Source organism: Micromonospora jinlongensis, assembly GCF_013410645.1.
Taxonomy (GTDB): Bacteria; Actinomycetota; Actinomycetes; order Mycobacteriales; family Micromonosporaceae; genus Micromonospora; species Micromonospora zamorensis.
The window spans coordinates 5870033-5927703 of sequence record NZ_JACCHK010000001.1 but is presented as its reverse complement, the minus strand read 5'-3'; the positions used below and the strand labels follow the sequence as shown (position 1 = coordinate 5927703).

47 protein-coding genes (2 of these 47 running past the window's edge) are annotated in these 57671 nt (G+C 72.5%); 15 read left to right on the top strand and 32 right to left on the bottom strand.

The window, feature by feature from the left end; translation table 11 throughout:
- A protein-coding gene (locus HNR22_RS26695) for a class III extradiol dioxygenase subunit B-like domain-containing protein (protein WP_179782665.1) crosses the window boundary here: on the bottom strand, positions 1-333 show its 5' portion. The gene continues 525 nt to the left of window position 1, outside the view; only the first 333 of its 858 coding nucleotides appear in the window; its start codon is at positions 331-333; the stop codon falls past the left edge of the window.
- A 150-nt stretch (positions 334-483) separates the two neighbouring features.
- On the opposite strand from HNR22_RS26695, the gene HNR22_RS26690 reads away from it, so the two are divergent.
- Positions 484-1692, top strand: a complete 1209-nt coding sequence (locus HNR22_RS26690; protein ID WP_179782664.1) for a DUF349 domain-containing protein — start codon at positions 484-486, stop codon at positions 1690-1692.
- Positions 1693-2511: 819 nt separating this feature from the next.
- The gene (locus HNR22_RS26685; RefSeq protein ID WP_179782663.1) at positions 2512-4101 is read left to right on the top strand and encodes a cellulase family glycosylhydrolase; all 1590 of its coding nucleotides are present in this window, start codon (positions 2512-2514) and stop codon (positions 4099-4101) included.
- 111 nt (positions 4102-4212) lie between these two features.
- Here HNR22_RS26685 and miaB read toward each other — a convergent pair whose 3' ends face one another.
- A complete protein-coding gene (gene miaB / locus HNR22_RS26680; protein WP_179782662.1) occupies positions 4213-5706 on the bottom strand; it encodes a tRNA (N6-isopentenyl adenosine(37)-C2)-methylthiotransferase MiaB in 1494 nt (497 codons plus the stop codon).
- Positions 5707-5926: 220 nt separating this feature from the next.
- Here miaB and HNR22_RS26675 point away from each other — a divergent pair, with 220 nt between their 5' ends.
- Positions 5927-6835, top strand: coding sequence for an alpha/beta fold hydrolase (locus HNR22_RS26675; RefSeq protein ID WP_343059976.1), 909 nt, complete (start codon positions 5927-5929; stop codon positions 6833-6835).
- Positions 6836-6900: 65 nt separating this feature from the next.
- Here HNR22_RS26675 and fxsT read toward each other — a convergent pair whose 3' ends face one another.
- From fxsT to HNR22_RS26650, 5 genes are read right to left on the bottom strand one after another with little or no spacing between them, the layout of a single operon-like run.
- On the bottom strand, positions 6901-10770 hold the full coding sequence (gene fxsT / locus HNR22_RS26670; RefSeq protein WP_179782660.1) for an FxSxx-COOH system tetratricopeptide repeat protein: 3870 nt from the start codon (positions 10768-10770) through the stop codon (positions 6901-6903).
- Positions 10767-12038, bottom strand: coding sequence for a TIR-like protein FxsC (locus HNR22_RS26665; protein WP_179782659.1), 1272 nt, complete (start codon positions 12036-12038; stop codon positions 10767-10769). The genes fxsT and HNR22_RS26665 overlap by 4 nt, the downstream gene beginning before the upstream one ends.
- Entirely contained in the window at positions 12035-12694 is a 660-nt protein-coding gene (locus HNR22_RS26660) for a TIR-like protein FxsC (RefSeq protein ID WP_343059975.1), read from the bottom strand. The genes HNR22_RS26665 and HNR22_RS26660 overlap by 4 nt, the downstream gene beginning before the upstream one ends.
- A 52-nt stretch (positions 12695-12746) precedes the next feature.
- Positions 12747-13571 (bottom strand): AAC(3) family N-acetyltransferase, encoded by an 825-nt coding sequence (locus HNR22_RS26655; protein WP_343059974.1) that lies wholly within the window; start codon positions 13569-13571, stop codon positions 12747-12749.
- Entirely contained in the window at positions 13555-15828 is a 2274-nt protein-coding gene (locus tag HNR22_RS26650; protein WP_343059973.1) for an FxsB family cyclophane-forming radical SAM/SPASM peptide maturase, read from the bottom strand. The genes HNR22_RS26655 and HNR22_RS26650 overlap by 17 nt, the downstream gene beginning before the upstream one ends.
- A 404-nt stretch (positions 15829-16232) precedes the next feature.
- Between HNR22_RS26650 and HNR22_RS26645 the strand changes: the two genes are divergently transcribed.
- Positions 16233-16481, top strand: coding sequence for a DUF2277 family protein (locus HNR22_RS26645; protein WP_179782656.1), 249 nt, complete (start codon positions 16233-16235; stop codon positions 16479-16481).
- A 66-nt stretch (positions 16482-16547) separates the two neighbouring features.
- Here the strand turns inward: HNR22_RS26645 and HNR22_RS26640 are convergent, their stop codons facing one another.
- The gene (locus HNR22_RS26640) at positions 16548-17027 is read right to left on the bottom strand and encodes a hypothetical protein (protein WP_179782655.1); all 480 of its coding nucleotides are present in this window, start codon (positions 17025-17027) and stop codon (positions 16548-16550) included.
- 252 nt (positions 17028-17279) lie between these two features.
- Positions 17280-18269 carry a selenide, water dikinase SelD gene (gene selD / locus HNR22_RS26635; protein WP_179782654.1) on the bottom strand — a complete coding sequence of 330 codons (990 nt, stop codon included), beginning with the start codon at positions 18267-18269 and terminating at the stop codon, positions 17280-17282.
- Between the two features lie 195 nt (positions 18270-18464).
- Here selD and HNR22_RS26630 point away from each other — a divergent pair, with 195 nt between their 5' ends.
- Genes HNR22_RS26630 through HNR22_RS26615 form a run of 4 tightly spaced genes read left to right on the top strand, consistent with a single transcriptional unit; the run spans position 18465 to position 21869 of the window.
- Positions 18465-19220 (top strand): amino acid ABC transporter ATP-binding protein, encoded by a 756-nt coding sequence (locus HNR22_RS26630; RefSeq protein ID WP_088946762.1) that lies wholly within the window; start codon positions 18465-18467, stop codon positions 19218-19220.
- 56 nt (positions 19221-19276) lie between these two features.
- Positions 19277-20152: a glutamate ABC transporter substrate-binding protein gene (locus HNR22_RS26625; protein ID WP_179782653.1), complete on the top strand. Its 876-nt coding sequence runs from the start codon at positions 19277-19279 to the stop codon at positions 20150-20152.
- 41 nt (positions 20153-20193) lie between these two features.
- Positions 20194-20901: an ABC transporter permease subunit gene (locus tag HNR22_RS26620; protein ID WP_179782652.1), complete on the top strand. Its 708-nt coding sequence runs from the start codon at positions 20194-20196 to the stop codon at positions 20899-20901.
- Positions 20898-21869, top strand: a complete 972-nt coding sequence (locus HNR22_RS26615; RefSeq protein ID WP_179782651.1) for an amino acid ABC transporter permease — start codon at positions 20898-20900, stop codon at positions 21867-21869. Before HNR22_RS26620 ends, HNR22_RS26615 begins: the two co-directional genes overlap by 4 nt.
- 62 nt (positions 21870-21931) lie before the next feature.
- Here HNR22_RS26615 and rny read toward each other — a convergent pair whose 3' ends face one another.
- From rny to HNR22_RS26570, 9 genes are all read right to left on the bottom strand, one after another.
- Positions 21932-23698 (bottom strand): ribonuclease Y, encoded by a 1767-nt coding sequence (rny, locus tag HNR22_RS26610; protein ID WP_179782650.1) that lies wholly within the window; start codon positions 23696-23698, stop codon positions 21932-21934.
- Positions 23699-24267: 569 nt separating this feature from the next.
- A complete protein-coding gene (locus HNR22_RS26605) occupies positions 24268-25026 on the bottom strand; it encodes a 3-keto-5-aminohexanoate cleavage protein (protein ID WP_179782649.1) in 759 nt (252 codons plus the stop codon).
- Between the two features lie 30 nt (positions 25027-25056).
- A complete protein-coding gene (locus HNR22_RS26600; protein ID WP_179782648.1) occupies positions 25057-25746 on the bottom strand; it encodes a regulatory protein RecX in 690 nt (229 codons plus the stop codon).
- Between the two features lie 14 nt (positions 25747-25760).
- A complete protein-coding gene (gene recA / locus HNR22_RS26595) occupies positions 25761-26807 on the bottom strand; it encodes a recombinase RecA (protein ID WP_007456801.1) in 1047 nt (348 codons plus the stop codon).
- Positions 26808-26991: 184 nt separating this feature from the next.
- The gene (locus HNR22_RS26590; protein WP_179782647.1) at positions 26992-27192 is read right to left on the bottom strand and encodes a DUF3046 domain-containing protein; all 201 of its coding nucleotides are present in this window, start codon (positions 27190-27192) and stop codon (positions 26992-26994) included.
- 5 nt (positions 27193-27197) lie between these two features.
- A complete protein-coding gene (locus HNR22_RS26585; RefSeq protein ID WP_179782646.1) occupies positions 27198-28565 on the bottom strand; it encodes an MFS transporter in 1368 nt (455 codons plus the stop codon).
- Positions 28566-28668: 103 nt separating this feature from the next.
- The gene (locus HNR22_RS26580) at positions 28669-29268 is read right to left on the bottom strand and encodes a hypothetical protein (RefSeq protein ID WP_179782645.1); all 600 of its coding nucleotides are present in this window, start codon (positions 29266-29268) and stop codon (positions 28669-28671) included.
- 145 nt (positions 29269-29413) lie between these two features.
- Positions 29414-30118, bottom strand: coding sequence for a UdgX family uracil-DNA binding protein (locus HNR22_RS26575; protein ID WP_179782644.1), 705 nt, complete (start codon positions 30116-30118; stop codon positions 29414-29416).
- A gap of 286 nt (positions 30119-30404) precedes the next feature.
- Positions 30405-31745, bottom strand: a complete 1341-nt coding sequence (locus HNR22_RS26570) for an aminotransferase class I/II-fold pyridoxal phosphate-dependent enzyme (protein ID WP_179782643.1) — start codon at positions 31743-31745, stop codon at positions 30405-30407.
- A 36-nt stretch (positions 31746-31781) separates the two neighbouring features.
- Between HNR22_RS26570 and HNR22_RS26565 the strand changes: the two genes are divergently transcribed.
- Positions 31782-33023, top strand: coding sequence for a bifunctional pyridoxamine 5'-phosphate oxidase family protein/GNAT family N-acetyltransferase (locus HNR22_RS26565; protein WP_179782642.1), 1242 nt, complete (start codon positions 31782-31784; stop codon positions 33021-33023).
- Entirely contained in the window at positions 33023-33694 is a 672-nt protein-coding gene (gene leuE, locus HNR22_RS26560; protein WP_179782641.1) for a leucine efflux protein LeuE, read from the top strand. Before HNR22_RS26565 ends, leuE begins: the two co-directional genes overlap by 1 nt.
- Positions 33695-33707: 13 nt before the next feature.
- On the opposite strand, the gene HNR22_RS26555 is transcribed toward leuE, so the two are convergent.
- The 10 genes from HNR22_RS26555 to HNR22_RS26510 form a co-directional block, all read right to left on the bottom strand.
- Positions 33708-34640: a sporulation protein gene (locus HNR22_RS26555; RefSeq protein ID WP_179782640.1), complete on the bottom strand. Its 933-nt coding sequence runs from the start codon at positions 34638-34640 to the stop codon at positions 33708-33710.
- A 131-nt stretch (positions 34641-34771) separates the two neighbouring features.
- The gene (locus HNR22_RS26550; RefSeq protein ID WP_179782639.1) at positions 34772-35836 is read right to left on the bottom strand and encodes a hemolysin family protein; all 1065 of its coding nucleotides are present in this window, start codon (positions 35834-35836) and stop codon (positions 34772-34774) included.
- Complete coding sequence (locus HNR22_RS26545) at positions 35833-37188, bottom strand: CNNM domain-containing protein (RefSeq protein WP_179782638.1); 1356 nt, start codon at positions 37186-37188, stop codon at positions 35833-35835. The genes HNR22_RS26550 and HNR22_RS26545 overlap by 4 nt, the downstream gene beginning before the upstream one ends.
- 231 nt (positions 37189-37419) lie before the next feature.
- Positions 37420-37779: a monovalent cation/H(+) antiporter subunit G gene (mnhG, locus tag HNR22_RS26540; RefSeq protein WP_179783727.1), complete on the bottom strand. Its 360-nt coding sequence runs from the start codon at positions 37777-37779 to the stop codon at positions 37420-37422.
- Positions 37779-38042 carry an MrpF/PhaF family protein gene (locus HNR22_RS26535; protein ID WP_179782637.1) on the bottom strand — a complete coding sequence of 88 codons (264 nt, stop codon included), beginning with the start codon at positions 38040-38042 and terminating at the stop codon, positions 37779-37781. Before HNR22_RS26535 ends, mnhG begins: the two co-directional genes overlap by 1 nt.
- Positions 38039-38650 (bottom strand): Na+/H+ antiporter subunit E, encoded by a 612-nt coding sequence (locus HNR22_RS26530; protein WP_179782636.1) that lies wholly within the window; start codon positions 38648-38650, stop codon positions 38039-38041. Before HNR22_RS26530 ends, HNR22_RS26535 begins: the two co-directional genes overlap by 4 nt.
- Positions 38647-40152 carry a Na+/H+ antiporter subunit D gene (locus tag HNR22_RS26525; RefSeq protein ID WP_179782635.1) on the bottom strand — a complete coding sequence of 502 codons (1506 nt, stop codon included), beginning with the start codon at positions 40150-40152 and terminating at the stop codon, positions 38647-38649. The genes HNR22_RS26530 and HNR22_RS26525 overlap by 4 nt, the downstream gene beginning before the upstream one ends.
- Positions 40152-40631, bottom strand: coding sequence for a Na(+)/H(+) antiporter subunit C (locus HNR22_RS26520; protein ID WP_179782634.1), 480 nt, complete (start codon positions 40629-40631; stop codon positions 40152-40154). Before HNR22_RS26520 ends, HNR22_RS26525 begins: the two co-directional genes overlap by 1 nt.
- Positions 40632-40686: 55 nt before the next feature.
- Positions 40687-43521, bottom strand: coding sequence for a Na+/H+ antiporter subunit A (locus HNR22_RS26515; RefSeq protein ID WP_179782633.1), 2835 nt, complete (start codon positions 43519-43521; stop codon positions 40687-40689).
- A gap of 100 nt (positions 43522-43621) precedes the next feature.
- On the bottom strand, positions 43622-44008 hold the full coding sequence (locus HNR22_RS26510) for a hypothetical protein (protein WP_141908295.1): 387 nt from the start codon (positions 44006-44008) through the stop codon (positions 43622-43624).
- Positions 44009-44152: 144 nt separating this feature from the next.
- On the opposite strand from HNR22_RS26510, the gene HNR22_RS26505 reads away from it, so the two are divergent.
- Positions 44153-48850: an ATP-dependent helicase gene (locus tag HNR22_RS26505; RefSeq protein ID WP_425488078.1), complete on the top strand. Its 4698-nt coding sequence runs from the start codon at positions 44153-44155 to the stop codon at positions 48848-48850.
- Between the two features lie 180 nt (positions 48851-49030).
- Here the strand turns inward: HNR22_RS26505 and HNR22_RS31915 are convergent, their stop codons facing one another.
- Positions 49031-49597, bottom strand: a complete 567-nt coding sequence (locus tag HNR22_RS31915) for a hypothetical protein (RefSeq protein ID WP_179782631.1) — start codon at positions 49595-49597, stop codon at positions 49031-49033.
- A 148-nt stretch (positions 49598-49745) separates the two neighbouring features.
- Between HNR22_RS31915 and HNR22_RS31910 the strand changes: the two genes are divergently transcribed.
- Positions 49746-50243, top strand: a complete 498-nt coding sequence (locus HNR22_RS31910; RefSeq protein WP_179782630.1) for a GNAT family N-acetyltransferase — start codon at positions 49746-49748, stop codon at positions 50241-50243.
- A gap of 81 nt (positions 50244-50324) precedes the next feature.
- Positions 50325-50567, top strand: coding sequence for a CPCC family cysteine-rich protein (locus HNR22_RS26490; protein WP_088946738.1), 243 nt, complete (start codon positions 50325-50327; stop codon positions 50565-50567).
- A gap of 27 nt (positions 50568-50594) precedes the next feature.
- Here HNR22_RS26490 and HNR22_RS26485 read toward each other — a convergent pair whose 3' ends face one another.
- Positions 50595-51860: a hypothetical protein gene (locus HNR22_RS26485; RefSeq protein WP_179782629.1), complete on the bottom strand. Its 1266-nt coding sequence runs from the start codon at positions 51858-51860 to the stop codon at positions 50595-50597.
- Positions 51861-51969: 109 nt separating this feature from the next.
- On the opposite strand from HNR22_RS26485, the gene HNR22_RS26480 reads away from it, so the two are divergent.
- Together HNR22_RS26480 and HNR22_RS26475 are read left to right on the top strand one after the other, a co-directional pair.
- Complete coding sequence (locus HNR22_RS26480; protein ID WP_179782628.1) at positions 51970-52806, top strand: DNA-formamidopyrimidine glycosylase family protein; 837 nt, start codon at positions 51970-51972, stop codon at positions 52804-52806.
- Positions 52807-52972: 166 nt separating this feature from the next.
- Complete coding sequence (locus HNR22_RS26475; RefSeq protein WP_179782627.1) at positions 52973-56578, top strand: hypothetical protein; 3606 nt, start codon at positions 52973-52975, stop codon at positions 56576-56578.
- A gap of 32 nt (positions 56579-56610) precedes the next feature.
- On the opposite strand, the gene pspM is transcribed toward HNR22_RS26475, so the two are convergent.
- Together pspM and HNR22_RS26465 are read right to left on the bottom strand one after the other, a co-directional pair.
- The gene (gene pspM / locus HNR22_RS26470; RefSeq protein ID WP_218908381.1) at positions 56611-57426 is read right to left on the bottom strand and encodes a phage shock envelope stress response protein PspM; all 816 of its coding nucleotides are present in this window, start codon (positions 57424-57426) and stop codon (positions 56611-56613) included.
- Positions 57423-57671, bottom strand: the end of a protein-coding gene (locus tag HNR22_RS26465) for a PspA/IM30 family protein (protein ID WP_179782625.1). The gene runs 624 nt beyond the window's last position; 249 of the gene's 873 nt are visible here — the last part of the coding sequence; its start codon lies off the right edge, out of view; it ends in the stop codon at positions 57423-57425. The genes pspM and HNR22_RS26465 overlap by 4 nt, the downstream gene beginning before the upstream one ends.

Here is a 57671-nt window from a genome sequence, read left to right as displayed (position 1 = left end):
GCTCAGCGGCAGCACCGCGCCCCGGTCGGGCTGACCGGGGACCAGCGGCACGTCCATGTCGACACCCCACGGCTGCAGGGAACCCGTGGCCGGGGGGCGGATCGGGCCGGTCACCGGACCGGTGCCGAGCAGGACCACACGGTCCGGGTCGGCGGCCAGCAAGCGGCGTACGGCGGTGTCACAGGCCGTCCGCAGGTCGTCCAGCTCGGGGGCTGCGGAGCCGGCCACCTCCGGCACGAGCAGGGGCGGATGCGGGCAGACAGCGGCGGCGACCAGTGGCACCCGTTCACCGTAGCGGGAATCCCCGGTGCGTCTCCGCGCCGATCCAGTCATTCGGCCCCTAGGACACCGTATGGTCACGGTCGGCGATAGGCGCTCGACGCGGACCGGGTGAGACCTGTGACAATGCCGGAAGCAACTTGGCTGCGCCGTGGCGGCGACGGGGGTCCATTCCCTCGACGCCGGGAGAACGAGGATGGGCACATGAGCGACTGGACTGCCTTCGGACGGGTGGACGCGGACGGCACCGTTTACGTCAAGACCACCGAGGGTGAGCGGGTGGTCGGATCCTGGCAGGCGGGTGCGCCGGAGGAAGGCCTGGCACATTTCGCGCGCCGCTTCGCCGATCTGGTCACCGAGGTGGATCTGACCGAGGCGCGGCTCAAGTCGGGTGCGGCGGATGCCGGACACTCGCTGAGCACGATCCGGCGGATCCGCACCACGCTCCCCGAGGCCAACGTCGTCGGCGACATCGACGCCCTGGCCGCTCGCCTGGACAAGCTGGCGACCCTCGCCGAGGAGAAGGCCGGTGAGGCGCGCGCCGCCCGGGACGCCGCTCGCGGCGAGGCCCTGGCCCGCAAGACCGCGCTGGTCGAGGAGGCCGAGAAGCTCGCCGCCGAGTCCACCGGTTGGAAGACCGCCGGGGACCGGCTCAAGGAGATCCTCGACGAGTGGAAGACCATCCGTGGGGTCGACAAGAAGGCCGACGGTGAGCTGTGGAAGCGCTTCGCCGCCGCCCGGGACGGTTTCACCCGACGTCGGGGCGCCCACTTCGCCTCCCTGGACTCGCAGCGCAAGCAGGCGCAGACCGTCAAGGAGGAGCTGGTCGCCGAGGCGGAGAAGCTCCAGGAATCCACCGACTGGGCCGCCACCGCCAACCAGCTCAAGGATCTGATGACCCAGTGGAAGGCCGCGCCGCGCGCCTCCAAGGAGGCCGAGCAGAAACTCTGGGAACGATTCCGGGGTGCGCAGGACGCCTTCTTCAGCCGGCGCAGTGAGGTCTTCTCCGCCCGGGACAACGAGCAGCGCGGCAACCTGGAGCGCAAGCAGGCCCTGCTCGCCGAGGCCGAGGCGCTGGACATCGACGCCGACCCGAAGGGCGCCCAGGCCAAACTGCGGGAGATCCAGGCACAGTGGCACGAGGCCGGCCGGGTGCCCCGCGAGGCGGCTGCCGGGCTGGAGCGCCGGCTGCGCGCCATCGACGACAAGGTCCGCGACGTGATGGACTCGGCGTGGCGCCGCACCACCAAGGAGGACAACCCCCTGCTCGCCCAGATGCGGGCGCAGGTGGCGGAAGCCGAGGACCGGCTGGCCCGGGCGCAGAGCGCCGGGGACGCACGCCGGATCAAGGAGGCCGAGCAGGCGCTCACCGCCAAGCGGCAGTTCCTCCAGCTCGCCGAGCAGGCCGGCTGAGCTGACGTCTTCCGGAGCCCCCGGTCCCTCGCAGGGACCGGGGGCTCCCGCGTGCCCAAGGCCCTCGCGCCCCGCGCCCCGCGCCCCGCGCCCCGCGCCCCGCGCCCCGCGCCCCGCGCCCCGCGCCCCGCGCCCCGCGCCCCGCGCCCCGCGCCAAGATCCTCACAACTTCAGGGAAACTGCTGCCTCAGATGCGCCGGAGGCAGCAGTTTCCCTGAAGTTGCGTGGATCTTGCCGGCTTGTTGGGCGCGGGCCGCTTGAAGGCCGACTTCCGACGCCGACGCCGACGCCGGTCATGGTCACGCTCGATCCTGGATGTAGTGGTATCCCCGCCTCTCGAGACCACTACATCCAGGATCGAGCGCGATCTTGCGGGGTGGGGGCGCAAGGCGAGCGCGGGACGAGCGCGGACGCGGGGCGAGCGCGGCGCGAGCGCGGGCGCGGCGCGAGCGCGGGCGCGGCGCGAGCGCGGGCGCGGCGCGAGCGCGGGCGCGGACGGCCGGGGCGCGGGACGCGGGCGGGCGGGCGGGCGGGCGCGGGACGGTGGGGTGGGGCCAGCCGGACGGCTGGTTGACGCATTGAAGACCGCTGATCAGAATGAGCGACGGAGCCAGGTCGGGCATCGACGCGAGGGCGCTGACGGCGGTACGACGTCGTCGGGGATCGTCGGTGTGCGTTACGCGAGTGACCACGTCCGCGTGACATGGGTCGTTCCGCGCTGTGCGCGTACTCCTGAGGGAGCGTGACGGGCGGACGGCCTCCCCCGGTCTTCCGCCCGCGCCGCCGACGGCGGCGTCGGGCATCCGAAGTGGAGCTCGCATGCACCGTCCCACCTCTTTCGGCGGCGCGCTGGCCGCGCTCGCCACCGCCGCGGCTGGCGCGCTCGTCGCCGTCGCGGTCAGCACCGGCCCGGCGGTCGCCGCGCCGGGCGGTACCGGCACCGGTTACCTGCACACCAACGGCAATCAGATCGTGGACAGCACCGGCGCCACGGTCCGGTTGACCGGCATCAACTGGTTCGGCATGGAGACCGACAACAAGACCTTCCACGGGCTGTGGTCGAACAACCCGTGGCGGGGGCAGCTCGACACGATGGCCCGGCTGGGTTACAACACGTTGCGGGTGCCGTACTCGAACGACGCGCTGAAGCCGGGCGCGACCGCCAGCGGGGTCAACGACTTCGTCAACCCGGATCTGGTCGGGTTGTCGCCGTTGCAGATCCTGGACAAGGTGATCGACTACGCCGGCAGCAAGGGGATGCGGATCATCCTGGACCGGCACCGCCCGACGGCGGCCGGGCAGTCGCCGCTGTGGTACACGTCGGCGGTCTCCGAGGCGACCTGGATCAACGACTGGAAGATGCTGGCCCAGCGGTACGCGGGCAACCCCACGGTGATCGGCGCGGACCTGCACAACGAGCCGCACGCCGAGGGCACCAACCCGGCGGCCACCGGCGCGTGCTGGGGTTGCGGCGACACCACCCGGGACTGGCGGCTCGCCGCCGAGCGGGCCGGCAACGCGATCCTCGGCGTCCAACCCAACTGGTTGATCTTCGTGGAGGGGGTGAGCTGCCCCAGCGGTGGCCTCTCCAACGTGTGGGACGGCGACACCAGCAACGACGAGGACTGTGGTTGGTGGGGTGGCAACCTGTCCAAGGCCGGCCAGTTCCCGGTACGCCTGAACGTGGCGAACCGCCTGGTCTACTCGCCGCACGAGTACGCCACCTCGGTCTACCGGCAGAGCTGGTTCGACGCCCCGGACTACCCGGCGAACATGCCGGCCATCTGGGACAAGTACTGGGGTTACCTCTACAAGCAGAACATCGCTCCGATCATGATGGGTGAGTTCGGCAGCACCCTGGCGGACCCGAAGGACAAGGTGTGGCTGGAGAAGTTGATGGCCTACACCGGCACCGGGGTGACCGGGATGTCCTTCACCTACTGGTCGTGGAACCCGAACTCGGGTGACACCGGCGGCATCGCACTGGACGACTGGACGAACGTCAACACCACCAAGCAGGCGATCCTCCAGCCGTACCTGATCGCGCCGACCGGTGGCGGCACCACCACCCCACCGCCCGACGGACCGACGGATCCGCCCACCGGCGCCTGCACTGCCACCTACCGGCAGGTCAACGCCTGGCAGGGCGGCTTCCAGGGTGAGTTGACCGTGAAGAACACCGGCCCCGCCGCGGTGAACCCGTGGTCGGTCACCTGGGCCTGGCCGTCCGGGGTGACGTTGGGCAGTGGCTGGAACGCCACGGTCTCCCAGTCCGGCACGACGGTCACCGCGGCCGCACCGGGGCACGCCCCGTCGCTGTCGGCGGGCGGGTCGGTCACCGTGGGCTTCACCGCCAACGGCACCGCCAGCACGCCGGGCACGGTGAAGCTCAACGGCGCCAGCTGCTGAGTTGTCGGGACGGCCGGCGCTTCCCGCGTCGGCCGTCCGCCGGCGCGGTCGGATCACTGTCTGAACGGGCGGCCCCTTGTCGTCGCGCGACGACAAGGGGCCCTCCCGCGCTCAGTGGGTGGCGCAGCCGGCAGTCGGTGCGGCGGCGACCGGCGGTGCGCCGATCGTGGGCAGACCGAGCAACACACCGGGGGTACGCGGGGAACGCCCCGCCTCGGCGGCGTCGCCGGCCCGGGTACGCCGGTGCGCCACCGGCGCTCCGTCGGCGTTGAGGTGGTGCGGCGCGGCGTACGTGATCGTGGTGTGCACGATGTCGCCCGGGCGGATCTGGCCGGCCATCGACTCCCCGCCGGGGGTGTCGGTCGCGAAGTGCACGAGCCGACCGTCGCGGGCCCGACCGGACATCCGGCCGGTGCGCTCGTCCTTGCGGCCCTCGCCGACCGCGACCAGCACCTCGACGGTCTCGCCCACCAGGCGCTTGTTCTCCGCCCAGGTGATCTCCTCGACGGTTTCGATCAGCCGTTCGTAGCGCTCCTGCACGACCTGCTTGGGCAACTGGTCGTCCATGGTCGCGGCGGGGGTGCCCGGGCGCTTCGAGTACTGGAAGGTGAAGGCCGAGGAGAACCGGGCCTCGCGGACCACGTCCAGGGTGCGCTGGAAGTCGGCTTCGGTCTCACCCGGGAAGCCGACGATGATGTCGGTGGTGATCGCCGCGTCCGGCATCGCCGCCCGGACCTTCTCGATGATCCCCAGGTAGCGCTCGGAGCGGTAGGACCGGCGCATCGCCCGGAGCACGTCGTCGGAGCCGGACTGCAACGGCATGTGCAGCGAGTGGCAGACGTTCGGCGTCTCGGCCATCGCGGCGATCACGTCGTCGGTGAAGTCCTTCGGGTGCGGGCTGGTGAACCGGACCCGCTCCAACCCGTCGATGTCACCGCAGGCCCGCAGCAGCTTGCCGAACGCGTACCGGTCGCCGAACTCCACCCCGTAGGAGTTGACGTTCTGCCCGAGCAGGGTCACCTCCAGCACGCCCTCGTCGACCAGAGCGCGCACCTCGGAGAGGATGTCGCCGGGACGGCGGTCCTTCTCCTTGCCGCGCAGCGCGGGCACGATGCAGAACGTGCAGGTGTTGTTGCAGCCCACCGAGATCGACACCCACCCGGCGTACGTGGACTCGCGGCGGGTGGGCAGCGTGGAGGGGAAGACGTCGAGGGACTCCAGGATCTCCACCTCGGCGGCGGCGTTGTGCCGGGCCCGCTCCAGCAGCACCGGCAGCGAGCCGATGTTGTGGGTGCCGAAGACCACGTCCACCCAGGGTGCCTTGCGGACGATCTCGCCCCGGTCCTTCTGGGCCAGGCAGCCGCCGACCGCGATCTGCATTCCGGGGTGCTTGTCCTTCACCGGGCGCAGCCGACCGAGGTTGCCGTAGAGCCGGTTGTCGGCGTTCTCCCGGACGGCGCAGGTGTTGAAGACGACGATGTCCGGGGTGTCGTCGGCGGGCACCGCGCGCACGTAGCCGGCCTGTTCGAGCAGGCCGGAGATGCGCTCAGAGTCGTGCACGTTCATCTGGCAGCCGTACGTCACGACGTTGTAGGTCCTAGCCACCCTCTTGGTGCCCCTTCCCCTCGGGCTACCAGGGTAGCGGCCCGTTCGGGGGCCCCAACCCACCGGCATTGACCCGGCGGCCCATAGCGGGCATCCACGACGGGCAGTACGCTGCACAACAAGAAAGTGTTCTGGGCGATTTCGGGGGCTTTGCACTCACCGCCGACAACGCGCGGCTCCGTTCACGGGGGAGCACATGACGACCCGCGGGAGGCCAACCGTGACGCGACAAGATGCGGCACAGCGCACCGTCACCACCCCGGACGGGCGGCACCTCGCGGTGGAGACCTCCGGCTCGCCGGACGGGCCTGCGGTCTTCCTGCTGCACGGCACCCCGGGCAGCCGCAGCGGCCCCCGGCCCCGGGGCATCGTCGTCTACCGCCTCGGCGTGCACCTCGTCTGTTACGACCGGCCCGGCTACGGCGACTCCGACCGGCACGAGGGCCGGCGGGTCGCCGACGCCGCGGCCGACGTGGCGGCGATCGCCGACGACCTCGGCATCGAGCGGTTCGCGGTGGTGGGCCGGTCCGGTGGCGGTCCACACGCCCTGGCCTGTGCGGCGTTGCTGCCGGACCGGGTCACCCGGGCCGCCGTCCTGGTGGGGCTCGCCCCGGCCGGCGCACCCGACCTGGACTGGTACGCCGGGATGGCCGAGTCGAACGTGGAGGACTACGGGCGGGCCGACGAGGACCTCGCCGAGCTCACGCTCAACCTGAAGGTCCGCGCGGAGGAGGCCCGGCGGGACCCGATGACGCTGCTGGACTTCCTGCGCCCCCAGTTGCCCGACGAGGACATCCGGGTCGTCGACGACGTCGCGATCCGCCGACTGCTGACCGACATGTACTCCGAGGCGTTGCGGCACGGCCCCGAGGGCTGGATCGACGACGTGCTGGCGATACGGCGTGGCTGGGGGTTCGACCTGAGCGCCATCCGCGCGGAGGTCCGGCTCTGGCACGGCGAGCAGGACCGCTTCTCGCCGGTGGAGCACTCCCACTGGCTCGCCTCGCGGATCTCGCGGGCCGAGGTCCAGGTGCAGCCCGGCGCCGCGCACTTCGGCGCGGTGGAGATCCTGCCGCAGACCCTCACCTGGCTGGCCACGCCGGACCTCGCGACCACCCCTCGGGTCTGAACGACCGTCGTTCAGCGCTCGGCCCCGGCGGGGCGGACCCGACCCACCCCGCCGGACCAACCCGGTCAGATCGTGTGCGGGTCGATGACCCGGACGACGAACCGCCGCTCACGCAGCGTCTGCACCGTCGGATGCTCCGGGCCGATCACCTCGGCCAGCCGGTCCGCCACCGCGCCGACGTCCTCGGCCGGGGCCTCGCCACCGGCCCGCCTCGACACCAGGGCCAGATCACCGAGGCAGCGCAGCGTGTCGGGGTGATCCGCGCCGATCACCGCGGCCAGGCGACCGGCTGTCTCCCGCAGTCGCTCCCGCGCCGGGTCCCACTCCCCCTCCTCGGCGAGGCACACCGCGTGGTTCACGTCCGCGGCGAGGGTGTGCGGGTGGTCGGGGCCGAGGACCTTGCGCAGCTCGCCGGAGGCCCGGGCCGCCGACGCGCGGGCATCCGACCTGCGCCCGAGCGCGCGCTCGGCGGCGGAGAGGTTGCTCAGAGTCGCCAGCGTGTGCGGGTGCTCCGGGCCGAGGCGCAGCTGCTCCTCGTACGCCTGGCTCACGGCGGTCATCTCGGTGAACGCTCTCGCCGCGTCGCCGACGGCCAGCAGGTTCGCCGCGCGACTCGACCGGCACGCCACCGTGTCCGGGTTGTCCGGCCCGAAGCGCTCGTCGAGCTCGCGGTACGCCGTCTCGAACATCGGCGCGGCCTCGGCTCCCCGACCGGCGCTGCGCAGTGACACCGCCAGGTTGACCTGGGCGGCGAGACTCTGGCCGTCATCCGGCCCGAGCACCTCGCAGTACGTGTCGTACACGGTGCGCAGCAGGGTGACCGACCTCTCGTACTCACCGGCTTCCCGCAGGTCGCTGCCCAGACGCACGGCGGAGACCAGGGTGTACGGGTGGGTGGGGCCGAGCACCAGCCGCCGCCGCTGGTGCACCTCGTCGTCCCACCTGCGGGCGGACCGGTAGTCGCCGACCAGCCGGTAGGAGACGGCGAGGTTGTTGGCCGCGCTCAACGTCCGGGGATGGTCCTCGCCGAACACCTGGAGCCAGGAGGCGTACGTGGATCGGTCCCGTTCCAGCGCATCGGCGTAGCGGCCGAGCGCGCGCAGGTCACCGCCGAGGCTGCCGGCGGTCATCAGACTGTGTGGGTGCATCGCGCCGAGCAGCCGGCGTTGCTCGGCCAGCACCGCCTCGTCGAGGTCCCGGGCCTCGTCGAACCGGCCCAGGCTGCGCAGGATGTTCGCCCGGTTGAAGCGCAGGTGCAGCAACTGCCGACCCAGCGCGGACGCCTCGACCTCGTCGTGCGTGTCGCCGAGTCGGGCGGACCAGGTCTCGTCCACCTCCTGGCTGAACCCGTCGGCCTGGTCCAGACCGCCGCGCTGCCACAGGTAGCGGACCCGGTCGATCAGCAGCTGACACACCGACTCGTCGGGGCAGGTCAACGCCTCGGAGACCTCCAGGTGCGGCCAGAGCATCCGCAGCCGGGGCCAGGTGGTCGGGTCGTCCACGTCACCGCGGGGCCGGGACGCCGCCAGCACCAGGTGCACCTGGTGTCGGGCCGCGTCGATCTCGTCCTCGGTCATCCGGTCGCGTACGACCGCCTGCAACAACCGGTGCACCTGGACCCGGCCGCCCTGGACATCGAGTTTGAGCAGGGCGAGCCGGTTGATCTGCTGGACGAGCGCACCGCGGACGAGCCGTTCGGACACCGACGGGTCGAACGGCACGAGGGCCGCCGCCATCTCGTCGCTGTAGATCAGCTCCAGCGCGATTTCCGGGGCCAGCACCGAGCAGAGCTGCAACAGCCGGTACGCGGCGGGCGCCTGGTCGAGCAGCCGGTTCAGCGACAGGTCCCAGGTCGCCTCGACGGAGAGCGCGCTGGGGCCGTGCCGCTCGATCTGTCGCAGGTAGTCGGCGACCGACGTGCCGGTGTCGGCCAGCCACGCGCCCGCCGCCGCCACCGCGATCGGCAGGTCGCCGAGCGCCTCGGCCACCCGGTCGGCCTCCTCGGCGCTGATGGTGGGCACCCGCTGGGCGAGGTGGGCGACGCTCTCGGTGCGGTTGAAGACGTCCACCTGGATCGGGTTCGCCCGGTCGCCCCAGGCGCGGTTGCGCGAGGTCAGCAGGACGTGCCCGGGGCCCTGGGGCAGGAAGGGCTCAATCTGGTCGAGCTCCTCGGCGTTGTCGAGCACGACGAGCCACCGCTCGTACGGCTCGCCGCGGCCCAGCACCTGCAACACGGACCGGACCGTGTCGGGCAGGGTCGGTCCGGTGAGGATGCCGAGGCGGCTGGCGAGGTCGGCCAGGGCCGTGTCGACGAACTGCGGCGGGTCCGCCACGATCCACCAGACCACGTCGTACGCGGTCTTGAACCGGTGCACGTACTCCAGGGCCACCTGTGTCTTTCCGACGCCGCCCATGCCCTGGAGGGCGACCGGCAGCACCACCGCGCTGCCCCCGCTCTGCAGTTGCGCGCGCAGCCGGGCCAGGTCGTCCTCCCGGCCCGTGAACCGGGCGTTCCGGTTGGGGGCGTTGAAGATCAACGGCTCGGTGCCGGGAAAACGGGTGCTCCCGCCCGCCGGGCCGTCCGCCGACGACGGCACCGGCCGGCCGACCAGCCGCAACACCCGCTCCACGGCGGTCGCCGCGCTCACATTGACCAGGTTGGTGGAACTCTGGGAGGGGAACTCCGCCAGCGGGCGCAGGTCAGCGACGTACACGGCGAGCGCCGTGGAGCCGGTGCTGGTGTCCCGGTCGGGCAGACCGCCGGACGGCGTCGCCACGTAGGCCGGCGAGACCACTGTCAGCGTGCGCGGTGCGGGCGTGCCCGCGGACCCGACGGCGGCCGTGGGCTCCACCACCCGCAACCCGGCCGAACTGAGCACCCGCTCCAGCCACTCGGCCCAGATGGCGTCCTCCGGCGCACACCGGAGCACGATCTGGTCGTCGATCGCCTCGGTGCGTCGACGGAAACGGGCCTTGCCCCGCTCCCGCACCGACTCGTCCATCAGCGGCAGCGCGGTCACCGCGCCGTCGGTGAGGATCCCGGTCAACGTCTCGAACGCGGCCAGCAGCGACGTCGGCGAGCCGGGCGGGTCCCCGAACGTCGCCAGTGTCTCCTCGTACGCGTAGAACGGCCGGTACGGGACCTCGACGGCAGCCCAGTAGCGCCGCCGTTCGGCCTCGGTCATACCCGCCGGCAACCCGGCGAACCGCCGCATGGCCAGCAGACGACCCGCCTCGGCCCGCTCCTTCTCGGCCTGGTCGACCCGCATCGGCACCGGCAGGACCCGGATGTCACGACGCCGGTACCGGTCGCGTACCGAGTGCGCCACCCGGGCCGCGCCGTCGATGCCCTGGTCGCTGAGCGTGAAACAGTCGACCAGCGTGTCCGGAAGGTGCAGGGTGCAGATGTCGGCGACGTCGCTCAACCCCGTCCGACTGTCGATCAGGGTGAAGTCGTACTGGCGCTTCATGTCCGCCCGCAGCGCTTCGAAGAACTGCGCACCGCCCAGCCGGTTGTAGAAGTTGTCCCAGTCCAGCCCGCTCACCGAGACTGCGTAGTCGCTGTTCTGCCGGCCCGCGGAGAGGAAGTCCAGACCCCCGCCGTCGGGGAAGTTCCAGCGCAGCGAGAAGGCGTGCCGCCCGACCCGGGCGTACTGCTCCATCCAGCGGTCCGGCCGGTCGTCGACCCGGGTGGTCTCCCACTCGTAGTCGCGGATCATGTCGATCACACCGCTGGTGCCCTGGATCGCCTCGGCGTCGAGAAACGGGTGGAAGAAGCGGTGCAGGCCGGGTGACTCGAGGTCCCAGTCGGCGACGAGCACCCGCCGGCCGCTGGCCGCGAGGATCCAGGCCACGTTGGCCAACGCCATCGTCCGGCCCGTCCCACCCTTGAACGAGTAGAAGGTGACGACCTGGCCTTCGCGATCGTTGTTCATCGGTTTTCTCCGTGGGGACGCATTGGGGCCGGATCGTCAGGCGTGGACGCGGGATCGGGGGTGACGGTCGAGCCGGCCGGCGGCAGGCCGTCACGCAGGCTCGGCACCGGCTCCGGCGGCGGTTCGAAGGGAACCACCGGGCCGTACTTGAGGAACTGACGGCGAGCCTCGGTGACCAGCGCCGGCATCAGGTCGACGAACTCCGGCATGCTGCACGCCCGTTTGACCTGGGGCAGACCGGCGTCGTGCAGCAACTGCGTCACCTCGGTCGCCCACCGGCTGGCGTCCTGGTTGTCGTCATCGTCGGTGACCACCAGTGGAACGACCCACTCCCGCAGGCCGCGCACCATGCCGGCGAGGATCACGGCGGCGTCCGGCGAGGCCGCGATCCACGGGTCGACCAACAGCACGGCCGGTCGCCGGTCGAGCAGCCCGGCGGCCTGCGCGAAGTCCGCTGTGCGGGCGGACAGCCCGAGTCGCTCGGCGGTGCTGGCCGCGTACTCGGCGGCGGGCAGCTCCTGGCGGCGCCCGTACGGTCGCCAGAGCCGGCCGCTGGCCGCGTAGCCGGCGGGGTCGCGGTCGGTCGGCAGATGGTCCCGGGTCGGCGCCAGGACGGCGACGACGAAGTCCGGGTCGGTCGGCCCCGGGCGGACGACCTCGTCGAGGCCCGGCGCGCGGGACGGGCCCAGCGGTCGCCGCTCGGCGGTGTGCACGATCCGGCTGGCCAGGCGGCTCAGCAGAAGCTCGTACTGTGCCCGGTAGGAGGCCAGCATGCAGAACGCCCGCAGGCCGTCCTCGGCGTACGCCGGGACGTCCCGACCCAGGTCCAGGGCGCCGTCCAGCTCCGGGTGCGTCTCCCACGGTGGGAACGGGATCCACAGCACCGGGGTGAGGTGGCCGGCGGTCAGCCGGGCCGACCCGGCGGCGGTCAGCCGGGCCCGGAAGGACTCCTGCTCTCCCAACGCCCACGGGCGACTGAAGTAGCCGGGCGAGTAGAGCGGAACGAAGACCTCTGCGTCGCCCAGCGCCTCCGCGAGAGCCGCCTTCCAGTCGGCGCCCAACGGGATGTGCTGGTCGAAGAAGCCGATCCGCATCCCCGCCACCGGTCGCGCCTGGCGCCGCACCTCGTCGGACAGGTCGGCGAAGAACTGGCCGACCCAGACGTCGGCGTCGGCGCGGGCGCCCGGCGGGGGCGCCGAGTGGGCGTAGCTGAGGAAGAAGTACGTCCCGCGCGCCACCGGTCGGCGCCGGTCCGTCGGCGGGCTCATCCTGGCTCCTCGGTGAACCGGTTGCACAGCTCGTCCACACTCGCCGGCACCCAGGGCTCCACCACGTACGACCGGTGGATCGCCACGATCCGCTGGGCGAGCCGCCAGACCACCGCCCGGTACGCGTTCTCCCACTGCATGGTCAGCAACCCATAGACCCCATCCCGCTGGTAGTGCACCGCGATGTCGGGATCCGGCACGGCGGTCGGGGTGAACCGTTGGATGTCGCGAAGCACCCGGGGCAGCGCCGTGCCGTTCGTCGGCGACCAGGTGACCGGCACGATGGCCGTCTCGTGGGGAGAGGCGGAGCTGTGCCGCGGGACGATAGTCCGGCGGGAGAACGCGTCCCACTCCCGGCCACACCAGTCACTGCCGAGCAGCGCGCTGGACACCAGCGGGACGAAGACCTGGCAGGTGCCGGCGGCCTGGAGCAGCTCCGGGCTCCACCGTTCACCCCCGGCGATGGAGCTGTCCAGAAAGCCGGCGTCCACTCCGGTCACCGGGCCGACCAGCTCACTGACGTGGACGGAGAGGTCCTCGAAGAACCGGGAGACGTACTCGGCGGGTTTGCCGGTGGCACGGCCGACCGGGGCCCGGGAGTAGCTGATGAAGAAGAGCGGGGCGCGCAGTCTGGAGGGTGCGTCCACTGTGCTCACCGCTGCCCCTCCGCCCTCCCCACGCGGCCGGAACATCAGCGTAGTCCCCGCGTCAACGCTGCGCCGCCAAGCGGTTCGCGGCGAACCAACCGACCGCGAAGTCCACAGCGGCTCGTGCCGGCAGCAGGCGAGCCTGGGCCCGCCCGACCCGACCGTGCCGGACGAACGGAGTGCCGTCCAGCGCGGCACCCACCCGGGGAAAGTCACGGTCGTCCAGGTCGAGCCCGCGGAAGTCGAGGCGTACGCGGCGACCGTCGACGAGCCGGAAACAGTGGTAGTCGCGCTCCGGCGTCGGCACCGGCAGCCGGTACTCGGCCAGGTGCAGGGCGCTGCACGCCTCGTAGCCGAGGCCGAGCAGCAGGATCTGCCCGTCGGCCGCGTACAGGCCACCCACCGGTGAGCGTTCTCCCAAATGGCAGGTGAGGTCGTGGCCGTCGGTGAGCTGCCGGGCCCGAGGGCCGAGCGCGGCGAACGAGGTCTGCGGATGGTCACTGCGCACCGCACCGGGGGCACAGCGGACGTACTCGGCGAGCACGCCCATCCGCTGCGAGGGCGTGGTCTGGCGGTCCCAGCCCGGCAGCGCCGCCTCGTACCGCTCGCGTTGCGCCCGGTCCATCCCGGCGACGGCCGCCAGGTGGGCCCGGGAGGTGGTCGAGTTGCCGTCGGTCTGGGTGGGCACCAGCAGCGTGCCGGCCGGGCCGAGGACGTCCCGCAGGGCGCCGGCGAGGGTCGCGGGGCCGTGCTCCAGCGGCCCCACCCGGCGCAGACCGCAGTGCACCAGAAGGCACACACCTGGGCGTACGCCCAGCGCCCGCAGGTCGTCGGCGAGGTGGGGGCGGCCCAGGGCGGGCGGATGCCGTTCATCGGGACCCGACACGGGTCTCCTCCAGGGCGTGGCGCAGCTGACCGACGAACCGCTCACCGGCCGCGGTGAGCGACCCGCTGGCCAGCAGCGCGTCGGCGCCGTCCCGGGTCCACGCCAGGTAGCGGGCGGCGTGCGCCGATGCCTCCCCGCCGTCGGTCGCCGCACGGGCCCGCCACACCTGGGTGACGGCCAGGTGGGCGTACACCCCCTGGAGGACCCCCTCGGGTGGCCGCGGGTCGGGTCGCCACGGCACCGTGATCCGGGTGCTCTGCCCGGGTGCCACCAGGTCGTACCGGTCGAGCACGGCACCGAGCTTCGCGTGCTGCCACTCGTGCACGAGCAGCACCGCCATCGTCTCCGGGTCCCGATGGGGGGTGACGGCGACAGCGCCGAACGCGTGCCGGGCGGTCGCGCTGCGCAGTGGTCGCGCCGGGTCGGGTGCCAGCGGCACGACGGCGCGCAGACCGCCGTCGAGCGCCGCCGCGTGCGCCGGCACGTCCCGGCACACGACCTGCCAGGCCTCGACCAGCGTACGGCCCAACGCCTGCGCGGCCGGGGTGTCCAGGCGCGACGCCACCGGCTGGCCGTAGCAGTCCCGGTACGGGTCGCCGTCCTCGATGACCAGCCGGCCAGCCGGTGCCGGCACGTCGCGCACCGGTCGCCAGCCGGCCGACGGGTCGACCCTGTCGAGGAGGACCGTCCGGTCCACCGACCCACCCCGGACCCGGAACCCACCGGGCAGGACGGTCACCTCGGCGCGCTCCCCCAGGCCGGGCAGCACCAGGCTGCCGAGCGTGGGCACCGTGATCACGTCGGCCCGCACCGGGACGTCCACAGTGACGGGGACGCCCACCCGGACGGCCGCGGCGACGGCGAGGACCGGCAGCGGGTCGGCCGCCGCGTGGACCCCGGACCGGGCCGACGGATCGAGGCGATGCACCAACCACGGACGGACGAAGGGGTGCTCCAGGACTGCTCGGACCGCCTCCGGTGCCTTCAGCTCAAGGTCGGCGAGCACCTCCCAGGCGGCCCCACTGTCGGACAACTCCCGGCAGGCCGCCAACAGCATCCGGGTGATGGCCAACTGGTCGTCGGCGAGTCGTCTGACGGTCTGCGGCGACCCGTACCCGGTCGCCAGGTCGTCCAGCAGGTCGTCGACCGTCGAGGCGGCGGACCACAGGCTCGGCGCGACGTGGCCGGGCGCCGGGTAGGAGTCCACAATGTCGATCAGGCGGAACAGGTCGGCGCAGTAGACCGAGGGGTTGTCGAAACCCGAACCGGTGCGCCAACGGTGGGCGTACAGGCCTCCGCCGCACCGGTCGACCACCGGGCAGGCCCGGCAGGTGGCACAGAGCCCCCGCACGCCGTCCTGTCGGATGGCCACCCCGGGATGCCCGGCGGCCTCGTCCACCGAATGGTCGAACACGTCGAACCCGGTGCCGGCGGCGCCGTGGTACGCCGTCTTCAGCGAGTCGACCTGCTCCCAGGTGCCGTCGGCCTCGACCACCAGCACGTCGGCCGGCGCGAGGCCGAACGCCTCGGTGCCGCCGCCACCCGGCATCAGCGCCTCGAACAGCCGGATCGACCCGGGCCGCCCGTCGTCCACCCACCGCCGGTGGATCCGCCCCAGCCAGTCCGCGTACGGGGTCAAGGCGGGGCCGGGACGCTCCGGTGGGTGGTCCCAGGTGGCGTGGGGCAGCAGCAGGTCGACCCGGGGCGGGCTCTCGGCCAGCAGCGCCTCGTAGACCCGGTCGGGATCGTTGCGGACGTCGACAGTGCAGAGGATGCCGGCGTAGCTGCTGCGGTACGCCGGTCGTCGGAGCAGGGCCAGGGCCCGCCGGACCTGGTCGTGGCTGCTGCCGCCGTGGGCGAAGACGCGGTGGCGGTCGTTGGCGGCACGGTCGCCGTCGAACGACACACCGACCCGCACGTCGTAGTCGACGAGCAGTTGGCACAGCTCCTCGTCGAGCAGCACACCGTTGGTCTGCATACGCAGGTCGAGCCGCGTCCACGGGGTGATCGCCGCCCGCAGCTCGGCCAGCACCTCGCGCAGCCCGGCGGCACCCAGCAGCAGCGGCTCACCGCCGTGCAGCACCACGTGCACGTCCGACACCTCGTGCTCGCGGGCGTGCTCGGCGATGCGCCGTGCGGCGGCGCGGACCGTCGCCGGTGGCATCCGCACCGGTCGGCCCCGCCAGGTCTGGTCGGCGTGCTGGTAGACGTAGCAGTGGTCGCAGCTGAGGTCGCACCGACTGTGCACCTTCAGCACGAACTGGCTGATCCGCCGGCAGGATCCGCCCGCTCCGGGCGCACCGCACCGGCAGACCATCGCTCAGATGGACGAGTTGAAGGCGGCGACGGGCACGCTGCCGGACGGCACCGATTGGCCTGCGACGACGCGCCTGCGGATCGCCTCGATCAGATCGGCGTGCTCGACGGCGATCCGATCCAACGGGGTGTGCAGGCTGCGTGCGAGGTCATCTGGGTCGGGACGGGGTGAGCGGGTGGGGGCATGGTCCACAATGAGTCTCCGGGGGCCCGGGGCGCTGGGGGCGCGAGCGGCGAGAATGGCTCGAAAGGCTCTGGTCCGTGACCAGGATAGACAAATATCGACCCAGTGTCACCGTCGGTACAGCCATCGGCACCACGAGTGGCAACCCGAGAGGAGCGCACATGTGCCGGAGCATCAAGACCTTGCGTGAGCCGTTCACCCCGCAGGTGACCGACGCGGACGTCGAGGCGGCGGCGTTGCAGTACGTCCGGAAGATCTCTGGCTTCCGGACGCCCGCCGCGCACAACGCCGCCGCGTTCGACGCCGCGGTGGCCTCCGTGGCCGAGGCGACCCGCACCCTCCTCGACCAGCTGGTGGTGCGGGGTGCCGGCTCGGGCACCCCGGACCGGCAGGCCACCGCCTCCCACTGATCGCCAACGCTGTCCGACGGACCGGCGCGGCACCCCGGCCCGACCGGGACCTGACCCCTCGGGAGGTCAGGCCGCGGCGAGCGCCGGGGCGACCGTGTCGGGCGCCCAACGCGAACGGTGACACTGCGACCAGCCCCGGCAGCCCGGGTCGCCCAGCGTGCAGAGCCGCCACCTGCTGAGCACCTCACCATCCTCGGTGTCCCGCACGTCGAAGTGCACCGGACGGACCGTGCCATCCGGGGCCACGAGCAGATGCCGGCCCGCGTCGAGCGTGTCGTCGCGCAACAGGCAGTTGCGGCCCAGCAGTCGCGCGAGCGCGGCGATGCTGGCGTGCTCGGGGAGCTGATCGGGCACCCCGTAGCAGTCCACCACCGTCGCGAACTCGCCCGGCGCCTGCCAGACGTCACACACCACCGCGTACGCCGGCAACCGGGCCGGGTCGGCCACCGCCAGCGGCATCACCACCCGGCCAAGCGCCTCGGCCAGCGCCGGGTAGACCTCCACGGGTTGAGCCCCGTCGATTCTCCAGTTCCACAGCTCGGTCATTCCGCCTCCTCGCTGCGTTCGTCCCCACCGGCCTCCGGATCGGGCCTTACACACGATGGTGGGGGGCATTTGACCCCAGCCGGGGGCAAGTTACCGGTCTGTGACCATTCCGGGCAAAATTTCCCTGAGCAGCATTGCTCGGAGTAGCGGGAAGGTGACAGTTTATCGGGTATGGTGCCCGATCCGCACCACCGCAGCCGCGTGTCCGACGACCACAACCGCAGGTCGAACGATGTGCCGGCCGGGTTGGGGTCAGCGCAGGACGACGAGGTGCTCGCCCCGGGGCAGCAGCTCGCCCACCACTGGCGCGCCGGGCACCTCCCCGGCCACCAGCAGGCCTCCGGAGGTCTGCGCGTCGGCCAGCAGCAGCCGTTCGTCCTCGCCCGCCGCCCCGAAATCGGTCCACGGGGTCACCCACTCCAGGTTGCGCCGGCTGCCGCCGCTGACGTGGCCGTCGCGCAGCGCCTCCCGCGCTCCCGCCAGATAGGGCACCCGGGCCGTGTCGATGGCCACGGTGACCTGGCTGGCCCGGGCCAGTTTCGAGGCGTGCCCGAGCAAACCGAACCCGGTCACGTCGGTGCCACAGCGGATGCCGGCGGCGACCGCCGCACGGGCGGCGTCCCGGTTGAGGGCGCTCATCGTGGCCACCGCCTCCGGAAAGCTCTCGCCGGTGGTCTTGTGCCGGGTGTTCAGCACACCGACCCCGAGGGGCTTCGTCAGGGACAACGGCATCCCGGCCCGCCCGGCGTCGAGGGTGATGAGCTCTTCCGGCCGGACCGTGCCGGTGACGGCGAGGCCGTACTTCGGGCCGTCGTCGTCCACGCTGTGCCCACCCGCCAGGTGGCAGCCGGCCTCCCGCGCCACGTCCTGCCCCCCGCGCAGGACCTCGCCGGCCAACTCCATCGGCAGCACGTCGCGGGGCCAGCAGAGCAGGTTGAGCGCGATCAGCGGGGTGCCGCCCATCGCGTACACGTCGGAGAGCGCGTTGGCCGCGGCGATCCGACCCCAGTCGTACGCGTCGTCGACCACCGGGGTGAAGAAGTCGGCGGTGCTGACCAGGCCGGTGCGCTCGTCCAGGCGCACCACCGCCGCGTCGTCGCCGTGATCCAGCCCGACCAGCAACTCGGCGGTGCCGGTTGCCGGGCCGAGACCGGCCACCATGATCTCCAGCTCGCCCGGCGGGATCTTGCAGGCGCAGCCGCCGCCGCGGGCGTAACGGGTCAGCCGTACCGGTTCGGTCATCCACCCATGATCGCGACAACGCGCCACGATCGCCACCGTTGTGTCCCTTACGGTGACCAGAATCGGACGGCCGACGCCGATCATGGCCGGTGTTACCGCTCCGTGACCCGCTGAGTTGCATTCCGCCACATCAGGCCGCCTACAGTGGCCGCACCGGGGGTCAACCGACCCCGATCCGGGAGATGACAGGGGACGGTGGACGACGTGACGACGGGCGAACCGCTCATCGTGCTGGACGCGGTCAACAAGTGGTTCGGGCCGCTGCACGTGCTGGACGACGTCTCGCTGTCGGTGGGTCGGGGCGAGGTGGTCGTGGTGATCGGCCCGTCCGGCTCCGGCAAGTCGACGCTGTGCCGCACCATCAACCGACTGGAGCCGATCAATTCCGGCACCATCACCTTCGACGGCCAGCCGCTTCCGGCCGAGGGCAAGCCCCTCGCGAAGCTGCGCAGCGAGGTGGGGATGGTCTTCCAGTCCTTCAACCTCTTCGCGCACAAGACCATCCTGGAGAACGTCACCCTCGGCCCGATCAAGGTCCGCAAGGAGAAGCCGACCGCCGCCCGCGAGCGCGGCCTGGCCCTGCTCGACCGGGTCGGCATCGCCAACCAGGCGGACAAGTTCCCCGCCCAGCTCTCCGGCGGGCAGCAGCAGCGGGCGGCCATCGCCCGGGCACTGGCCATGCAGCCCAAGGCGATGCTCTTCGACGAGCCGACCAGCGCGCTGGACCCGGAGATGGTCGGCGAGGTGCTCGACGTGATGACCTCGCTGGCCAGCGACGGCATGACGATGGTCGTGGTCACGCACGAGATGGGCTTCGCCCGGCACGCGGCGAACCGGGTCATCTTCATGGCCGACGGGCAACTGGTCGAGGATGCCCCGCCCGCGGAGTTCTTCGCGAACCCGCGCAGTGAGCGGGCCCGAGACTTCCTCTCCAAGATCCTCACGCACTAGGCGTCCGTAGTGGAGCGCGCCGTACTCGGTGGGCTCCGTTGAAAAAGGAGAAGAGTATGCGTATCAAGCGCGTTGCGGCAGTCGCCGCGGTCGCCGCTCTGGCGCTCGGCCTCACCGCCTGTGGTGGCGACGACGGCGGGGACACCGGTGCTGGCAGCAAGTCCTTCGCCGCCGGCAGCACCATGGAGAAGCTGAACAAGGCCCAGAAGATCAAGGTCGGCACCAAGTTCGACCAGCCCGGCTTCGGCCTGAAGGGCCTGTCCGGCAAGCCGGAGGGCTTCGACGTCGAGATCGCCAAGATCGTCGTCAAGGAGCTCGGCATCCCCGAGGACAAGATCGAGTGGGTCGAGGCCCCCTCGAAGGTCCGCGAGGACGTGATCGTCAACGGCACTGTCGACCTGGTCGCCGCGACCTACACGATCAACGACAAGCGCAAGGAGCGGATCGCCTTCGCAGGCCCGTACTACGAGGCCGGCCAGAACATCCTGGTCAAGAAGGACGACACCACCATCACCGGTCCGGACTCGTTCAAGGACGGCACCAAGAAGGTCTGCTCGGTCACCGGCTCCACCCCGGCCGAGACGATCAAGCAGTACGTCAAGGACGTCGGCACCCAGCTGGTGCTCTTCGACACCTACGACAAGTGCCGCGACGCCCTCAAGGGCGGCCAGGTCAACGCCGTGACCACGGACAACGTGATCCTGCTCGGCTACATCGCCAAGGACGAGGCCTCCTTCAAGCTGGCCGGCAGCAACTTCACCAAGGAGCCGTACGGCATCGGTGTGAAGAAGGAGGACGCGGACTTCCGCAGCTTCATCAACGACACGCTGGACAAGGCTGTCGCCGACGGCAGCTGGAAGAAGGCCTGGGACGACACCGCCGGCAAGTTCGGCGCGGAACTGGGCGCGGCGCCCACCATCAACCGCTACTGATCTGATCCTTCGATCTGGAGGGTGGGGAGGAACACCGAGCCGTGAACGTGCTCATCGACAAGTTCGACGTCTTTGCGGGTGGTTTCTGGCTCACCCTCCAGATCTGCATCCTCGCCGCGATCGGCGCCCTCATCCTGGGCGCCGTCGTGGCGGTGCTCCGCATCTCACCGGTGCCGCCGCTGCGCGCGGTCGGCACCAGTTACGTGAACGTCTTCCGCAACATGCCGTTGACCGTGGTGATGTTCTTCGCCGCGTTCGGCCTGCCGGCGCTCGGATCCAACGCGGACTTCCTCCGCATCCCGGTGATCGACTCGCTGTTCACCCGGCTCGGCACCGACCTTCCGTACTTCCGGTTCGCACTGATCGCCCTGGTGCTCTACACCGCGGCGTTCGTCTGCGAGGCGCTGCGGTCCGGGGTGAACGCGGTGCCCGCCGGCCAGGCGGAGGCGGCGCGGTCACTGGGCCTGACCTTCGGGCAGAACCTGCGGTACGTGGTGTTGCCGCAGTCGTGGAAGGCCTCCATCGTGCCGCTCGGCTCGGTGATCATCGCGATGATCAAGAACTCGGCGCTGGTCGGCTTCTTCGGGGTGGTAGGTGACCTGTCGGCCACGGCCGACCAGCTCACCTCGGCCGAGGGCTACGCCTTCGTCCCGGTCGCCATCGGCATCTCGCTCGGCTATCTGATCATGACCGTGCCGCTCGGCGCCCTGCTGGACCGGATCGAGAAGCGACAGGCGGTGGCCCGATGAGTCAGCAGACCAGCGTCCTCTACGACATCCCCGGCCCCCGGCAGCGGCGGATCACCCTGATCAGCAGCATCGTCGCCGGCGTGGCCCTGCTCGTCGGGGCGTACTTCCTGATCTACCGACCCCTGGACGAAAAAGGCCAGTTGTCGATGGAGCTGTGGGGGCCGCTCATCGACCCCTCCAACGAGAACTTCACCCTGGTCTGGGAGCGGATCGGCCTCGGCTTCAAGAACACCCTGATCGCGGCGGCGATGGCCATCGTGGCCTCGCTGGTGGTCGGAACGCTGCTCGCCGTGCTGCGGATCCAGCTCAAGAGCCTGACCCGACGGCGGTTCGTCGGCGCGGCGACACCGCTGGCGTACCTGCTGCGTGGGCTGAGCGCGCTGCTGTCGGCGATCACCCGCGTCTGCGTCGAGGTGTTCCGCGGCCTGCCCGTGGTGATCACCATCTTCTTCGTGGCCCGCGGCTTCCCCGAGTTCGGCCTCTACTTCGACAACCTCTGGTACCTGGTCATCGGCCTCACCATCTACAACTCGGTGGTGATCGGCGAGATCCTCCGCTCCGGCATGGAGGGGCTGCCGGGCGGCCAGGCGGAGGCCGCTGAAGCCATCGGGCTCTCCCCGACACAGACCACCCGGATGATCCTGCTGCCGCAGGCCTTCCGGATCATGCTGCCGGCACTGATCAGCCAGCTGGTCGTGGTGCTCAAGGACACCTCGCTGGGGTTCATCATCAGCTACGAGGAGACCCTGAACATCGGCAAGCAGATCATCGGCGCGCTGGGCAACCCGATCCAGGTGTACGTCGTGATCGCCGTGCTCTTCATCGTGGTGAACTACTCGCTGTCGAAGCTCGCCCAGTACGTTCAGCGGCGGCTCGCCCGGGGCCGCAAGACCGCGGGCACCCCGGCGCAGAACCCGCCGCCCGCGGCACTGATGTCCCAGGCCGAGGGCACCGGCGGGGCCGTCTGACGCTCAGCTCGCAAGGAGAAGGGCCAGCCCGGTGACCCGGGCTGGCCCTTTCACTGTTCCGACTAACGGGCGATCTCGGTGACCCGGGACTCGCGGACCACTGTGACCCGGATCTGACCCGGGTAGGTCAGCTCCTCCTCGATCTGCTTGGCCACGTCCCGGGCCAGCACTGCCGCCCCGATGTCGTCCACGTCGTCCGGCTTGACCATCACCCGGATCTCCCGGCCGGCCTGCATGGCGAAGACCTTGTCCACGCCGAGCTTGCCGGCCGCGATCTCCTCGATCCGCTCCAGGCGCTTGACGTACGCCTCAAGGCTCTCCCGACGCGCGCCCGGCCGACCGCCGGAACAGGCGTCGGAGGCCTGGGTGAGGACGGCCTCGATGGTCTGCGGGGGCACCTCGTTGTGGTGCGCCTCGATGGCATGCACCACGTCCTCGTGCTCGCCGTACTTGCGGGCCAGGTCCGCGCCGATGATGGCGTGGCTGCCCTCCACCTCGTGGGTGAGCGCCTTGCCGATGTCGTGCAGGAACGCCGACCGTTTGATGATGGGCACGTCCAGCCGCAGCTCGGCGGCCATGATGCCGGCGATGTGCGCGGTCTCGACCAGGTGCTTGAGCACGTTCTGCCCGTACGAGGTGCGGTAGCGCAGGCGGCCGAGCAGGGTCACCAGCTCCGGGTGGATCTCGGTGATGCCGACCTCGACCAGGGCGTCCTCGGCGGCGCGGAGGCAGAGCTGCTCCACCTCCTGGCGGGCCAGGTCGTAGACCTCCTCGATCCGGTGCGGGTGGATCCGCCCGTCCAGGACCAGCTTCTCCAGCGTCAGCCGACCCACCTCCCGGCGGACCGGGTCGAAGCAGGAGAGCAGCACCGCCTCGGGGGTGTCGTCGATGATCAGGTTGACGCCGGTCACCGACTCGAAGGCGCGGATGTTGCGCCCCTCCCGGCCGATTATCCGCCCCTTCATCTCGTCACCGGGCAGGTGCAGGACACTGACGACGCTCTCCGCGGTCTGCTCGCTGGCGACCCGCTGGATGGCGTCCACCACGATGTGTCGGGCCCGCTGTTCGGCGGTGTTGCGCGCGTCGGACTCGATGTCCCGCACGAGCAGCGCCGCCTCCCGCTTGGCAGACGTCTCGATCGCCTCCACCAGCTCCAGTCGCGCCGAGTCGGCGGTGAGCCCGGCGATCCGTTCCAGCTCCCGGCGGCGCAGCTCCTCCGACTCGGTCAGCTCGGCCTCCCGCTGGGCGAGCGCGGACTCCCGGGCCGCGAGGGCGGCCTTCGCCGCGGTGAGCTGCCGCTCCCGCTCGGCAAACCGCTCCACCTCCTCGGTGTGCATCCGCTCCCGCTCGTCCATGCGGGCAGCCCGGCGTTCCACCTCCGCGGCCTGCTCCCGGGTGGTGGCGGCGAGCACCGCGACCTCCCGCTCACCGCTGCGCCGGGCTGCCGTGCGCAACTGCTCGGCGTCCGCCTCGGCCTGCTTGTGGGCGCGCTCCAGAACGGTGTCCGCCTCGGCGCGGGCGTCATCGAGGACCCGCCGTGCCTCGGCGCGGGCCGCCTTCGCCTCGGCGTTCGCCGCCGCCGCCTCGGTACGGGCCGCCGCCGCGGCGGACTTCGCCACGTCGATCGTGCTGTTCACCTCGTCGGCCGCGGTCCGCAGGGCGGCGAGGGACTGCTCCTGCCGGTCCTTCTCGGCGATGAAGGCGGGATCCTCCGGAGCCGGCGCGGCGCCCATCCGGCGCAGTGTCCGAATGCCCACCAGCACGGCCCCGATCACCACCACCGCGAGGACGAGGACGGCCGCGAGGAGCACGACGTCGAACGCGTTCATGCCGGGACCCCGTCGGGTCTACCGGTGAACCTGTGCCGCCGCCCCGCCATGGCCGCCTCCCCTAAGGTCGAGACCGCAGCGACCGTGCCGGGGGCACACTCCTGCGGCTGTGGACGCCCGACCGGAGCGGCTGGCCGTGGGTAGCTCTCTCCGCCGGCGGTGCCCTCGGGCAACGTCGGCGGCCGGGTGCAGTTGTCGCGGCGTTCCGGACCGGCCAGTCCGGAGCTGCCGCCAAAGGCCGTAGAGCCGGCCAAAGTGATGCTGTCTTGTTACGCGTTCTATGTTGTGGACTTAGCCTGCGCTGGTCGGGCAATGTGAGCCTGTATGGCGAGGCTAGGTCGCCGGGGGCGCTCTGGTCAAGGACTCATGATCAAACCCCCCGAACGGAGCGAAGTTGCGGTGTCACTGCGAGCTGATGCGGTGTCGGACACGACGGGACAAACACGGCGAGTCACTGGCGCTGATCCGGATGTCGTGCCTGATCAGCGACGGCACCACCCCGCGTTGAGCCGACTTTTGTGACACCAGCGACCCTGCTGACCGAACGGCCGGCTGGTCGGAATCTTGGCTCATCGCGCGCCGGCGGCCAGCGCGGCGGTGACGAGCGCGGCGTTGTCCGGTGTCGGCGTGCCGTCGGGCAGCAGGAGCGTGTCCTCCAGCCCGATGCGGGTGTGCAGCCCACGGCTGACCGCCTCGGCGAGCACCGCCCAGGTGGCCGGACCCTCGGCGTGCAGCAGCACCGGTGGAGCCACCGCGCCCTGCGGTGAGCGTGCCGCCGACGGTGGCACGGCGGGCGCCCGCGACGACGACGGCAGCGCCGCGAGTATCCGCGCCGCGTCGGCCACCGCGACCGGCACCTCCTCCGCCATGCACTCGACGAGGATCCGCCCGACCGGCACCCGCCAGGACTGGTACGCCTCGACGGCGTCGAGCGTCCAGAGCCCCACCTCGACGAGCACACCCCGCTCGTGCAGGGCGGCGGCGACGGCCTCGGCACCGGCCTCGTGCGCGTTGACCGAGGCGAAGTCGGGCAGCACCGACCAGGACCGGACGGCGGCCACCCGAGCGGCCGGATCCGGCTCGATCCACGCTCCGGTGCTCACCCCCACCGGCAGCCCCGGCCGGGCGGCGCGGATCGCGGCGAGCGCGTCGGCGATGACCTCCGGGCGCAGCGACTCGACACCGGACGCGTCGCGGGGATGGACGTGCACGGCCGCGACGCCGAGCGCCGCGCAACGGGCCGCGTCGACGGCCAACTCCGCCGGGGTGACCGGCACCGCCGGGTGGGCGTCACGCCCGCGCCCACCGTTCAGACACGCCTTCAACATCGGACCACCCCACAGCCGCCAGCGCGCCTCTCAGTCGACCGGACGGTTGTCGCGGTCCAACTCGCCCTCGGCGTCGGCGAGCGCGTCGGCGTCGATCTGCTCGGCGAACTCGGCCGCCTCGGCGCTCTGCGCGGCCAGCGCGTCCTTCACTGCCCGGATCGCCACGCCGGGCGGGTAGCCCTTGCGGGCCAGCATGCCCACCAGCCGACGGAAGACCGCGTCGGGCTCACCTCGGGCGGTGCGCAGCTTGCGCTCCACGAGGGTGCGGGCGGTCTCGGCCTCGGTCTCCTCGTCCAGCTCACCGAGCGCCTCGGTGGCCACCTCGCCGTCCACACCCTTGCGGCGCAGCTCGTTGGCGAGCGCCCGGCGAGCCAGGCCGCGCCCGGTGTGCCGACTGGACACCCAGGCTCGGGCGAACGCGGCGTCGTCGATGATGCCGACCTCGTCATAGCGGTCGAGCACCTCGGCCGACACCTGCTCGGAGATGCCCCGCTTGGCCAACGCCCCGGCCAACTCGGCCCGGGTGCGTGGCCGGACGGCGAGCTGGCGCAGACAGATCTCGCGGGCCACCTCCGACTCGTCGCGGGGTGGGGACGCCGGTTTGTCCGCCTGCGGCTCGGACTGGCGGCCCCGTCGAGGACGGGGTGGATCACTGGCGTCGCCCGTACGAGGCGGACTGGCATCCCAGCCCCGCCCCGTACGGGCGCGTCGTCCTGCCATGGGTCAGCGACCGGTCAGAAGTCGACCGGCGGCAGCTCCGGGCCACCGGCGGCGTCACCCGCGCCGACCCCGACGCCGAGCTTCTCCAGGATCTTCTTCTCGATCTCGGCGGCCACGTCCGGGTTTTCCTTCAGGAACTCCCGAGCCTTTTCCTTGCCCTGGCCGAGCTGGTCGCCGTCGTACGTGTACCACGCTCCGGACTTGCGGATGATCGCCTGCTCCACGCCGACGTCGATCAGCGAGCCCTCACGCGAGATGCCCTTGCCGTACATGATGTCGAACTCGGCCTGCTTGAACGGCGCGGCGACCTTGTTCTTCACGACCTTGACCCGGGTGCGGTTGCCGACCACGTCGGTGCCGTCCTTGAGGCTCTCGATGCGTCGCACGTCGAGCCGGACCGAGGCGTAGAACTTCAGCGCCCGACCACCGGTGGTGGTCTCCGGGCTGCCGAACATGACGCCGATCTTTTCCCGCAGCTGGTTGATGAAGATCGCCGTGGTGCCGGTGTTGCTGAGCACACCGGTGATCTTCCGTAGTGCCTGGCTCATCAGCCGGGCCTGGAGGCCCACGTGGCTGTCGCCCATCTCGCCCTCGATCTCGGCGCGCGGCACCAGGGCCGCCACCGAGTCGATCACGATGATGTCCAGAGCGCCGGAGCGGATCAGCATGTCCGCGATCTCCAACGCCTGCTCACCGGTGTCCGGCTGAGAGACCAGCATCGCGTCGGTGTCGACGCCGAGGGCCTTCGCGTACTCCGGGTCGAGCGCATGCTCGGCGTCGATGAAGGCGGCGATGCCGCCGTTGCGCTGGGCGTTGGCCACCGCGTGCAGTGCCACAGTGGTCTTACCGCTGGACTCCGGACCGTAGATCTCGACCACCCGGCCACGGGGCAGGCCGCCGATGCCGAGGGCAACGTCGAGCGCGATGGAGCCGGTCGGAATGATCGCGGTCTGGACGACCGGCCGGTCACCCAGCCGCATCACCGAGCCCTTGCCGAATTGCTTGTCAATCTGAGCGAGAGCAAGGTCGAGTGCCTTCTCCCGGTCAGGCCCTGCTGCCATGGTTGCCACCCCTGCCTTCGCCGGCGTCTTTGCTGAGCTTCGCGTCACGCGGACACGCTAGGCGCTAGGTCCGACAGAAAACCAGCCGACGGGCCGCGAGCTGTGGACGAGCACCCAGCTGTGGACAATAGCCGAACAGGTGTACGACTCGACAAGCGACACGCGGAAGGGGCGAAAAGGCTGCTCAGCGTAGTCGGGCAGGCACTCGGTCGGGGTACGCGGCGCAGACCGCCCGCCACACCACGTGCGTCTGCTCCCCCGACGCCAGTGCCTGTTCGATGGTCCGTCCGCCCAGCTGGGACAGCACCTGGTCGCGGGCGATGCTGGCCGCGTAGCCGGGCCCGAACGCCTCATTCAGCCGCGTCCAGAAGTCGGTCAGCCGCACAGTGATCAGCCCTCCTCGTCCGGTGCCCCGGTCGGCACCGGGCGCAACGCTAGCGCCACCAGGGGCACCGCCGCGACCGCCGCGAGCAGGGTGAGCACCGGATAACCGGCGAGCTGCATGACAAACCCGCTCACCACGGCGGCGGCGGCCCCGGCCAACCCCATGATCAGGTCTGAGAACCCCTGGACGCTCGGCCGCACACCGGCCGGCACCGACTCGGACAGCAGCGTCGAACCGGCCACCATCGTCCCCGACCAGCCCAGCCCGAGCAGGACCAGACCCACCGACAGCCGGGGTGTGTGGTGCCCTGCGGTGCCGGCGACCGCACAGGCGCCCAGCAGCAGCCCGACCCCACCGAGGATCACCGCCCGCCGGCCGAGCCGGTCGGTGAGCCAACCCACCACCGGGGAGAACGCGTACATGCCCGCGATGTGCAGACTCAGCACGATGCCGACCAGCCGCAGCACGTCGGCGTCGGCGTGCGACTCACCGAGCCGGACCGGGGTCATCGCCATCACCGCCACCATCACCAGGTGACCCACCGCCACGGCGGCGATGCCGAGCCGGGCAGCGGGCCGCCCGCGTACCACCGACCAGGCCATCCGCATCCCGGCGGCACGCGGCGCGCGCACCTTGACCGGCGCGGCGGCCGGTGTCTGGGCCGCCACGCCGGTCGCCGGCGCGTCGGCTGCCAGCGGCGGGCCGGCGGTCGGTGCGTCGGCCGCCGCGAGCCGGCGCGCGGTGAGCAGCGGGTCGGGCCGGAGCAACCCTAGGAGTACGACGGCAGCCAGCACGAACGCGGCCGCGCTGAACGCGAACGGGCCGGCCAGCGGGGGCAGCCCCCAACCGGTGGTGACCCGGTCGGCCAGCGCGGCGAAGTTCGGCGCGGCCACCGCACCGATGGTGGTGGCCCAGACGATGAGGGAGAGCTGCCGGCCTCGACGGGCCGGCTCCGCGAGGTCCACAGCTGTGTAGCGGGCCTGCAGGTTCGCGGCGGTGCCCCCGCCGAAGAGCAGCATGCCGAGGAAGAGCAGCGGCACCCAGCGGGTGGCCGCGGCCAGCACCACCAGCACACCGCCGACGGCGCCGATCGCGTACGCCAGCACCAGGCCCGGCCGGCGACCGTGCCGCGCCATGATCCGGGTGACCGGGACGGCGAGCAGCGCGGCGCCGACCACCCCGGCGCTCTGCGCGACACCGGCCACCGCGGTCCCGGCGATCCGTGCCGCGAGCAGCGCGCCCACGGCGATGCCGATGGTCACGCCGATCCCGCCGATGATCTGGGTGGTGAAGAGCAGCCGCAGGGTACGCCGCTGGATCGACGCGACGTCGGGTCGGGCGGCGGTACGCGGCGCGGTCAGGTCGGTCGCCATCGGCGCTCCTCAGGAAGGGATGACCCATCCTCGCGCACCCACACCGACAAGCGGCAGTGGGTTTTGCCGACAGCCGAACCGACCCGTTCCCAGAGGCGTGCGGTCAGCGTCGGGCACTGCCGGTCGTGGCGGGTAGGGATGCCAGCCGGCGGATCCGGGTCAGGGTGAGCGCGGCAACGGCCGCACTGACGGTGGCGACCACACCGAAGATCACCGCGAAGCCCTCGCTGTCGGCGACGAGCAGGGCGAGCAGGACCAGCCCGAGGCAGATGCCCAGGATGGCCAGCAGCGCCGCCCAGGTGGCCCGCCGCTGCTCTGCCAGGTAGCGGGGCAGCGCGGCCCGTGTGGCCTCGTCCGCGGGCACGGTGCTGGTGCGTACGGCCTCGCGCAGCGCGTACCCCTCTGGATCGCGCCGGGCGGCCTGCTCGCCCGCGCTCCACCGACTGAAGTAGAGGGCGGGGCCGATCCAGACAAGGTTCAGTGCACCGTTCAGCACGGCCTCGACCAGCGGCTCCTGTCGGTCGAAGAGCCAGCGCACCGGGAGCCCGATGAGCACCGTCATCGGCACCCATTGAACGGCCATGATCTGCAAGCCGGGCGCCCGTTCGAGGAACCGCTTCCACCCCCGGCGACGCCCGGCCGAGCCACGCTCAGCGGGCGCGGCAGGCGCACCGACACGACGCGCATCGCTGTCGACATCCATCGACCCCTGTTACCCGCCCACGGCAGCCGAGCAATCCCGCTCGCACCGTCAATCTTGGACACTTTCCGTCAGCGGGGCGGGCCCCGCGAACGGAAACTGTCCAAGATCTGGAAAGGTCGCGGCGGCGCCCAGCAGAGCCGCCGGGCTACTCGGGCAGGGCTCGGGTGACGACGGTGAGGTCGGCGACCAGGCCCTCGTACGCCTTGTCCTGGTCGTCGGCCCGCAGGACGGCGGACGGGTGGATGGTGGCCAGCAGCCGAGCCTGTGGCGCGTCGGCCCGCTTTCCGGCATTGTCCACCGGCACCTGCTCGAAGTCTGCGGGGTGCTGGGCCGACTCCGGCCAGGGCAGCAACTCGCCGCGCTGCCGGGTGACCCGGAAGGACGGACCGAGCAGCGCCTTGGCAGCGGTCGCGCCGAGCACCACCACGATCTCCGGACGCAGGCGGGCGAACTCCGCGACCAACCAGGGGCGGCAGGCGGTGATGTGCACCTGGTCCGGGGTCTGGTGGATCCGCCGCTTGCCGCGCAACTCGAACCGGAAGTGCTTCACGGCGTTCGTCAGGTAGAGGTGACCCGGGTCCAGCCCGGCGTCGTCGACCGCACGGCGCAGCAGCCTGCCGGCGGGGCCGACGAAGGGCAACCCCTTCTGGTCCTCCATGTCGCCGGGCTGCTCGCCGACCAGCACCACCCGGGCGCTCTCGTCGCCCCGGCCGAAGACCGTCTGCGAGGCGTCCCGATACAGCTCACAGCCCCGACAGCCGCCGGCGGCGGTCCGCAGGTCGTCGATGGTGTCGGCAGCGGGCGGGATGAACCGCTGGGCGCCCGGGGCGCTGTCGGTCTGCTCGGCCATGCGGACTGTTATATACCCGTTCGATGCGTCGTGCCGGGTACGCCCCGGCGTGGACGCGCGTCAGTACCCGTTGCCGCCGCCGTCCCCGCCGGACGAGATCGCGATCAGCACGATGACGATGATGATGATCGCCAACGCCACCGCGATCCAGATTCCCTTGCGCGCTCCACCTGAAGCCATGACCCCCGCCTCCGGCGGCCCGCATACCCATCCCGTCCGCCCCGAATCACCGCAACCATGCACTTTCTGCCGCAACCTGCCGGCCGTGCCTCGGGACGAGGTCTGGTCAGGTGGGGAAGCCCGGTGGCGGGGTGGGGTTGGTGGCGTGGGCCAGGGCGGCGGCCAGGGGTGCCAGGTCGTCGGTGTCCAGGGAGCTGACGGTGACACGCAGGGCGGGCGGGGCGGCGATCCGGTAGAGGGCGCCGGGGGCCACCGCCCAACCGGCATCGCGCAACGCGGTGACCGCGCTGGTCTCGTCCTGCACCGGCAGCCAGACGTTGATGCCGCTGCGGCCGTGCGCGCTCAGGCCGTGCTCCGCCAGCGCGGTCAGCAGCCCGTCGCGCCGCCGCTCGTAGCTCTGCGCCGCCCGCCGCACCAGCTCGTCGACCGCCGGGTCCCGCCAGAGGGCGAGGACCAGCCGTTGCAGCACCGTGGAGACCCAGCCGGCACCGACGCGCGTCCGGCCGGCCACCCGGGCCACAGTGGTCTCGTCGCCGACCAGCACCGCGAGCCGCAGGTCCGGGCCGAAGGGTTTGCTCACCGACCGCAGGAAGGCCCAGCTCGCGGTCGCCCCGGCCAGCGGGTGCAGGGGTACGCGGGCCAGCTCGGCGGCGTGGTCGTCCTCGATCAGCAGCAGGTCCCGCCGGCCGGCGAGCAACCTCCGCAGCTCCTCGGCACGGACGGCGGAGACGGCGGCGCCGGTCGGGTTCTGCGCCCGGCTGGTGACCACCAGCGCCCGCGCTCCGGCGGCGAGCGCCGCGGCCACCCCGGCCACCAGCGGGCCCTCGTCGTCCAGCGGTACGCCGATCGGGCGCAGCCCCAGCGCGGCGACCAGATCCAGCAGGTTGGCCCAGCCCGGGTCCTCCACGGCCACCGCGTCGCCGGGACGCAGATGGGCGCCGAGCAGCCGCTCGATGCCGTCCAGCGCGCCGCCGGTGAGGGTGAGCTCCCCGGCCGGTACGCCGTCGGCGCCCAGTCGGGCGCGAGCCGCCTCGGCCAGTTCGGGCAGGACGCCGGCATGGGAGTAGCCGACCGGCGGGCCGGCGTCGGCGGCGAGCGCCGCCAGGTGCGGGCCGAGCGGGGGGAGCAACCGGGGGTCGGGTTCCCCCCGGGACAGGTCACGGGCCCCGGGTAACGGGGCGGGGCGCAGCGCGGAGCGGCGGGCGGCCACCGGTGGGCGGGGGCGTACCCGGGTGCCGTGCCGACCGGCGGTCGCGAGCAGACCACGCTGGCGCAGCTCCTGGTAGGCGCGGGCGACTGTGGCCGGGCTGACGCGCAACTCGGCGGCGAGTGCCCGCACCGGTGGCAGCGCGGCCCCCGGAGGAAGGGCGCCCGTACGGATGCCCGACTCGATGCGGGCCGAAATCTCGACGGCCGTCGTACCACTGAGCTGATAGCGTGCTGACACAAACAAGAGATTGTACTAGAACAAAGGGGCGCGCGCATGTATCCACCCACCGCCCGGACCACACCCCACCGTTCCCGCGACAGGATGAGCTACGACCGGGCCGCCGCACACGCCGTGCTCGACGAGGCGTACGACTGCGCGCTCGGCTTCACCGTCGACGGCCAGCCCCGGGTGCTGCCCACCCTGCACGTCCGCATCGGCGACACGCTCTACCTGCACGGCTCCACCGGCAGCCGGCCACTGCTCGCCGCCAGGGGCGAGGGTCTCCCGGTCTGCGTCGCGGTGACAGTGCTCGACGGCCTGGTCTACGCCCGGTCCCAGTTCCACCACAGCGCCAACTACCGCTCCGTCGTCGCGCACGGCACCGCCCGGCTGGTCACCGACGAGCGGGAGAAGCTCGCCATGCTCACCGCACTGGTGGAGAAGGTCGGCGCGGGACGCAGCACCCAGACCCGCCCGCCCAGCCGGCGGGAGCTGGCGGAGACCGCCGTACTGGCGCTGCCTCTGCACGAGGTGTCCGTCCGGGCCCGCAGCGGTGGGGTCCGCGAGGACGAGGACGACCTGCACCTGCCGCACTGGGCCGGTGTGCTGCCCCTGCGGGTGACCGCCGGGCAACCCGAGCCGGACGCCGGAGTCACCGCACCACTGCCGGCGTACCTGCGGGCGGCCCGCACGCCCTGGCACGACCCCGTGACGCTGCACGGCGAGCACGTCCGGCTGGAGCCGCTGGACCTGGCGCACGCCGACGAGCTGCACGCCGCAACCGGGGACGCGGAGGTGTGGCGGCACCTCAGCGTCGCACCGCCCGCCTCCCCCGCCGAAACCGCCGACGTGATCGGCACCGCCCTGACCGCCCAGCACCGTGGCGAGCGGGTGGCCTGGGTGCAGCGGTGCGCGGCGACCGGGGCGGTGGTCGGCAGCACGTCCTACTACGAGATCGACCCGGAGCGGCGGTCGGTGGCGATCGGGCACACCTTCCTCGGCCGGCCCTGGTGGCGTACCGGGATCAACACCGAGGCGAAGCTGCTGCTGCTCAGCCGGGCCTTCGACGACCTGGGCGCGGTACGGGTGGCCTGGCACACCGACATCCGCAACGTCCGCTCCCAGGCGGCCATCGAACGTCTCGGCGCGACCCGGGAAGGGGTGCTGCGGATGCACCGGCAACGCCCGGACGGCTCCTGGCGGGACACCGTCCAGTACGCGATGACCGTCGACGAGTGGCCGAACGCACAGGCCACGCTGCGAGAAAGACTTCTGCGGACGGCACCGGTGGCGTGATGATGGCGGGCGTGCTGGGGATCACCGACATCTGGACGTACGTGCTGGGCACCGTGGCCATCATTCTGCTGCCCGGGCCGAACTCACTCTTCGTGCTCTCGACCGCGGCCAAACGGGGCGTCGCGGTCGGCTACCGGGCCGCCGCTGGCGTGTTCGTCGGCGACTGGGTGTTGATGTTCCTCTCCGCCGCCGGGGTGGCTTCGCTGCTCAAGGCGTACCCCCCGCTGTTCATGGTGATCAAGTACGCGGGTGCCGCGTACCTCGGTTATGTCGGGGTGACGATGCTGCTCGGCGCCTGGCGACGCTGGCGCGACCGCAACGACCCGAGCACGCCGCGGCTCATCGACGCCGCGGAGCCGGCGGCGATGCGCAGCCCCTTCCGCAAGGCGCTGGTGATCAGCCTGCTGAACCCGAAGGCGATCCTGTTCTTCATCTCGTTCTTCATCCAGTTCGTCGACCCCGGCTATGCCTGGCCGGCGCTGTCGTTCCTGTTGCTCGGCCTGATCGCGCAGGTGACCAGCGCGCTCTACCTGACCGCGTTGATCTTCGCGGGCACCTTCCTGGCCGCCCAGTTCCGCCAGCGCCGCCGCCTGGCGGCCGGCGGCACCACCGCCGTGGCAGCCCTGTTCCTGGCCTTCAGCCTCAAGCTGGCCACAGCCAGCGCCGGCTGAGCCGGATGCGGGGTCAGGTGCCGTCGCCGCCGCCGGAGCCGCCTCCTCCCACACCGGCGCCGCCGGCGGTGCCACCGAGGCCGTAGCCGGGTCGGATCGGCTCGTCGGGGTGGCGGCTGACGTGGGCGGACCCCGCGATCTGCGCGGACCAGTCGGCGTGCGCGGCCGCGGCGGCGTGCCGGTTGATCGCCTGCCGGATCCAGCCGTCCACGGTGGCGACCCAGTCCCGCCGCTCGGCGTCCTCGTGCCAGATCCGGAACCGGCTGATGCTCTGGTGGGTGATCCCGGCCAGCGCCAGCCGACGATCCATCCAGAGGATCGCCTCCAGGCCCGCCGAGTTGGTCACGAAGATCACCTCCAGCTCGGTGATCGGGCCGGCGTAGAGCGGCCCCACCCAGTAGCCCCAGCGCTGGTGCAGGGGCAGGGTGTGCTCCACCCCCGGCAGCCCACCCTGAAGCAACCCGGACTGACGGATCATGAAACCGAGGGTGTCCAGCGCCGCCAGCACGTGCTGCTGCGTCGGGAGCGGATGCACGAAGACCGGCACCATGGCGCCCTGGTCGAGATCGGGGTCGAGGGACACCTCGGTGCGCAGACCCATCCGCAGACTCAGCAGCGGCACCCCACCGAACGTGGTCACCGGGGTCTCCCAGGGCAGCGGCAACGCGAAGTCGACCGCCCGCCGCCGACCAGCGGGCACGACGAACCGGCCGGCGATCGGTAGTTGGTGGAACTGCATGAGACGCCGGGGGGCCGCCGGGTCGTCCGGTTCGACAGTGGTGACGAGACCGAGCCGGATGTGCCGCACCAGCACGTCCTCCGGCCCGGCCGCGAGGGTCACCCGCCCCGGCAGGCACAGGCCCGGCCGGGTGCTCGGGTTGGGGAGCGTGGTCTGCACGGACAGTCCGGTCCCACCGGACTCCGGGGACACTCCCGTCAACCGCACCGCGCGCCCCCTCCCGGAACGGGGGCAGCACGCCCCGCACCAGCCGCGCCTACCCCGTCGAGGTGATGTCAAGCCCGCCAGTGCCGAGTGCTGACCCGGCCGCACTTCGTCAGTGCGGCCGGGTCGGCAGGTCAGCGCAACCGACGCCCGCGCGGGACCGTGTCGGTCTCGTCGTCGAACTCGCCGATGACCTCCTCCAGGAGGTCTTCCAGGGCCACGAAGCCGATCGGCCGGGCCGGGCCACCACCGTTGCGCACCAACGCGAGCTGCGACTGCCGCGCCCGCATCGCCGCCACCGCCTCGGTGACCGAGGACGTCGCGGGCAGGGTGAACGCGGGTGTCATCAGCTCCCCCGCGGTGGCGACGCGGCCGGTGGTGACCACCCGCACCGCCTCCCGCACGTGCACCAGGCCGCAGACGTCGCCCGCCTCGTCGAGCACCGCGAGCCGGGACCGCCCGCTGTCCCGGCTGACCTCCTCGATCCGCCCGGCCGGGTCGTCCCGACGGACGGTGACCATGGTGGCGAACGGTTCCATCACCTGCGCCACCGACGTGCCCTGCAACTCCAGCATGCTGGTCAGCAGTTGGTGCTGCTCGGCACCGAGCAGCCCGTGCTCACGGGACTGCTCCAGCAGGATCCGCAGCTCGTCCGGGCCATGGACCTGGGCGAGCTGGTCCTGCTGGTTGACACCGACCAGCCGCAGGATCGCGTTGGCCAGCGCGTTCAGCGCGGAGAGCACCGGCCGGGACACCCGGGCGAAGGCGCGGAACGGCAGGGCGAGCAGCGTCGCCGAGCGCTCCGCGTCGGTGATCGCCCACGACTTCGGTGCCATCTCCCCCACCACCAGGTGCAGGAAGGTGACCACCCCGAGGGCGAAGATCAGGGCGACCACGTGACTGGCGGCGTCCGGCAGACCCACCGCGTGCAGCAGAGGGCTGATCAGGTGCTCGATCGCCGGCTCGGCCAGCGCGCCGAGACCCAGTGTGCACAGCGTGATGCCGAGCTGCGCGCCGGCCAGCATCAGCGACAGCTCGCGGACGCCGTCCAGCGCGGCGCGTGCCGCCCGACCACCATTCGCCGCCGCCTGCTCCAGGCGGTAGCGCTTGCTGGCCACCAGGGCGAACTCGGCGGCCACGAAGAACCCGTTCAGCGCCAGCAGGATCACCGAACTGAACAGCGCGATCCCGGGGCTCATGCGGTCACCCCCGGTTTGCTGAGCTGAAGCCGCACCGAGTCGGCCACGTGCCGGTCCACGGCCAGCACCTCGACCAACGCGCGGGGCTCCGCCTCGTTGACCTCACCGTCCGCGCCCTCGGGCAGCAGGCTGATCTCCAGCCGGTCACCGACCTCCGGCACCCGACCGAGCTCCCGCATCACCAACCCGGACAGGGTGTCGTACTCCGGGGCCTCGGGTAGGGCGATGCCGGTGCTGTCGGCGACCTCGTCGATCCGCCAGCGCGCCGGCACCACCCAGGACCCGTCGTCCTGCTGGGCGGGCGCCCGCTCCGGTGGGTCGTCCTCGTCCCGGATCGGGCCGACCAGCTCCTCGGCGATGTCCTCCAGCGTGATCACGCCGGCGAAGCCGCCGTACTCGTCCACCACACACGCCATCTGCCGATGACCGGAGCGCAGGCGGTCGAGCACCGTGGGCAGGGGCAACGTCTCCGGTACGAGCAGCGGCGGCCCCGCCACCGCACTCACCGGGGTGGTCGCCCGCTCCCCCGGGGGTACGCCGAGCACGTCGGCGATGCCGACGACGCCGATCAGGTCGTCGACGCCCTCCGTACCGCGTACCGGGAAACGGGAGTGGCCGGTGTCCAGCAGCTCGACCACCCGGCTGACCGGCTCGTGCGCCCGTACGGTGTGCACGTCGACCCGGGGCACCATGGCCTCCCCGGCGGTCAGCTCCCGGAAGTCCAGACCTCGGTCGAGCAGCGTGGACATCTCGACGTCGAGGCTGCCCTCCTCGCGGGACTCGGCGATGATCTGTTCCAGGTCCGCCGGAGTGGCGCCGCTGGGCAGCTCCTCGATCGGCTCGATGCCGATCCGGCGCAGCAGGCGTACCGAAGCCCGGTCGAAGAGGTGGATCAGCGGCCCGGCGACGGCCAGGTAGATCAGGGTGGACCGGCTCAGCGCCCGGGCCAGTTGCTCGGCCCGCGCGATGGCCAGGTTCTTCGGGGCCAGCTCGCCGAGGACCATCTGCACGATGGTGGCGATGACCAGGGCCAACGCCACCGAGAGCGGCAGGCTGACCGCCTCGCTGACGCCCGCTACGCCGAGCAGGTCGGCGAGGCCGCCGCCGAGGAACGGCTCGGCGACGTAACCGACCAGCAGGGCGGTGACGGTGATGCCGAGTTGGGCGCCGGAGAGCATGAAGGAGAGCCGGCTGGTGACGGTCAGGGCCCGGGCGGCGGCGGGGTCGCCGTCATCGGCGAGCTGGCGCAGCTTGCCCCGGTCCACGGCGACATAGCCGAACTCCTGCGCCACGAAATAGCCGGTGGCGGCAGTGAGCAGAATGATCAGAAGAAGACCAACGACGATCAACACGGGTCGCTCAGGGCTCCCGGGGTCGTCGGTACGGGGATATGCCGGGCACGACCCGGCTGGCTACTGCTGCCCTCCTGGGCAGAAGAGTCGATCATGCCGCTATTTTATCGGCGCTGGCTGGGACTTCGCTGGGGGTGGGCCGAAGGAGCGGATCGTCCGGTTCACCGGCCATGCCCAGGGCCGTCACACCGGCCCCATCCCAGGCCGTCACACCGTCCCCGCCCCAGGTCGTCACGCTGGCCCCGACGAACCCTCGGCAGAACGACATTCGGCCAGCTCATCGGCGTCGAGGAGATCCCGGTCGAGTCGCCCGGACCGGTACGCGGCCCGTCCGATCATCTGGGCCGCGACGGGTGCGGTCGCCAACTGGAAGACCGCCACCAGCAGGATCATGCCCAGGTCCGCCGGAGACCGCAGCCGCAACATGATCCCCAGCAGCAACAGCAGCACCCCGAGCACCTGCGGTTTCGTGGCCGCGTGCATCCGGCTCAGCGCGTCCGGGAACCGCAGCACGCCGATCGCGGCGGCCAGGCCGAGCACGGCGCCGGCCACCAGACAACCGGCACCGAGCCAGTCCGCGATCGTGGCGATCACTGCTGCTCCCGGACCGCGAAGCGGACCAGCGACACCGAGCCCACGAAGCCGAGCAGGGAGAGCACCACCAGCACGGGCAGTGTGGTCGCGTGCCGGTTGACCGCCGCCTCGGCACCCACCGCGCCGACCATGGTGGCGAGCAGCATGTCCGCGGCGATCACCCGGTCCACCAGTGACGGGCCACGGTAGAGGCGCAGCAGCGCGAGCAGCGCGGTCACCGACAGCAGGACGGTGAGCACGACGGCCAGGAACGTGGTCACGAGCGGGTTCCCTTCTCGGACGGGTCGGCCTCGACGCGGCGCAGTTCGGCGGCCGAGCCCACCGCCCGGATGATCCGCCGTTCGAGGGTGAGGGTGCGTTGCCGGGCAACTTCCAGGTCAGCTGGCCGGTGGGTGTCCAGCACGTGCAGGTAGAGCATTCCGGCATCCCGGTCCACCTCGAGGATCAACGTGCCCGGCACCAGCGAGACCGCCTCGGCGGTGAGCGCCAGGTTCAGGTCGCTGGGCACCCGCAACTGGACGCCGATGATCGCCCCGCGCGGCCGGTAGCCGGGTTGCACGGCGATCCGGGCGACGTGCAGGCTCGCGCTGACCAGCTCGACGACGAACCGGCCGGCGAAGACCAGCAGCGCCCCGGGTCGCAGCCGGCCGCCGAAGCTCACCGCCGGCAGCGGGTAGAACACCAGCACCGCGCCGCCCACCAGCAGACCACCGATCACGTTGGCCCAGGTGATGTCCCCCCAGAGCAGGTTCCAGACCACCACCAGCCACCCGAGCGCCACCACCTGGTCGCGCCACCGCCCGAGCCGGCCGCGCCCCACCACGGGGGGCCCGGGGGCGTCGGGAGCCGGCTCAGGGGTGCCGGTCACGGCACACCGCCCGGCAGCACGGCATGCACGTACGGGGTGCGCAGCCGCAGGTCGGCGGCCGCGTCCGTGGTGACGTCGAAGAGCGGACCGGCCAGCAGGGTCAGCGTGAGCCCGAGGGCGACCAGGGCCACGGTGGCCCCGACCATCAGCCTCGGCAGACGGACGGCGGGTTCGCTGGTGGCCAGCCGGGGCGCGCGCCAGAAGGCGATGTTCCACACCCGCGACGCCACGTAGAGGGTGAGCAGGCTGGTCACCGTGCCAGCCGCCACCAGCACCCCGGGCAGCGGGCCGCCGACCGCCACCCCCGCCTGGAGCAGGCCAATCTTGCCGAGGAAACCGGAGAACGGCGGCACACCGGCGAGGTTCATGGCCGGGACGAAGAACAGCACACCCAGCAGCGGCGCCACCCGGGCCAGCCCGCCGATGCGGCGCAGGTCGGTGCTGCCCGCGCGCTCCTCGACCAGCCCGGCGACGAGGAACAGCGTGGTCTGGATGGTGATGTGGTGCACCACGTAGAAGATCGCGCCGGAGAGCCCGGCGACGGTGCTCAACGCCACCCCGAAGATCATGTAACCGATGTGGCTGACCAGGGTGAACGAGAAGAGCCGCTTCAGATCGGACTGCGCCACCGCGCCGAGGATGCCGATCACCATGGTCAGACCGGCGACGACCATGAGCAACGTGTCCGCGTGCCCACCGGGAAACAGCAACGTCTCGGTGCGGATGATCGCGTACACGCCCACCTTGGTGAGCAGACCGGCGAACACGGCGGTGACCGGGGCCGGTGCGGTGGGGTAACTGTCCGGCAACCAGGCCGACAGCGGAAACACCGCCGCCTTGATCGAGAACGCCAGCAGCAGCATCAACTCCAGGGACAGGCGGACGCCGTCGGGCAGGTCGTCGAGGCGTTGGGCGAGCTGGGCGAGGTTGAGCGTGCCGGTGGCCGCGTACACCAGGCCCACCGACGTCAGGAAGATCAGCGAGGAGAGGATGCTGACCACCACGTACGTCGACCCGGTGCGGATCCGGGTCTCGGTGCCTCCCAGCGTGATCAGCACGAAGCTCGCGGCCAGCAGGATCTCGAAGCCGACGAACAGATTGAACAGGTCACCGGCCAGGAACGCGTTGGTGACGCCCGCGGTGAGCACCAGGTACGTCGGGTGGAAGATCGACACCGGGGCGGACTCGCTCGTCTCGCTGCCGCCCTGGCCGATCGAGTACAGCAGCACGCAGAGGGTCACCGCCGACGACACCACCACCATCAGCGCGGCGAGCTGGTCGGCGACCAGCACGATGCCGACCGGTGCCGGCCACCCACCGACCGCCACCACCACCGGCCCGTGCCGGTACGCCTGCACGAGCAGCAGCAACGCCACGGCGAGTGTGCCGCCCAGGCAGAACACGCTGATCGCGCGCTGGAGTCGGGGCTTCCCGGCCAGCAGCAGGGTCAGCGCCGCACCGAGCAACGGCACCACCACCGGCAGCGGCACCAGCGCGCTCATCACGACTCCTTCCCCCGTCGGAGCCGACGGCGGGCGGGCTCGGGATCGACCTGCTCCGGGTCGCCGTCCGGGCCCTCTCCACCGTGGTCGACGGCGCCCGCCTCGTTCCGCCCCGCCCGGCGGATGATCTGCCGGTCCTCCAGGTCGTCGGGCACCTCGTCGTCGCCGGTGAGATACCAGCTGCGGTACGCCACCGCGAGCAGGAACGCGGTGAACCCGAAGGTGATCACGATGGCGGTCAACACCATCGCCTGCGGCAGCGGATCACTCATCTGCCCCACCGCACCGGTGCCGACGATCGGTGCCCCACCCGAGCGCCCACCCAGCAGGATCAACAGGTTCACCCCGTTGCCGAGCAGGATCACCCCGAGCAGGATCCGGGTCAGGCTGCGCTCCAACAGCAGGATCACCCCGCACCCGACCAGCACCGCGACGGCCACCACCAGCACCAACGTCGGTCCCGCACCGCTCTCCGTCACTGTTCCGCCTCTGTTCGCGACTGCGGGGCTCGCAAACCCGGCTCACTCCTCGCGCTCACGCCCGGTCACCCTTGTCGACGGCCAGGCCACCGGTGGCCGTCCCGGTGGCCTCGATGTGCCGGTCCACCTCGGCGCCGAGACTGCGCAGGATGTCGAGCACCAACCCGATCACGACCAGGTACACACCGATGTCGAAGAAGAGCGACGTGACCAGGTGGGCGTCCCCGATCAGCGGCAGGACCCGGTCGACCTTGGCGCTCTCCAGCACCGACCCGCCGACCAGCAAAGCCACCACTCCGCTGCCCACCGCCGTGGCCAGCCCGGCGCCGAGGATCGGACCGGCGCCGACCGGCACCGCCTCGGTCAGCTCGTACCGACCGCCGGCCAGATAGCGGACCACCAGGGCGAGACCCGCCACCAGACCGCCGGCGAAGCCGCCGCCCGGCGCGTTGTGCCCGGAGAAGAGCAGGAAGAGGGAGAACAGCACCACGGTGTGGAAGATCAGGCGGATGACCACCTCCAACACGATCGAGCGGCGCTCCTCGTAGAGGGTGGGACCGCCGCGCAGCCACACCGGCCGGCCGGGTTCGTTCACCCGCTGATCCGACTCCGGCCGGCGCGGTCGAGGCCCGGTCCGGGACCGCTCGAAGATCAGGCTGGCCACCCCGGTCGCGGCCACCACCAGCACCGACAGCTCGCCCATGGTGTCCCAGGCCCGGATGTCGACCAGGGTCACGTTGACCACGTTGCGGCCGTACCCCTTGAGCACCGCCAGGTCCGGGAAGGCGGCACTGATGTCCGGTGCCCGGCGGGCACCGACGGCGGTGAGGGCCAGCCCGGCGGCCACCACACCCACCGCCACCCCGATCGCCCGACGGACCCAGCGGGTACGCCGCAACGGTCGGGCCGAGAAACGCTCCGGCAGGCGCCGCAGCACCAGCACGAAGACCGCGATCGTCGCGGTCTCCACCAGGAACTGGGTGAGCGCCAGGTCGGGCGCGCCGTGCAGGACGAACAGCATCGCGGTGCCGTAGCCGGTCATCCCCACCAGCAGCATCGCGGTCAGGCGACGGCGGGCACCGACCGCCAGCACCGCGGCGACCGCGATCACCAGGACGACCACCGGTTGCAGCGGGCTGTCCCAGAGCGGGATCCGGGCCCTCCACGGGCTGGCGGAGATCATCGCCGTACCGGGCACCAGCACCAGGGTGACCAGGATGATGCCCAGATACTGCGGCAGGGAACCCCGCTGGGTCGCGCCGGTGACCTCGATGGCCAACCGGTCGAACCGGCCCACGACCCACTCGTACCCCTGGTTGCCCCCCACCGGCGAGCGGAGCCGGGCCAGCACCGGGGCCAACGGCCCGCGCACGGCGAACAGCAGGCCGCCGCCGACGAGCGCCACCACGGACAGGCCGAGCGCCGGGGTCGGCCCGGACCAGAGCGCCAGGTGCGCGTCGACCCCACCGAGCAGATCGGCGTACGGACGCAGCAGCTCGTCCAGCACACTCGCGGCCGGACCGGCGAGCAGGCCGACCCCGGCGAGCACCGCCGGCGGGACCAGCAGGGACGCGGCGATGGGTCCCTGCTGGACCGGTTCCACCCCCGGCCGGTCGGCGAACGCGCCCCAGAGGAAGCGGGCGCTGTACGCGACGGTGAGCACCGTCCCGGCGACCAGGCCGGTGAGGAGCACCGGCTGATCGGTGAACGCCCCGAACACCGCCTCCTTGGACACGAAGCCGACCAGCGGCGGCACACCGGCCATCGACGCCGCGGCCAGCACCGCGACCACGAACAGCGGCCGGGACCATTGCCGCAGCCCGGAGAGCTCGCGCAGGTCACGGGTGCCGGCGCCGTGATCGATGACGCCGACGACCAGGAACAACGACGCCTTGAACAACGCGTGCGCCAGCAGCATCGCCGCGCCGGCCAGAGCGGCGTCCGGGGTGCCGGACCCGGTCACCGCGACCAGGAGGCCGAGCTGACTGACCGTCCCGTACGCCAGCAGCAGCTTCAGATCGGTCTGCCGCAATGCGGCCCAACCGCCGAGCAGCATGGTGGCCACGCCGGCGATCTGCACCACCGGCCGCCACGGGCCGACCGTGGCGAGTGCCGGCGCGAGCAGCCCGACCAGATAGACGCCGGCCTTGACCATGGCGGCGGCGTGCAGGTACGCGCTGACCGGCGTGGGTGCCGCCATCGCGACCGGCAGCCAGGAGCTGAAGGGCAGGATCGCCGACTTGGACAGCGCGCCGGCCAGGATGAGCAGCACGGCGCCCACCAGGTACCCGCCGCCGGGCAGTGGCTGGGCGACGATCTCCGACCAGCGGTAGGTGCCGGCGCGCTCGCCCAGCATGATGAACCCGACCAGCATGGCGAGCCCACCCAGCGTGGTGACGGTCAGCGCCTGCGCCGCCGCCCACCGGCTGGCACGTCGTTCGGTGCTGTGCCCGATCAGCAGGTACGAGAAGACCGTGGTCAGTTCCCAACCGACGTAGAGCAGCAGCAGGTCGTCGGCGAGGACCAGGACGAGCATCGCGCCGGCGAACGCGACCAGGACTCCAGCGAACTGCGCGAGGCCGGTCGAGCGGGTGTCGAAGTAGCGGGCGCTGTAGACCAGCACCAGCGCACCGATGCCGCCGATCAGCAGCGTCATCAACCAGGACAGCGTGGTGAGCCGCAACGCGATGTCCAGGCCCAACTGGCCGATCCACGGGTACGTCTCGACCACGGCTCCGCCGTCGCTGACGGCCGGGGTGCGGGCCAGCGCCCAGCAGAACGCGGCGGCTGGTGCCAGCGCCAGGGGGTAGCAGGCGTTGGATCCCCACCACCGCACGAGCAGAGGCGCGGCGAGAGCCGCCACGAGGTGGAGGACGAGCAGTACCAGCACCTGCGCTCCCGATCGAGGTGGCCGACGCCCGTGCAGCGGTGGCGCCTAGCAGCGATCAGACGCCAGTTCGTGGCCCTCCGGGCGGTTTTGCCAGAATTCGTCAGTGCAGCAGGGTGTTGGCCAGGGGTTGGGCGTCGTCGGGCGCGGGGCGGTCGCGGCGCAGCTCGGCCAGCAGGTCGAGGCGGCCGAGCTGACGCGCGACCCGGTCGACCACCCGTTCCGCGGCGGCCAGTGAGCGCACCGACAGCAACCGGCCTCGGCTCTCCCGGCGCAACACGAAGTAGTGGACGGCGACGCGCACCTGGCCACGATCGGCGGCGCTCGCCTGGGCGGTGCAGAGGACCAGCTCCCGCAGGCAGCGGGCGAGGCGTTCGGCAAGGTCGAGCTCGGGGCCGTGCAGACCGCCACGGAGTGCGGCAAGGTGGCTGTCGACCTTACGAATCAGCACGTCGGTGCCCGGTTCGATGGTGCGCTGCTCGCCGGCCATCAAATCCCCTCACCCCGGTTCGCGTTGCGGGTGAAGTTACTTTATGTTGCTCCTCAGAAGCAAGCAGTTAAGTGAGACTTAACGGATCAAGCGCACCTTCCACGCTTTTTACTAGCGTCGGGGCGCATTCCGCCCGGGTCGCTCGTGGTTGTCGTACCGGCGGGGCACGATGGACCGGTGACCGGGGCAGACGCAGACGCCGGCGCGGTGCTCGCCGGGTTCGGTCCGGCCACCCGCGCCTGGTTCGACGCCGCCTTCGCCGCTCCCACCGCCGCACAGACCGGCGCCTGGCGCTCGGTCGCCGCCGGCCGCAACGCCCTCGTGGTGGCACCCACCGGATCGGGCAAGACGCTCGCGGCCTTCCTCTGGTCACTGGACCGGCTGGCCCGCGAGCCGGCACCGGCCGAGGCCCGCCAGCGGTGTCGCGTGCTCTACGTCAGCCCTCTCAAGGCCCTCGCCGTCGACGTGGAGCGCAACCTGCGCGCCCCGCTGGCCGGGATCCGGCAGGCAGCGACACGGCTGGGCGTCGCACCGCCCGACATCACCGTCGGCATGCGCACCGGCGACACCCCGGCCGACGAGCGGCGCGCCTTCGCCCGCACCCCACCGGACATCCTCATCACCACTCCCGAGTCGCTGTTCCTGCTGCTCACCTCCGCGGCCCGCGATTCGCTGCGCGGCGTCCAGACGGTGATCGTCGACGAGGTGCACGCCGTGGCCGGCAGCAAACGCGGTGCCCACCTCGCCCTCTCCCTCGAACGCCTCGACGAGCTGCTGCCCGCTCCGGCGCAGCGCATCGGGCTCTCCGCCACCGTCCGCCCGATCGACGCCTGCGCGCAGTTCCTCGGCGGTGCCCGCCCGGTCGACGTGGTGCAGCCGGCCACCGCCAAGACCATCGAGGTCAGCGTGCAGGTCCCGGTGGAGGACATGACCCGCCTGGACGAGCAGGAGCAACCGGAGGACGACCTCGGCGGGCTCGGGCCACGCCGCGCGTCGATCTGGCCCGCCGTGGAGGAGCGGGTCTTCACCCTCATCGGGCAGCACCGCTCGACCATCGTCTTCACCAACTCGCGCCGCAGCGCCGAGCGCCTCTGCGCCCGGCTCAACGAGCTGGCCGCCGAGGCGGTGGCCGCCGCGTCGGACGACGGCGCGATCGGCGTACCGGAAGGGTTGCCGGCCGGCGACGACCCGGCGGGTGGCGACAACCCGGCATCCGGTGCGCAGCGGTGGGGTGACCCCGCCGGTCCGGTGCGCAACCGGCCGCCGGCCGAGGTGATGGCCCAGTCCGGCGCGGCCACCGGCGCGGCGCCGGTGATCGCTCGCGCCCACCACGGCAGCGTCTCCCGGGAGGAGCGCAAGCACATCGAGGAGGCGCTCAAGTCCGGCCAGTTGCCGGCGGTGGTGGCCACCTCCAGCCTGGAGCTGGGCATCGACATGGGCGCTGTCGACCTGGTGGTGCAGATCGAGGCGCCGCCCAGCGTGGCCTCCGGCCTGCAACGGGTCGGCCGGGCCGGGCACCAGGTGGGCGCGATCTCCCGCGGGGTGGTCTTCCCCAAGCACCGCGGCGACCTGCTCTCCTGCGCGGTGGTCGCCGAGCGGATGGCCGACGGCGCGATCGAGGAGCTGCACTACCCACGCAACCCACTGGACGTGCTGGCCCAGCAGATCGTCGCGATGGTGGCACTGGAGCCGTGGCCGCTCGGCGACCTGGCCGTGCTGGTCCGCCGGGCCGCGCCCTTCGCCGAGCTGCCCGACTCCGCGCTGCACGCCGTGTTGGACATGCTCTCCGGCCGTTACCCGTCCACCGCCTTCGCCGAGCTACGCCCCCGACTGGTCTGGGACCGGGCCACCGACCTGCTCACCGGCCGTCCCGGCGCGCAGCGGCTCGCCGTGACCAGCGGCGGCACGATTCCCGACCGGGGCCTGTTCGGGGTGTTCCTGGCCGGCGCCGAGCGGGCCGCCCGGGTGGGCGAGCTGGACGAGGAGATGGTCTACGAGTCCCGGGTCGGTGACGTCTTCCTGCTCGGCTCCTCCTCCTGGCGCATCGAGGAGATCACGCCCGACCGGGTGCTGGTCTCGCCCGCCCCCGGTCAGGCCGCGCGGATGCCGTTCTGGAAGGGCGACCAGCTGGGCCGGCCGGTGGAGCTGGGCCGGGCCATCGGCGCCCGGGTGCGCACCCTGCTGCGACAGACTGACGAGGCGGCGCTGGCCGCCCTGCGTGACGGCGGTCTGGACGACTGGGCCGCCGGCAACCTGATGGCCTACCTGCGCGAGCAGCGGGAGGCCACCCGCTCGCTGCCCGACGACCGCACGGTCGTGGTCGAGCGGTTCCGCGACGAGCTGGGTGACTGGCGGCTCGCCGTGCACAGCGTCCTCGGCGCCCGCGTCAACGGGCCGTGGGCGCTCGCCGTGGGCCGCCGGCTCGCCGAACGGTACGGGGTGGACGCCCAGGTGATGCCCTCCGACGACGGCATCGTGGTCAGACTTCCGGACACCGCCGACGAGCCTCCCGGCGCCGACGTGGTGGTCTTCGAGCCGGACGAGATCACCCAGCTCGTGGAGGAGTCGGTCGGCACCTCCGCGCTCTTCGCCGCCCGCTTCCGGGAGTGCGCCGCCCGGTCACTGCTGCTGCCCCGCCGCGACCCGCGCCGCCGCCAGCCGCTCTGGCAGCAGCGCCAACGCGCCGCGCAACTGCTCGACGTCGCCCGCGAGTACGCGGACTTCCCGGTCACCCTGGAGGCTGCCCGGGAGTGCCTCCAGGACGTCTTCGACCAGCCGGCGCTGGCCGGCCTGATGCGCGACCTGGCCACCCGCAAGGTGCGGCTGGTCGAGGTCGAGACCAGCTCGCCGTCGCCGTTCGCCCGGTCGCTGCTCTTCGGCTACGTCGGCGCGTTCCTCTACGAGGGCGACGCGCCGCTCGCCGAGCGTCGCGCCGCCGCGCTCGCCCTGGATTCCACCCTCCTCGGTGAGCTGCTGGGCCGGGTCGACCTGCGCGAGTTGCTCGACCCGGCCGTGCTCACCGAGACCGATCGGCAGCTGCGCTGGCTGACCGAGCAGCGCCGCCCCCGCGATGCGGAGGACGTCGTCGAGCTGCTGCGGGTGCTCGGTGACCTGAGCGACGCCGAGTTGACCGAGCGGGGTGTGCCGGAGGCCTGGCTGACCGAGCTGGAGGCGACCCGCCGGGTGCTGCGGGTCCGCATCGCCGGCGAACAGCGCTGGGTGGGTGTCGAGGACGCCGCCCGGCTGCGCGACGCTCTCGGCGTGGCGTTGCCGGTCGGGGTGGCCGAGGCGTACCTCGCCCCGGTGGCCGATCCGCTCGGTGACCTGGTGGCCCGATACGCCCGCACCCACGGGCCGTTCGCCGCGGCCAGCTGCGCGGCCCGCTTCGGGCTGGGCGTGTTCGTCGTCGAGCAGGCGCTGCGCCGGCTCGGTGCCACCGGGCGGGTGGTCTCCGGCGAGTTCACCCCGGATTCGGCCGGCGCCCAGTGGTGTGACGCCGAGGTGCTGCGGATGCTGCGCCGCCGCTCGCTCGCGGCGCTGCGCCGGGAGATCGAGCCGGTGCCGCCCCGGGCGCTGGCCGCGTTCCTGCCCCGCTGGCAGCAGGTCGGCTCGTCCGCCCGAGGTGTGGAGGCGCTCGCCGCGACGGTGGAGCAGTTGCAGGGCGCGGCGGTGCCGGCGTCCGCGCTGGAGCGGTTGGTGCTGCCCGGTCGGGTCGCCGACTACTCCCCCGCCCAGCTCGACGAGCTGTGCGCCAGCGGAGAGGTGCTCTGGGCCGGGTCGGGAGCGATCTCCGGCGGCGACGGTTGGGTCACCCTCGCGTACGCGGACGCCGCACCGCTGCTGCTCCCGCCGCCCGACGAGGCGCTGACCCGCACCCCGCTGCACGACGCGGTGCTCGACGCGCTCGGCGACGGGCAGGCGCTGTTCTTCCGGCCGCTGGCCGACCGGGTCGGCTCGACCGACGACTCGGCGTTGACCACAGTGATCTGGGATCTGGTGTGGGCCGGGCACCTCACCAACGACACCCTGGCGCCGCTGCGCGCCGTGCTCGGCGCGGGCGGGGCGCACCGCTCGCGGCCCTCCGCGCCGCGCACCCGTTACCGGCGGCCCGGTCGGGTGGCGCTGCCCACCCGGGGTGGTCCGCCGACCGTCGCCGGTCGCTGGTCGCGCCTCCCGGAACGGGACGTCGACCCGACCCGACGTGCCGCCGCGCTCGCCGACGTCCTGCTGGAGCGGCACGGGGTGGTCACCCGCGGCGCGGTGATGGCCGAGCAGGTGGTCGGCGGCTTCTCGGCGGTCTACCCGGTGCTGTCGGCGCTGGAGGAGCGCGGCGCGGCCCGTCGGGGTTACTTCGTCGAAGGGTTGGGCGCGGCGCAGTTCGCGGTGCCCGGCGCGGTCGACCGACTGCGCGCCCTGGCGGAGCCCGCCGACGGTGCCCGAGGCCGGGGCACCCCGGCCACCGTGCTCGCGGCCACCGACCCCGCCAACCCGTACGGCGCGGCGCTGCCCTGGCCGGAACGGGTGCTCGACTCCGGCGACGGGGCCGCCCCGGCGACCGGGCACCGGGCCGGCCGCAAGGCCGGTGCGCTGGTGGTGCAGGTCGGTGGCGACCTCGTCCTCTACGTCGAACGCGGCGGCCGCACGCTGCTCTCCTTCAGCGACGACACCGACACCCTGGCCGCGGCCGGCAAGGCTCTCGCCGACGCCGTCCACTCCGGGGCGTTGGGCGCGATGTCGGTGGAGCGGGCCGACGGCGAGGCGGTGCACTCCTCACCGCTGCGCGACGCGCTGACCGCCGCCGGTTTCCGGGCCACCCCCCGTGGCCTGCGCCTGCGCGGCTGACCCGCCACCCCACCCGGGCAGCCAAGGCCCGCCCGGCCGCGCCAGCCCGCCAGGCCGCCCGCCAAGGCTTGTCGGGCGATGCCACACAGACCCTGATGCCTGTGAGTCATCAAGATGACTCACAGGCATCACTCTCAGGAGAGCGACATGCCCCGGCCCCGCTGACGCCAGGCCCGGTGCTCAGCGCAGGCCGTCGAGCACCTTCTCGTAGCGCGGGCGGTCAGCGGCCGGGGTCTTCGCCTCCAGGTAGTTGAGCACCACCGCGCCACGCTGGTACGACTGGCCGCCCCAGGTTTCCGCGATGTCGCTGGCACTGGTCTCGTCCGGGAAAACGTAGACCGTGACGGCGTCGGTGGCCATCAGCTCGGAGCAGCCCAGGCCGAGGCCGTCCGGGCCACAGTCGACGGAACGATCCTTGGGGCGCGGCACCTTGAGGCCAGCGGCCCGGAAGGCGTCGACGACCTGCTTCGCACCGGGCGCACTGGCCGGACGTTTTGGCAGCACCACCGGTGGCGGGCTGGCCGGTCGGCGCTGGGTCGGCCCCTGCGCCCCGGCGGAGGGTGACACCGGGGCGGCCAGCGCGCTCGTGGTGGGGGACGTCGCCGCGCTCGGGAGGCCGGTGGGGGTCACCTCGGACGAGGCGGATGGGGCTGCGCTCGACCGGCCGTCGTCGTCACTGCCGCAACCGGCGGTGAGGGCAACGGCGACCAGCAGGGCCCCGACGGCGGGCAGGCTCCGAATTGTCACCAGGGCAGTCTGCCCAACGGCTTCCGGCGACGGGAGGGGCCGGTCGGTCACTGCGCTGTCCCGTATCCGCCACCCACCGCTGGACCACTCGACGCGGGTACGATCCCGGCCGGCAGGGCGGCGACGGCGGCGAGCGGAGGGCCGGGGCGTGGGTGGGTTCGAGGTACGGGCGATCCGGCCCGACGAGCGGACGGCGGTCGACGCGCTGCACGAGCGCGAGTGGGGCGGCCCGTACGTGGTCGCACACGACACCCGCCACGACCTGCGTACCCTGCCGACCCTGGTGGCTGTCGACGGCGCCGGGGCGGTGGCCGGCGCGTTGACCTACCACGCGGACGAGGACGGCCTGGAGGTCGTCAGCCTGGTCGCGGCCGTGCCCGGCGGCGGGGGCGGCACGGCGCTGCTCACGGCGGCGACGGCCACCGCCGTGGCGATGGGCCTGACCCGGGTGTGGTTGATCACCTCGAACGACAACCTGCGGGCGCTGCGGTTCTACCAGCGGCGTGGCATGCGGCTGGTCGGCGTGGACCGGGGCGCGATCGATCGGGCCCGCCTGCTCAAGCCGGAGATCCCTCTGGTGGGCGACGACGGGATCCCCCTGCACGACGAGCTCATCCTGGAGTGGCGCCCCGACGCAGGGCGTTAGCCACGGTGGGCCTCCCCGGGGTGTCTCCGAGGGACCTCCTGCGGGTATCGGGCTGATGTTCGACTGTGGAATGCTGCCCCGGTGGGTGAACAAGTGGTTCCCGTGGGTTGTCCCTGCTGCGCATCCCGGACCGGCGGGGGGACCTGCCCGGTCTGTTTCTGGACCGACGACGGCCAGACCGACGCGGACGCCGACGCCGTCCGCGGTGGCCCCAACGGCGACCTGAGCCTCTCGCACGCTCGACTCAACTACGCCGTCTACGGTGCCAGCCACCCGCGCTACCAGGACATGGTGCGCCAGGCCCGCCCCGACGAACGCCCCTGACGCAGCACTCGACGGGGCGGGCACGGGTCAGCAGACCGGCACGCTGCCGCCGTACACGCTCGAGATGTAGGCGTGGCTGACGTACTGGCCGGTCGCGAGACGGTTCCAGCGGGTGGTGGTGCGGTACGGGCCGGCCACCGACTGACCGGTGACGTAGCACTGGAGCGGCACGTGGGCCAGCCGGGCGGCGAGACCACGGACGGCGTACGACGTGCTGGCCCCGGAGCGGATGTTGAGCGGGCCGTCACCGACCACGCCACGCGGCCCGCCGCCGGTCCACAGGTAGGCCACGTCCACCCAGGCGTTGGTGGTCAGCCGCAGGCCGTCCCAGAAGGTGCCGTCGGCCAGGTCGACGCCGGCCGGGTTGAGCACCGTACGCCCGAACTGGTCCCGCCCGCCGTTGTAGCCGGACTGGTACGCGGCCTGCGCCTCAGGCCGGCCCTGCGGCAGGTTCTTCCAGTTTTCCCGCACTGACGAGGGGTTCCAGTAGTCGTCGCGGGTGTTCCACGGACCGACGTCCCAGACCGGGGCGTACTCGCAGCGGGCACCGCTGGTCGTGCAGACCCGCACGGTGTAGTCGCCGGTGTTGAGCGGGGAGAGGCCACGCCTCGACGGGAGTGCCACGAAGTGGTCCCGGGGTTGCACGGTACGGCCGTTGGCGGTCACCTCGCCCACCAACCCGATGCGGGTGGCGTACACCCGGTAGGTGCGGCCGGGCGTGGCGGCGGAGACGGCGGCGGTCGCGTCGGCGGTGAGCCGCACGCCGCTCACGGTCGCGGTGGCGTCGCCGTTGGGCGCGGTCAGCACCACCCGGGTCTGCACCCGGGTGACCGGCCGGTCGAAGACCGCACCTGCGGTGGCGGCCTGCCACTCCGTCCAGCCGGCGGTCCGCCAGCCGCGGACCTGCGCCTCCACTGTCGCCCCGGCGGGGACCGAGGCGTTGATCTCGGCGCGGACCCGGGTGGCCGGCCGGGCCAGGGTGCGGGGCGTGGTCAGCAGCATGCCCTCGGCGACAGCGCTGTGTGGGCTTCGAGCGCGGTGCCCGGTGGCCCGTGCCTCCCGCAGTCGCAGCCCGGCGGCGGTCCGTCGGACGTTGACGTCGTCGCGGTCGATGACCGTGACATCGACGTCCCACCGTTCGCCACCGGGCGCACCGGCGGTGAGGATGATCGGACTGCCGGCGACGGGTGCGGCCCGGTCTGCGCTGGTGACGGGCAGGAACGCGGCGGCGAGCAACAGGGAGAGGGTGGCGACGAGGGCGACGGATGGGATACGACAACGAGGTCGCGTCATGGGCATTCTCCTCAGAACCCCCTGACCTTCGCATGTCGGGAGATCATGAGGAACCTGTGTACAAATAGCGACACATGCGAATCTTGCTCGAAAGAGGGAGGATGGCAGGGTGCCCGAAGGCGACACCGTCTGGAACACCGCGCGCGTGCTGCACCGCGCGTTGGCCGGCGCGCGGATCACCAAAAGTGACTTCCGGGTGCCGCAACTGGCGACCACCGACCTCAGCGGCTGGACCGTGCGCGAGTCGGCCAGCCGGGGCAAACACCTGCTGCTGCGGCTCAGCGCCCCCGGCAGAAGTCCTGCAGAGGGACCCGCGCCCGACGCCCTCTGGACCCTGCACTCGCACCTGCGGATGGACGGCGCCTGGCGGGCGTACGCCCCGGGGGAACGGTGGGGCGGACGGCCCGCGCACCTGATCCGGGTGGTGCTGCACAGCCCCGGCGCTGTCGCGGTCGGCTACCACCTGCACGAGATGACCCTGCTGCCGACCGCCGAGGAGGACCGGCTGGTCGGCCACCTCGGCCCCGATCTGCTCGGGCCGGACTGGGACCCGGCCGAGGCGGTCCGCCGGCTCACCGACCACCCGGAGCAGACCATCGGTGAGGCGCTGCTCGACCAGCGCAACCTGGCCGGAGTGGGCAATCTCTACAAGTGCGAGGTGCTGTTCCTGCGGGGTGTGTCGCCGTGGACGCCGGTCGGCGCGGTGCCCGACCTGCCCGGCATGGTGGCCCTCGCGCAACGGTTGCTCGCGGCCAACCGAGGACGGTGGACGCAGAGCAGCACCGGCTCCCTGCACCGGGGGCAGACCAGCTACGTGTACGGTCGCCGCGCCCAGCCGTGCCGCCGCTGCGGCACCGCGATCCGCAAGGAGGAGCTGGGCGAGCGGGTCACCTACTGGTGTCCGGTCTGCCAGCCCGAGCACCCGGACCGGTCTGAGCCCGGCTGACCAGGCCGGCCGTTCGCCGACGCCACGCCAGAAACGGACGATTGGGTAATTCCTATCCGGCCGTCGGAGTCGCATGCTGCGGTTGAACCCTCACCGACCGTCAGCAGAGTGCCGAGGTCCGCCACGCCGGGGTGGCGGACGTCGTGCCCCGACCCCGGGGAGAGTCATGGCGATGTTCCGCAGGCTCCGCTCCACCTTCTTCGAGCGGACCACCCGCGAGACCGACGGCCGGACGGCATCCGTGCCGGCCGCGCGTACCGCCGAGGAGACCACGCCGGCACCGAGTCTGGACCCGGCCGTGGTGCCGCGCAGCTTCGGTCCCGTGCCGAACTTCGCCCACAGTCCTCGTCCGGCGCGTGACCCCGCGGGGCGGGTGGTGCCGGGCACCGGGCTGCGCAAGTTCGTCGACCCGCTGCCCGTTCCGGGCCAGCAGGGCCGCACCGACCTCGGCAGTCACCTGCCGGTGGCAGCGCCGGACACCATCAGCTATCCGGGATGCGACTACTACGAGATCAGCCTCCAGGAGTACGCGCAGCGGCTGCACCGGGACCTGCCGGCCACCCGGCTGCGCGGCTACCGGCAGCTCAACCTGGGCACCGACGAGACGGGCCACAACACGGTCGCACCTCCCGAACGGCCCTGGCACCTCGGCCCGATGATCCTCGCCCGCCGGGGTCGACCGGTCCGGGTGAAGTTCATCAACCAGCTCCCCACCGGCCGGGCCGGCGAGTTGTTCCTGCCCGTGGACGACACGATCGAGGGTGCCGGTCCCGGGCCGCTGGACGGGCCGGCCCCGTACCCGCAGAACCGGGCGGTGCTGCACCTGGCCGGGGCGCAGACCGGTTGGACCAGCGCCGGCAACCCGGGGCAGTGGATCACTCCGGCCGGGGAGATCACCCCGTACCCGACCGGGGCGGGCGTGACGCCCGTGCCGGACATGCCGGCACCGGGTGCCGGGGCCACCACCCTCTACTACCCGAACGAGCAGAGCGGCCGGCTGCTGTGGTTGCACGACAACACCCTCGGCCTGGCCCGGCTCACCGTCTACGGCGGTCAGCTCGCGCTCTACCTGCTCACCGACCCGGCCGAGGACCAGCTCGTCGCCGACGACGTGCTGCCGGCCGACCAGCTGCCGCTGGTGATCGAGGACAAGACGTTCGTGCCGGACGACACCCAGCTCGCCGCCGAGGACCCGACCTGGGACCGGGAACGCTGGGGTGCCCGGGGAAGCCTCTGGCACCCCCACGTCTACCAACCGCGGCAGAACCCGTACCGGTCCGGCGGACGCAACCCCACCGGCCGGTGGGACTACGGCCCCTGGTCGCGCAACCCCACCCCGGGCGGCACCCGCACCGACGGGTGGGCCCCGAACCCGCACCACGACCCGGTGGACGCGCCGGACGAACCGCCGCTGAGCCCTGGGCTGCCGCACCCGTCGGCGGTCCCCGAGGCGTACGGCGACACCCCGCTCGTCAACGGCGTCGCCTACCCGTTCCTGGAGGTCCGGCCGCGCACGTACCGGTTCCGGATCCTCAACGCCTGCCTGGACCGCAGCCTCAATCTCCAGCTGTACCGCGCCTGCTCCGACGCGGCGATGTGGACAGCCGACGGCGCGCTCGCCGACGCCGACGCCGGCGAGGTGCCGATGGTGCCCGCCGTGCGGGCGGCGGACCGGCCGCCGGGGTGGCCGACCGACGGACGCGACGGCGGCGTGCCGGACCCGCGCTCGGCCGGGCCCGAGTTCATCCAGATCGGGAACGAGGCCGGGCTGCTGCCCGCCCCGGTGGTGCTGCCGAACCGGCCGATCGGCTACCGGTACGACCGGCTCGACCCGACCGTGCTGAACGTCGACGGGCATACCCTGCTGCTCGCCCCGGGTGAGCGGGCCGACGTGCTGGTCGACTTCTCCGCCGTGCCGCCGGGCAGCACGCTGATCCTGTACAACGACGCCCCGGCTCCGCTGCCGGGCTACGACCCCCGCTACGACCAGCACACCGACGCACCGGACCGGACCGCCGAGGGTGGCCCGCCCACCACCGAGCCGGGGTACGGCCCGAACACCCGCACCCTGCTCCAGCTCCGGGTCACCGGGACGCCCGCGCCGCCGTACGACCTGGCCCGACTACGCGAGAGGCTGCCCCTGGCGTACGCGGCCAGCCAACGTCCGCCGATCGTGCCGCAGCCGGCGTACGACCCGGCGTTCGGCACCCGCACGGCGTCGGAGACGGCGGTGCCGGTGCACGCCACCACTGTGACGTTCACCCCTGCGGGCGGTGCCGGCCCGGTGACCCTGCCGATCACGGTCAAGGCGGCCCAGCAGGTCTTCGAGCCGGATCACGGCCGGTGGGCCGGCCGGCTCGGCGTCGGGCACCCGCACGCCGGGCCGCTCAACCCGACGACGCTGCCGCTGGGCCCGACCGATCCGGTGACCGAGGTGCTCTTCGCCACCGATCCCGCCGTACCGGTGGGCACCCCGACCGACGGCACACAACTCTGGCGGATCAGTGGCAACGTCCGGCAGACCGAACCGCTGCACTTCGGCGGCTGCGACGTGCAGGTGGTCAACCGGGTCGGCTGGGACGGCACGCTGCGGCCGCCGCACGGCACGGAGTTGGGCTGGAAGGACGTCGTCCGGATCAACCCGCGGGAGGACGTCGTGGTGGCGTTGCGCCCGGTCGCCCCGGTGCTGCCGTTCAAGCTGGGCGACAGCGTCCGACTGCTCGACCCGGGCCTCCCGGCCGGGGCCCGTACCGGGTCGACGCCGGTCAGCCCTGCGGACGGGCGGCCCGCCACGGTGGTCAACCAACTGGTCAACCTGGGCTGGGAGTACCGCTGGCACAGCTACCTCGCCGGCCACCGCGATGGTGGGATGACCCGGCCGCTGGTGCTGCGGGTGGCGCCGAAGGCACCGACCGGGCTGACCGCCACACCGGCGCCCGGCTCGGCCACCGCGCTACCCGCGATCGTCCTGGCCTGGACCAGCAACGGCGGACGACCACCTGCCACCAGTCACCTGCTGCAACGGGCCACCGACGCGACCTTCGGCGGCGAGGTCACCACGATCACCGTCGCGGCCGCCGCCACCCGGTACACGGACGCGACAGTCACCCCCGGGGTGACGTACCACTACCGGATCCGGGCGGAGAACGCGGTCAGCTACTCATCCTGGTCGAACGGGGTGCCCGCCTCGGTGCACCTGGCCGCACCGAGCGGCCTGGTCGCGGCACTGCCGCCCGCCGCGCCGCTGCGAGTGGCGCTGCGCTGGTCGAACCGGTCGTTCGCCACCGGCATCGACGTGCAGCGGGCGACCAACCCGACGTTCACCAGCGGCCCGGGCACCACGGCGATCGGGGTCAGCGACAACCACCTGGACGTCACCGTCGCGCCGGACACCACGTACTACTACCGGGTTCGGACCACCTACCTGGGCGCCGCCTCAGCCTGGTCGACAGTCGCCACGGTGAGCTGCCCACCCGCACCCGGCACCCCCAGCGGGGTGAGCGCCACGGCCAGCGCGCCCGGGCCGGACACGGCGACGGTGATCCTGGCCTGGGCGGCGAGCACACCCACCGGCCCCGGGTCCGGGTTCATCGTGCAGCGGGCACTGGACCCGGCATTCGACCGGGAGGTCGCCACCTTCACCGTGACCGGTCGAGGCTTCACCAACACGGGGCTGGCAAGGGGCGTGACCTACCACTACCGGATCCGGTCGTTCAACGTCGTGGGCAATTCGCCGTACACCGGCCCGGTGCTGGTCACGACACCACCGTGACCGGGCCGGCGGACCGGCCGTCGGCGCTGTTCTCAGCGGGTCGGTGCGCGCAGCGGCGTGCCGACTGCGCGCAGCTCGGCAAGGGCGCCGGCGACGCCGTGCAGCAGGTCGGTCGCCTCGGTGAGCCGGTCGGCGGCCGGGTGGGCGGCCTCGGGCCGGGCGTCCTCGGCCAGGTAGCCGGCGGCAGCGACCACCAGCCGCTCGTAGGCCGCGACCCCGCTCTCCAGTTGGCCGGTCAGCACGGCGTGCGCCTCGGCCAGCGACGCTCGGGCGTCGGCCGGGGCCAGCCGCAGCGCACGTTCGACACTGGCCACCCGTGCGGCCAGGTCGCGCAGCGAAGCGTCGGCGGCGGCGGCCTCCTGCACGGCGGGCTCGGCCAGCCCGGTGAGCCGGGGGGCCATTCCGGCCAGGGTGAGTGCCGCCCGGTCCAGTCGGGCCCACTGCTCGCCAGCGCTGGTGCCGCGCAGGGCGATCCGGGAGCGGACCCGGCGAACCTCGGCCAGCACGCCCGGGCCGACCGGCAGCCGCTCGACGGCGGCGATCAACCGGGCCCGCGACCGGGCCGCGGCCTCGGCCGGGTCGAGCGCGGGGGGCGCCGGCTGGGCGGCCAGGGCCCGCGCGTCGATCCAGCGCCAGGCGGCGAGCGCCACCGCGCTGCCCGCGGCGCCGGCCCAGGCCGCGTCGGGCAGACCGAGGCCGGCGTACGGGGTCAGCACCGCCGCCGCCCCACCGAGCCCACCGGCCAGCACGCTCCACCGTCGGGCGGAGCGACGAAGCCGGTCCAACCTCCGGAAGTATCGAGTCCGCTCGTCTGCTGCCACCCTGACCCCCTCGGTCCGGTCGTTCAGCCGGCGGCGGTCGGGTCGCCGGTGCCGCGCTCGCGAGCCATGCTGGCGCGCAGCTCGTCCAGCCGGGCGGCGGCCGTCGGGTCGGTGGCCGGGCCGGCCTTCTCGCCCTGCGGGACGGCCGGTCGCTGCGACGCGCCGCCGAGCTGCTCGCCCGCCATGCTGGACCGGATCTGCTCCAGCCGGGCAGAGCCGGCCGAGTCGATGGTCGACTTCTGAATCTCCAGCATCCGGCCCTCGACGGAGTT

Excerpts from the sequence above, each read along its gene's own strand:
- HNR22_RS26690 (WP_179782664.1), top strand. The coding sequence starts at position 484 with ATGAGCGACTGGACTGCCTTCGGACGGGTGGACGCGGACGGCACCGTT.
- HNR22_RS26685 (WP_179782663.1), top strand. The coding sequence starts at position 2,512 with ATGCACCGTCCCACCTCTTTCGGCGGCGCGCTGGCCGCGCTCGCCACC.
- fxsT (WP_179782660.1), bottom strand. The coding sequence starts at position 10,770 with ATGAACAACGATCGCGAAGGCCAGGTCGTCACCTTCTACTCGTTCAAG.
- HNR22_RS26665 (WP_179782659.1), bottom strand. The coding sequence starts at position 12,038 with ATGAGCCCGCCGACGGACCGGCGCCGACCGGTGGCGCGCGGGACGTAC.
- HNR22_RS26645 (WP_179782656.1), top strand. The coding sequence starts at position 16,233 with ATGTGCCGGAGCATCAAGACCTTGCGTGAGCCGTTCACCCCGCAGGTG.
- HNR22_RS26640 (WP_179782655.1), bottom strand. The coding sequence starts at position 17,027 with ATGACCGAGCTGTGGAACTGGAGAATCGACGGGGCTCAACCCGTGGAG.
- selD (WP_179782654.1), bottom strand. The coding sequence starts at position 18,269 with ATGACCGAACCGGTACGGCTGACCCGTTACGCCCGCGGCGGCGGCTGC.
- HNR22_RS26625 (WP_179782653.1), top strand. The coding sequence starts at position 19,277 with ATGCGTATCAAGCGCGTTGCGGCAGTCGCCGCGGTCGCCGCTCTGGCG.
- HNR22_RS26615 (WP_179782651.1), top strand. The coding sequence starts at position 20,898 with ATGAGTCAGCAGACCAGCGTCCTCTACGACATCCCCGGCCCCCGGCAG.
- rny (WP_179782650.1), bottom strand. The coding sequence starts at position 23,698 with ATGAACGCGTTCGACGTCGTGCTCCTCGCGGCCGTCCTCGTCCTCGCG.
- HNR22_RS26605 (WP_179782649.1), bottom strand. The coding sequence starts at position 25,026 with ATGTTGAAGGCGTGTCTGAACGGTGGGCGCGGGCGTGACGCCCACCCG.
- HNR22_RS26600 (WP_179782648.1), bottom strand. The coding sequence starts at position 25,746 with ATGGCAGGACGACGCGCCCGTACGGGGCGGGGCTGGGATGCCAGTCCG.
- recA (WP_007456801.1), bottom strand. The coding sequence starts at position 26,807 with ATGGCAGCAGGGCCTGACCGGGAGAAGGCACTCGACCTTGCTCTCGCT.
- HNR22_RS26585 (WP_179782646.1), bottom strand. The coding sequence starts at position 28,565 with ATGGCGACCGACCTGACCGCGCCGCGTACCGCCGCCCGACCCGACGTC.
- HNR22_RS26580 (WP_179782645.1), bottom strand. The coding sequence starts at position 29,268 with ATGGATGTCGACAGCGATGCGCGTCGTGTCGGTGCGCCTGCCGCGCCC.
- HNR22_RS26575 (WP_179782644.1), bottom strand. The coding sequence starts at position 30,118 with ATGGCCGAGCAGACCGACAGCGCCCCGGGCGCCCAGCGGTTCATCCCG.
- HNR22_RS26565 (WP_179782642.1), top strand. The coding sequence starts at position 31,782 with ATGTATCCACCCACCGCCCGGACCACACCCCACCGTTCCCGCGACAGG.
- leuE (WP_179782641.1), top strand. The coding sequence starts at position 33,023 with ATGATGGCGGGCGTGCTGGGGATCACCGACATCTGGACGTACGTGCTG.
- HNR22_RS26550 (WP_179782639.1), bottom strand. The coding sequence starts at position 35,836 with ATGAGCCCCGGGATCGCGCTGTTCAGTTCGGTGATCCTGCTGGCGCTG.
- HNR22_RS26525 (WP_179782635.1), bottom strand. The coding sequence starts at position 40,152 with ATGAGCGCGCTGGTGCCGCTGCCGGTGGTGGTGCCGTTGCTCGGTGCG.
- HNR22_RS26510 (WP_141908295.1), bottom strand. The coding sequence starts at position 44,008 with ATGGCCGGCGAGCAGCGCACCATCGAACCGGGCACCGACGTGCTGATT.
- HNR22_RS26485 (WP_179782629.1), bottom strand. The coding sequence starts at position 51,860 with ATGACGCGACCTCGTTGTCGTATCCCATCCGTCGCCCTCGTCGCCACC.
- HNR22_RS26475 (WP_179782627.1), top strand. The coding sequence starts at position 52,973 with ATGGCGATGTTCCGCAGGCTCCGCTCCACCTTCTTCGAGCGGACCACC.